A 55,759-nucleotide genomic window follows, 5' to 3' on the forward strand; every position below is an offset into this window, starting at 1 on the left:
GTGCCCCTCACCGACCTGGAGAGGCAGCCGGAGCACTTCCGTTCCACGGCGAATCTCTTCGGGCTGCCCGGCTTCTGTCAGTACGGAGTGGGCGCCATCGGCGGGCCCGGCTTCGGCGCCTGGCGGGAGCTGGCCGCGCACACCATGACGACCAACTGGGTGATCTCGGGGGAGTACGAAGGATTCCCCCTGCTGTACCACTGGCGTGTGGTGCCCGACGCGATTCCCCTCCCCGGGGAACTCGCCGATGTCGAGAGGGCCGTCGCCTACTGGGGCGGCGGATCCGCGGTGCGCCGGCGGATCCGGGCCCTCCAGTACTCCACGGCGAGCCTGGCGCTCTTCCTGGAGTACATCCCGCGGAATCTCCACGACTGGCTGGGCACCCGCGTCGAGGCCCGGGACGGAACGGCCGGCCCGGCCCTCGCCATGGTGGAGCGGGGACTCGAAGCCGGGGTCTCCTTCATGAGAAGCCGGGGACTGCTGCACTTCGACGCCCACTTCGAGAACATCCTCACCGACGGCGAGCGCCTCTACTTCACGGACTGGGGCCTGGCGCTCTCCTCCCGGTTCGAGCTGTCGCCGGAGGAGACCGCCTTCTTCGAGCGGCACCGCGACCACGACCGCTTCCACACCCTCAACCATCTGGTGATCTGGCTGGTCACAGCCCTGTACGGGCTCCGCGGGGACGACCGGGCGAAGTGGGTGCGGGCCTGCGCCCGGGGTGAGCGGCCCACCGGCGTCCCCGGGGAGGCCGCGGCGATCCTCGCCCGGCACGCACCACTCGCCGCCGTGGTGTCCGAGTTCACCGGCGAGTTCCGGCACCGGAGCAGACAGACCCCGTACCCGCTGCGGGAACTCGGCCGGATCGTCCGCGCACCCGGCCCGTCCGCCGGCTGACCGACCGCCCGCCCGGAGCGTCACCGGCTTCCGGAACCGCCGGGGCCGGGCCGCCCCGAGACCCCGCCACCGACTCAGGAGACACAGATGCCGGACCCCGGCCAGAGGCACCCGTACCCCGACGCGTTCCGCCCGGACGAGGTACCGGCACCGCATCCGCTGCTCGCGCCGCTGCTCGGCTTCCTGGGCACCTGGACCGGCCGGGGCCGCGGCGAGTACCCGACCCTCGCCGAGGACTTCGCGTACGCCCAGGAGGTCACCTTCAGCCATGACGGGCGCCCCTTCCTCCACTACGAGGCACGCGCCTGGCTGCTCGGCCCGGACGGCGCCCCGCTGAGGCCGTCCGCGCGGGAGAGCGGCTGGTGGCGGATGCAGCCCGAGGGACGGGTGGAGGCGCTCATCACCCAGCCCACCGGTATCGCGGAGATCTCCGCCGGCCACGCCGCCGACGGCACGGCCGACCTCACCACCCATCAGGTCGCCCGCACCACCACCGCGAAGGAGGTCAGCGCCACCCGCCGCCGCTACACCCTCACCGACGCCGACACCCTCGACTTCCGCCACGACCTCGCGGCGATCGGCCGCCCCCTCCAGCACCACCTCTCGGCACGGCTCCGGCGCGGGGCGGCCGGCCGGGACGCGCCGGAGCGGGACCGGCACTCCTGAGGCCGGGTGCGGCGGGCGGCTGTCACTTGCAGGCCATGCCGTCCGCCACCGAGGGCCACGCCTCCACTCCCCGGGGGGTGCGGATGTACGCCGTCTCCCGGTCGCCGGCCAGCCACAGCTCCCACCGCTCCAGCCGGTATCCCGTGTCAGCGGCGCCGGCGGGCAGGGCCGCGTCGCCGTCGTAGCGGGAGCGGAGCATCCCCGGCGGCAGCACACCGTCCGGGTCCCGGGCGTACATCCGGCGGTCCGGTTCCGCGCCCAGGGCGAGGAAGCGCGCCTTCTGCCACGCGCAGTGCTCCGGGCCGTCCTGGCTGTTCAGCTTGGTGAAGGGCACCCGCTCACCGTCGCGGTCGGTCCAGATCTCGTAGGGCCGGCCATCGGTGAAGGCGGCGGGAAGCTCCGCGGGATCGCACCAGGCGCTCGTCTCCGGGCCCCAGCCGGGCCGGCGCGGCCGGTCCTTGGCGACGATCACGGCGACCTTGGTCCGGCCCGCCGCATCGAGGGAGTAGAGCACCCGGTCGCGCTCCGCCCGCTCCACGCGGTATCCGGAGTGCGGCACTTCGGGCTGCCCGGCGGCGAAGAACGCCTTCAGCCCCTCCGCGGCCGTGGCGCCGCCGTCCCCCTCACTCCAGGGTTCGGCGGGCCCACCGGAGTGGATGTTCCCCTCGCACTCCAGCGCCCGCCCGGCAGCGCCGGTCGCCCGTGCCGTGAGCTCGGCCTCCGTGTCACCCGCGCGCACCTCGCCACCGGAGGCGTCCGCCACATACAGCGGGCCGCTGTACGGCGCCGGTGCCGGTGCGGGCGGAGTACTCACCGGCACCCGGTCCGCTTCCCGGCTCCGGGACACCTCTCCTCGGGCCCCGTCACCGCCGGTGCACCCGGCGGCTCCCACCGCCAGTACCAGTCCCGCCACCACGCCCGCCCCGACCCTGCTCATCCGGTCCCCGTCCCCGCTCGCCGTCCGCTGTCGTGCCGGTCGGACGTGTGCCGGGCACCGCCGGTTCCGGGGATCCGTCCGGTGGTGCGAACCGCGAAACCGTGAGTGGTGAGTGGTGAGCGGTGAACCACGAACGCGGACCGCCGGCCCCGTGAGGGACCGGCGGTCCGGAAGGGTGCCGCCGGGGTTTTCCGCTCAGCCGCCGGCCACCGCACTCAGCAAGCGCGCACCGGTCGGCTCAGGCCCCGGCGGCCGCCGGCTGCGCGGCGGGCTCGGCGGTCCCGCCGGCCGCGTCACCGCTCTTGACGACGGCGTAGTACACGGTGGTGCCCTGCTTCATGCGCTCCGCCTTGCTGCGGGCGACCATGCGCTCGGTCGCGGTGCGCACGAGGTTGTCGCTCGTGTTGCGGTCCGGGTGGGCTTCTGTGAGGGCTTCCGCGATCTCACGGGCCGTGCGCGGCTCGGTCTGGGTCTCCAGGTACTTCTGGATCAGCTCGCTGAGCGCCGGCCCCTTGGCCGCCGCCGGTGCCGCCGCCGGCGACTCCTTCTTCGCCGCGCGCTTGCCGGCCGCCGCCTTGGCGGGGGCGGTCTTCGCCGGTGCGGCCTTGGCGGGAGTGGTCTTGGCGGAAGCGGACTTCGCCGGTGCGGCCTTCCGCGCGGCCGGGGCCGGCTTGGCGGCGGGGGCCTTCCGGGCACTCCGCGGCGCGGGTACGGGAGCCTCCGGAGCGGTGGCGTCGCCCAGGGCCGCGCGCATGTTCCTCAGCAGTTCGTGATCCTGCTCCAGCGTGGTCAGCTGTGCCTCCAGAGTGCCGATCTCCGCGCGGATACGGTCCTGCTCGGCACTGTTGCGCTCAAGGTCGGCACCGACCTTGTCGGCGTATTCGGCCTGGAGACCGGTCGTGGGACCGGTGTTCTTCTGCTTGGCCACGGGGGCTCCCTCAATGTCTGTGGTGTTTGGTGCCGGACTCTACCCAGTGGTGAAACTCGTATGCGGGCAACGGAACACTGGGGTGCCGGCCTCCGCGGATCCGGTCCGCGTGTCGGCTGTAGTGTGACAGCCCCCGGAACACCTGTGGCACTCCGGGGGTTTGCCGATTGACGGCGCGGGCCGCCCCACGCACACCCGGCAGCCCGCCCCGGAGGCCGTGCCGGACCTGAATCCCCGTACCTGTCCGCGCACTTCGCGGATCCGTTCGAAGGCCGCCGGGGACATGGTTCGCGGGTGTTCCCGATCCCTTCGCACACCGGTGAGTTGGCGGGCTTCCCCACCGCATTCCCCACACCATTGCGAACGGCTTTCCGCGAGGCTTCCGCATGGCGGCGGAAGTGGCGGGAGTGTTCGGCGGCCCCGGTCGCATGCGCGCTCACACACATCATGAGGGGACGGGAAAAGACATCCGTCCACTCGTCGCGACCGGGTGTCCCCCGTTCGTGTGTGCGCCCTCGTCGCGTCCCGTCGCGTCCCGCCGGTGTGCCGTCCCGCCTGATGGCTCCTCCGGCAGTGGACCGCACATCGGCCGCTGCGGACACCGGCGTTCCGGGTGAGGGGTGTCGAGGATCCGCGTCCGCCGGCGGCGGCGGACGGTGTGCGCGGACAGAAGTGCGGGCCGGGTGCCCGATGACACCCGGCCCGCACTCGGCCCTCTCCGGCGTGCGCCCGCGAGGGGCGCGCCGGCTAACCCGCCAGGTGGGCGGCCACACTCCGCAGAAGATCCTCGGCGCCGAGGGACTCGGTCACATCGGGAACATCCACCTCGTGCAGGGTCTGCCCCTCCCCGGCCGCGATGACCGCGTACTCGTCGGCCTTCCGCGCCTCGGAGGCGTGACCCTGCTGGACGGCCACGACCTTGCCGTCCTCCTCGGTGATGACAGTAAGTTTCATGCGAAGCCCCCACCCTGAAGGTTGTGCGTACCCGCTTCGCCGCCGATATTCCGGATGACCACGCCGTACTCGGTGTATCCGGTGCCGGTCCTGCGCTTGCTGTGGTTGAAGGCGATGTGCGCCGGGCCGTTGCCGGACGGTTTGACGTCGGGCCACGCCGTCTGCGCGCCGCGGTCCTCGCCGTTGTTGAAGTTGAACCACCATGTCGTCTGGGCCCCGGCGGCCAGCGTGGTGATTCCTCCGAGATTGTTGAATGCCACGACTTCGTCCTCTCGATATCGGAGTTGAAGATCGTCAACCTGAATTGCGCACGGAAATGGGCGCGGGCTCCCCGGGGCCTCTGCCGGAATGCGCAATTCAAGTGCTGTGAAACCATCATGGCGGCTGGGCATGGGACCGGCCATCACTCGAAAGAGGGTAATGCCGGCATCGCCGCAACCGCTCCGCGAGGCGGTATCCGCCGCACTTCCGCCGCCTCGCGGGATCGTGCCCCGGCATCCGCTCCTGCCTGCGGGAATTCCCCGGAAGCGGTCGTCACGCCGGTATCCGCACCGGCGGAAACCGAGCGGCCCGACACGCGGTTGTCCGCTGTCACCGCATTCCGTTCACGGTGGGAATGGGATGGTGTGCCGGTAACATGAAAAGGTCATGTGCGTGCCCGGTGCGGGGGATTTCCGCAACGGCACCGAGCGGCCGGCCCATTGCGCCGAAGGCGCCTTCCCGGCGGCGGCGTGGACCGCGGGGGGCACGGGGCGCGGAAGAGGCCGCGGGAATCACCCGCCGGTGTCCCGGCGCGGTGTCCCGGCGCGGCGGTGCGGACCGCCCGCCGCGCCGGGTCCGTCAGCGCGGCTGCGGCGAGGAGTTCGCCGGATGCGGGAACCCTCCGGGTGTGAATGCCCCCGGAGGGCGTATGACCTGGTCGAGATCGCGCAACGTGCGCTCGGCCTCGCGGCGGACCTCCGTGGGGACATCCCCGAGCTCCGCGACGAGCCGGTCATAGATCGGCGCTTCGTGCACGGCCAACCCGTCCTCTCCCTAGTTGCCTTCCGCCCCCGTCGGCCGGAAGCGGCTACCGAGCGTACGGTGACAGCTCTCCCGCTCCGCATCCGGGTCCGCCATACGGACGCCGGCGGCCTTCCCGGGAGGGGCCGGCGGGCCGGGCGGCACACCTCACCGCGCCATGAGGTGCTTGCGGACAACACCTTTTCCCCCTTCTTGTCGCGAACGTGCCTCCCCGCTCATCCTGGGATCCTCAGGGCGGACCGGAACAACTGCGCACGGTGGGGGATACGCGGTGTCCCAGGGAACGTTCTCCCGGTGGTGGGAGAAAGACGCATGGTGGGCCCGGTTCGCGCTTCCGCCGGCCGGGTCGCTGGTGGTCCTCGCGGTGGCGGGATGGGAGCCGGCCCTCACGGTCTGCGCACTGCTCCTCGCCGGTCTCGCGCTCCCCGGAGTCCTTCCGCAGCCCCGGCCGCGGCTCTCCCTGGACCAAGCGCTGGCCAAGGAGCGCGCCGAGACCGCGCTGCGGATCTGGAGCCGGGAGGCCAGACTGCGCCGCCTGGACTCGGCGACGCTGCTGGCGCTCCGCCTGACCGGCGGGGACATCCGGGTGGACCCGCTGCCGGCCAGAGCCGGACGACCCGCCTCCGCCGGTCTGAGCGGTGAGGAGCTGGGTGCCTTCTACTACCGGGCCGCGCGGAACGCGCCGCGCCGGCTGCGGGCGGTCGTGGTGGGCGGCCCCGGTTCCGGCAAGACCACCCTCGCCCTGCTCCTGACCCTCGGCGCGCTGCGCGACCCGGCCGACCGCACCTTCCCCCTGCTGATCCCGGCGGCCTCATGGGATCCGGCCGACGGTTTCGGCAACTGGGTCGCCGAGCGGGCCCTGCGGCTGTTCCCCAGCCTCCGCCACGTCGCGGCGCGCGAGGGCGACGCGTTCCCCGCACATCTGCTGGGCGAGGACTCCCCGGTGTGGATCATCCTCGACGGACTCGACGAACTGCCCGAGGACCAGTGGCGGCGGGCCTGGGAGCGGCTGGACGAGGCCGGTGCGGGCCACCCGCTGCTCGTGCTCGTCCAGCCGAGGTTTCTGCGGCACGTGAGCGGCACGGGCGCGCTGAGCCCCGGTGCGTACCCGGTCTTCGAGATCCAGCCCTGCCGGCCCGGCCGGGCCGCCCGCTATCTGTCCGAGCTGACCGCCTCCGACACCGCGCTGAGGGAGCTCTGGCAGCCGGTGATCGACCGCCTGGAGTCCCCCGACCCCGGCGGGATCGGCGAGGTGTTCGCGACCCCGCTCCATCTCGATCTCGCCTGGCGCATGTACGGCACTGGCGCACCCGGCCCGATCCGGCGGGGGCTGCCCCGGAACCCGCGCGCGCTGATGGAGGCGGCCGACACCGGAACCGCCGCCGCGCGCACCGCCCTGATGGACGGCTTCATCGACACCGTCTTCCACCCCCGGCACCTCCCCGGGCGCGGCAGCGCCCTGCCGCGCGCCCTGCCCGGGGGACGGGCCGCCCCCTTCCACACCGCGTGGCTGCTCGCCCGCGCGCGGCGGGCCGAGCCCTCCGGAGAGGTGGCGTGGTGGCTGCTGCCCCGGCTGGTCCATCCCGCCGTCCCGGTCGCGGCCTGTGCCGTACTGCTGGTGGCGGCCTACTGCATGGCCCTCTTCATGCCGGTCGGTTTCACCCGGGGCCTGGCGATCGGCTGCACCGCCGCCGTCACGCTCTGCGCCCTGCGCGGCATCGCCCCGCACCGCCCGGCCGAGCTGTCCGCCGGAATCCTGGCCGGTGCGGCGGTCTCCGCGCTGGGGCTGGCGCGCTACGGCACGGACGGCCTCCTCGACGGCCTGCAACTGGGCCTCTGCTTTGTGCTGATCCTCGCCCTGCGGGCCCGGCTCACCGGTGACAGCGGTGTCGCCGCGGCCCTCGCGGTGGTGCTGGTCTGCGCGGTCACCGGAGCGGTCGCGCAACTGCCGCTGGAGCTGGGCGCGGAGCTCCCGGAGGGCGGCAACGGCCTCAATGTCTTTCTCTCCATGCTCACCGGCGTCGGTCTCGCCGCCATCGGCTGCCGGGTGCTGGCCGCCCCCTTCTCCGAGCCGCTCAAGCCGACCGGTGTCAACTTCGCCGCGGAGAAGACCCTCAGGACCCTGCCGGCCGCCCTGACGCGCGGCATTCTGCCCGCCCTCGCCATCGGAGCGGGCGCGGGCGCGAGCCTGGTGCTCCAGTTCTCGCCCCGGTACGGTTTCGGACTCGTCCTGGGCTTCGGCATCGCCCTGGGGGTGCCCGTCGGCATCGTCGCGGGGCTGCTGTTCTGGCTCCGCCGGGACGAGCCGCTGGGCCGGGCCGGATACGCCCGCGGCTCGCTCCGCAACGACCGGCGGGTCTTCCTCGGCTGTGTCCTCGGCGTCTGTCTGCTCTGCACCGCCGTCATGGCCGTGGCCGACCTCGGATTCGGCGTCGAGCTGGCGCGCCGGGCCGGCCGGCCGCCGGTATCCCTGCGCATTCACCACGGCACGCTCTTCGGGCTCGCGGTGGGGACGATTCTCGCCGCGTACTACACGGCGAGCCTCCCCACGTTCATCGCCCATCTCCATCTCGCCCTGCGCGGCCGGCTGCCGTGGCGCCTCGGAACCTTCCTCGACGTCCTCCACGAGCGCCAGATCCTGCGCCAGACCGGCCGCGCCTATCGCGTGCGCCACGAGGATCTGGCGAAGCGGCTGATCGAACGGACCGCGGAGTTCGACCGGTCGCGGCGGCCGGGCGCGCCCGCCCGGCCGGACCGGTGGGTGCCGCCCCGCTCAGGGCCGTGACCCGGGACCGCCCGGGTCCGGAGTCGCCGGGCCCCGGCAGTGCCGCGAGGGCGCGCGGGATGAAGGCGGATGCCGCGCACCGCGCCGGTGCGGAACCCTCCCCGCGCGAGGTGGTTCCGGCCTGTCCGCCCGGCCCCGCGACCCCCGGTGAGCGGATGCGCGCGGCGGGACCCGCGCGGGTACCGGGGTGAAGGGCGCCCGCGCGAGTACGGCTCCCGGGCGGTGGTGTGGAAGCCGGCGGCCGGCCCGGTGCCGGCCCCGGAACTCCTCGCGACCGGTGTGGGGAGCGGCGCGGGGGTGCCGGCCCCCGAGGCGTCCCCTCCGCCCCTGCCGCCGGGGTCGCGGGGCAGTGGGCCCCGCCGGGCCCGCCCCGGCCCGGCGGTCGCGGGCCGCCGGCCGCCGTCACCCGGCGCGGCGCCACCAGCGGCGCCCGATGACGAGCTCCTCCAGCTCACCGAGGCGTCCCGAGGCCATCGCCTCGTGCGCGCCCGGCTGTTCCAGCGCCACACGGAGGTCGGAGACGAGATGGGCCGCCTCGCGGATCTCGCACTCCGCCCGGAGGGTGTCCGGGGCGGTCCCCGTGGCGCGGGCGACGACATCGAGCACCGTCTCGCGGTGCGGCCCGCTGAACCGGATCAGAAAGAACCAGTCGTCGGCCGGTTCACCGAGGCGTGCCCACTCGAAGTCCAGCAGGGCCGTCACGCTCCGCCCGTCCGCGAGCCAGTTGCCCCAGTGGCAGTCCGCGTGCACCGGTACGGCGGCCCGCGCCTCCGCCGGCGCGTCCTCCGCCATCGCGCGCACTCCCTCGAGCAGCCGGCGGGGTACGGCTCCGGGCCGGCCGAGGGCGGTCAGGCGCTCAACCCCGGCGAGGAGATCGGCCCTTCCGGTGAATCCGCCGTGGCCGAGAGGGTCCCGCAGCGTCCGGCCGGCCGCGGCCGGGGGAATCCAGCCGTGCAGCCGCCCGAGCCGGCGGACCGCCTCCTCGGCCAGGGCACGCGCGGTCGCGCCGTCCACGCCCGGCAGACCCATCCCGGGAGCCGCCCCCGGCATCCGGGCGTAGCAGGCGTAGCGGATCTCCCGGGACCCCAGCCGGCCGAGCCCGCTGCCCAGCAGCGGGGCCGTGAGACCGGCGGGGAGCCGGGACGCGAGCGCGATCTCCCTGTCCAGCCGGGTGTGGTCACCGGCATCGATGATCTTCACCACGACGTCCCGGCCGGCGTGGACGAGGTGGGAGCCGCTCTCTACGGCGGCCATGGGGCCGGCGTCGTATCCGAGGACCGCCGTCGCGATCGAGCGGGCGGCCTCGTGTGCCCGCCGCGTGCCGGGGAGGGTCACCGGGCCCGCTCCGCCCCGGAGTACGCGAGCCGGAAGCCGGGAGGCGCCGCCGGACCGCGGTGCCGCGGCAGCGGAGGTCCCGGGCGATCCCCGTACCCGGCCGTCCCCCGGACGGGACCGCCGCCGGGCGCCGGCGTGTGGCGGGTCATGGTTCTCCTGGTCACTCGGCCGGGTGCGGCAGGGGCGTGTCCCGCGGATGCCGGGCTGATGCGCCCCGGGCCAACCCTACGTGCCCCGGCCGGGCGTGATCCCGCCGGTCAGTCCAGGCCGGCGATGACCCCCAGCGCGGCCATCACCACCGCGGCGCCGCCCGTGGCGACCAGGAGCGGTGTGGCCAGCGGCGGATGCCGGTGCGTCACATAGGCGAGCCCGGTGACGAGCATGAGCAGCACCAGCGCCAGCAGGAGCAGTACGAGGAGGGCGAGCGAGGACACGGCGGATCCCTTCATCGGGCGCCGGGGCCGGCGCACAGCGGGCGGGGCGCGGTGAACCGCGACCGCTTCCGTACCCGAGCCGGGATCCGGACGCCGGCGGTGCGATGCGGCCGCGCCGTGGAGAGTGGGACAGCCTGCCGCGCAGCCCCGGGCCCGGAGCCGTCCTCATACTGATTGGACCCCGCGTCCGCCTGGCAGAACAAGTGACGGAAGGTGGCGAACGGTGGCGCTTTGGGCCGCCCCCTCGGATGTCCGCCGCCACCCCCGCACGCCTGTTCCCCGGCACCGCGCCGCCCCGGCCCCGTACGCCGGTCGGCCCCTCCCGGCGGAGCCGGTGCTCACTCCCCGCCGCCGGCCGGGGCGGTCCCCCCACCGGCGACGCGTACGATCCGGCCGGTCCTGCTCCCCGGCTCCCGGAGCGGCTCCCAGACCACCTCCACCGCTGTCCCGTGGAAGGTGAGCGCGAGCTCCCTCACCATCTCCCCGGCGACCGCCGGCACCGCCTCGGGGCCGGGCGGCCCGTCACCGAGCCGCCCGCAGAGCATGCCGCCCTCCTCGGTGCGGACGCTGTACCGCCAGCCGTCCGCCGTCGCCACCAGGGCGATTGAGCCGGGCAGGCCGAAGGAGGGCCGCTTCCGCTTCTCTCGTCTCACCACGCGGCCATCCAACACGGCGGTCCGCACGAGCCCCGGCACCGGGTGACGCACCGGTCACCGCGGACGGAAATTCATTCGCTCTCCGTCCCCTCCCGCCCGGAGACTTCCGGAGTGAGGCTTCACGAGCACGAGATCCCGGCCGGCGAGACGCTGATCCGGTCCCTGCTGACGGCTCAGCGCCCGGAGTGGGCCGGTTTGCCGCTGTCGCCCGCCGGCGCGGGCACGGACAACACGATGTACCGGCTGGGCGAGGACCTGCTCGTGAGACTTCCGCGAACCGCCGACAGCGCGCGGTCCGTGCGGAAGGAACAGCGCTGGCTGCCCCGGCTGGCGCCCCTTCTCGCCCATCCCGTTCCCGAGGTCGTCCACGCCGGGACGCCCGCCGGGGACTTCCCCCTGCCCTGGTCGGTCCACCGCTGGATCGAGGGCGAGGAGGCGGGCCCGGAAACCGTCCGGGACTGGGCCGCCTTCGGCACCGACCTGGCGGTGGCCGTACGGGAGCTGCACCGCGCCGACCTCATGGGAGCGACCCGCGCCGGCGACCTCAGCTGGTACCGGGGAGGCTGCCTCGCGCCGTGCGACGAGTGGGTCGCCGGATGGCTCGGCGACTGCCGGGCCGTCGCCGGTTCCGGGCTCGACACCGACACCCTGGCGGAGCTGTGGCGGGCCGCCCTCGCACTGCCCGAGCCCCCGGGACCCCGGGTGTGGCTGCACGGCGACCTCAAACCCACCAACATCCTCGTCCGCGACGGCGGATTCCACGCCCTCATCGACTTCGGCGGACTCTCGGTCGGCTTCCCCGACGCCGAGCACGCACCCCTCTGGGACCTGCCCGCCCGGGCGCGTGACGCCTACCGGGACACGCTGGGTCTCGACGAGGCGACCTGGGACCGCGCCCGTGCCTGGGCCATCGCGGTCGGCCTCGGCGGAATCTCGTACTACCAACACACCTTTCCGGCCTTCGCCGCCGAGTGCCGCGCACGGCTGGAGGCGATCCTCCTGGACGCCGCCGCGCGCTGAGTGCGCCCGCCGTCCCCCGGCACGAGGGCGCGGCTACTGGCCGTCCGGACCGCAGCACCCGTCCAGCCGCATCAGCCGGCTCACCTCACTCCAGTGCGCCTCGTCCCGGCCGTGCGCACCGGGGACCCCCGGACCCTGTGCCCATGCCGCGATCAGCTCCTCGACGGTGTGCGGCGTACCGCCCCGGACCACGGACGAGGTGCGCACCAGCGTGTCGAAGTCGGTGAAGGGATCGCCGTCCACCACCGTCAGATCGGCGATCCTGCCCCGCTCCACCGTGCCGAGATCCCGGTCGGCACCGAAGAGCCGCGCGGGCAGTACGGTCACGGTCCGCAGCGCCTCGGCCGGGGAGAGCCCGCCCCGGTGCAGTGCGCGCAGCCCCAGATGGAGGGAGAGGCCGGTCGGGGTGAGCGGTGCGTCGGTGCCGAGGGCCACCAGGCCGCCGCGCTCCAGCACCCGCCGGTAGACACCGATCTCTTGGTCCAGCGCGGCGAGCTGGGCGGCGGAGGGCGGGGCCGCTGCCGCCTGCCGTACCGCCACCGCGTCCCACGGCGGCATCACGACGGTCACCCGGGGGTCCCGGGCGAGCGCCGGATCGGCCCCCAGCAGCGGCACGGCGCCGAAGGGGGTCGCCACGAGCGCGAAGGTGCCGTCGCCATAGACGGTGACGACATCGTCGTGGGTGTGGCCCGACGCGGTCACCGCGCGCCCGGACTCGGCGCGCTGGGTGGCCTGGAGATGGGTGGTCAGATCCTGTCCCAGCTGGACACCGGGGGAGAGCAGATGGCTGCCGGTGCGCACACCGAGACGCTCCCGGGCGAACCGCGCCGCCTCCGCCATCACCCATCCGGGCGCCCGTACATAGGTCTTGACGAGGTCCCAGTCGAGCGCCTCGGCGCGCTCCAGGGTCCGGCGCAGCCCCTGAGGGGTGCGGTGGGCGCGGCCCATGCTGTAGGCGACCCGTGATCCGTCGAGCAGTTCACCGGTGGTCAGCAGCCGGGGGCCGGTGAGCTGTCCGGACGCCACCGCCTCCCGCAGCCGTGCCTGCTCGTGGGCGATCCCGCCGAAGGAGACGGTGGTGGTGACGCCGTAGCTCAGCTGACCGGCGCCCTGCCGTGCGCCGTTGGTGGTCCACGGATGGGTGTGGGTGTCCCACAGACCGGGCAGCACCGTCCGCTCGGAGGCGTCGATCCGGCGCAGGGTGGTGCGGCGGCCCGCGCGATGGGGCTCGACGGCGGCGACGCGCCCGCCGCGCACGATGATGTCGGCGTCCTCCCGCACGGTGTCGCCGGTGCCGTCCCAGAGGCGTCCGGCATGCACCACCGTGTCGGCGAGCGCGGCCCGGGGCCGGTCCAGCGGCAGGCGCACGGTCCGCGCCGCGCCGCCGCCGGTGCCGATGAGCCGCAGCCGGGTGCCGGAGAGATAGAGCAGGGTGGTGGAGTCCCCGGACCACGAGGGGCTGTCGGCGGCTTCGTCGGTGAGGGTCCGGAGCGGGCCGCGCGGGGTGCCCTCGGGGGTGACGGGCAGCAGGGCGAGCGCCGATTCGACGATGACCGCCATCCACCGGCCGTCGGGGGACCAGACCGGCCCGGAGTCGTACCGGTCGGAGACGGATGTGTGCGGGGCGACGGCATGCAGCCGGTCGGAGCCCGTGACGGTGTCGATCACCCGGATGAGGTTGTACCCCTCCCGGAAGCGGAGGCTGAGCCGGTTGCGGTCGCAGAAGGCGATCCGGCGGCCGTCCGGGGACCAGCTCGGCCGGCCGGGCAGCCCGCCGCCGCCGAGCGGTTCGGCGACGACGCGTTCGGCCCCGGTCGCCGTCTCGCGCACCAGCAGCCGGCCCGTCATGTCGAAGCAGGCGAGCCGCCCGCCGTCGGGGGAGAGCGCGGGGAAGACCCGGCCGCCCGTCGCGAGCGCGCGCTCGGCACCGGTGGCCAGATCGTGCTGGTACACACCGAGCAGCCCGTCCCGGTCGTCGGCGTACAGCAGGGAACGCCCGTCGCGCGCCCACACGGGGCCGAGGAGATAGCGGCCGGGCTCGGACCGGCGCAGCTTCCCCGGCGGGCGGCCGCCCGATGTGCCGCCCAGCCAGAGGGTGTTGAGCGCGGCGAAGGCGATCCGCCGTCCGTCGGGCGACAGAGCGGGGAGATGGATCCCCCGCACCGGGCGGGCGCGTCCGTCCTCCAGGTCATACGTCTTGGTCCTGCGGGACGGCCGGTCGACGGAGAGCGTGCCGCTGAAGGGAATCCGCCGCGCGCGGTCCGGCTCCCCGGGGCGTACGAGGGTGAAGTGGCCGTCCACGGTGAGCAGCAGCTCGCCGGCGGCCGTCCAGCGCGGGGGCACGGCCGCGATCTCCCCGGTGACCGCGACGGGCCGGCCGCCGACGACGAGGGTGCACGATCCCCCGGGCTGCGGGGTGATCCGCAGATGGGCGAGCCGTCCGTCCGGCGAGAGGGCCGGCACCATGACATGCGCCGCCTCGGTCTCGGTGTGCTCGACGACGGCCGGCCCGGCTCCGCGCGCGGGAACGGAGGCGATGGTACGGGCCTCCAGGGTGGTCCCGGCGGGGGTGGTGACGCCCCTGGCCCGGACGAACCAGATCCGCCGCCCGTCCGGCGACCAGACGGGATCGAAGTCCTCCCAGGCGCCGTCCTGGAGGGGCCCGTCCTGGCCGGCGGCACCGGTGAGCCGGGTGATGGTCCCGGTCCGCAGCTCCAGCACATGAACGCGGTACGCGCTGCCGGCGACCGGGTCCCCGCCGCGCTCCGAGGCGAAGGCGATCCGCGTGCCGTCCGGCGACCAGGCCGGGGCCCGGTCGTCCCAGGGCCCCTCGGTGCGCCGGCGCAGCTCCGATCCGTCCGGGCGCACGGTCCAGATCTGGAAGCTGCCGCCCCGGTAGGCGCTGAACGCGACGAGCCGGCCGTCCGGTGAGTGGACGGGCCGGCCGGGCTCCAGATCGGCCGGGGTAAGGGGCACGGCGGTGCCGCCCGTCCGGGGCAGGGACCAGAGAATGCCCTGCACTTCGGCGATCAGCCCGCCGCCGGCGGGGGAGAGGCTCGCCGAGCCGTTGGTGGCGGCGGTGAGGAGCAGCCGGCGGGCGGCGGTGCGCGATGCGGCGGTGCCGGTCTCCCGGCCGGCCGCGACGGCGGGAGCGGCACCGGCCGCGACCGAGGCGACGGTGACGCCGATGGGGCCCGCCGCGGCGAGCAGCCGACGTCGGGTGAGGGCCGCGCCATCGGGGTCGTGGTCCATGGGACGGCTCACTCTCCTGTGTGTGGGGGTGGCGGAGCGGCCCGGGGCCCGTCGCGGTGACCGGACGGGTCCCAACCCGCTTGCCAGCATGGACCCATCCGGGCGGCCCGCCGCGCCGGCCGCGGCGGAATTCACCCTTCGTTCACGAGAGCGGGGTGAGGGCGCGCGCGTGGCCCGTCTCCGCTGCCCGGCCCCGGTCGCCGGGACCGGGCGCGCGGTCCGCCCGGCGGGCGCCGGGCCCTGCGGGGCCTTGTGGGATCGCGGTGGGTCCGGCAGCCTTCGCTCAGGCCGTATTGACATGCACCTGATCTATGTGTGCGCCGTCCGGCCTCCGACCGAAGGAGAATCCCGTGCCGTTACGCACCTCCCGACCGGCGATCACCGCATCGCTCTGCGCGATCGCGGCCCTCACCCTCGGAGCGTCCCCCGCCACCGCCACCACCGGCCCCGACCGGGCGGAGGGCGTCATCCTGAACGCCGGTGCCCCGGGGGCGATCGCGGGCAGCTACCTCGTGACCTTCCGCCCCTCCGCGCCGGACGCCGGAACGGCCGCCGCCGAGAAGCTCGTCCGGGATCACGGCGCGCGGATCGAGCGGACGTACACCGCCGCGCTCGACGGATACGCCGTGCGGCTCCCCGAAGCCGGGGCGAAGCGGCTCGCCGCCCACCCGGCCGTCGCCTCCGTCGTCCAGGACGGCACGGTGCGGGCGACCGCGACGCAGTTCAACCCGCCCTCGTGGGGGCTGGACCGGATCGACCAGCGATACCTCCCGCTCGACCAGCGGTACACCTATCCGGACAGCGCGGGCCGCGGAGTGACCGCGTACATCATCGACACCGGGGTCCGGATCACCCACCAGGACTTCGGCGGCCGGGCGGCCCACGGCTGGGACACGGTCGACGGCGACGGTGTCGCGCAGGACGGCAACGGCCACGGCACCCATGTCGCGGGCATCGTCGCCGGCACCCTGCACGGGGTCGCCAAGAGGGCCCGGATCGTGGGGGTGCGGGTGCTGAACAACTCCGGCGCCGGCACCATCGCCCAGGTCGTCGCCGGCGTCGACTGGGTGACGGCGAACGCGGTCAAGCCGGCCGTCGCCAATATGAGCCTCGGCGGCGGGGCGAACGCCGCACTGGACGCCGCGGTGCGCAACTCCATCGCCTCCGGGATCTCCTACGCCGTCGCGGCGGGCGGCTCCAACACCGACGCGGGCACCGTCTCGCCCGCCCGGGTGGCCGAGGCCATCACCGTCGGCGCGGCGACCATCACCGACGCCCGCGCCCCCTCGTCCAACTACGGGCGCGCCGTGGACCTGTTCGCGCCGGGTGTCTCGATCACCTCGCTCTGGAACTCCGGGGACCAGGCCACCGCCACCCTCTCCGGGACATCGACGGCCGCGCCGCACGCCGCCGGAGCGGCGGCGCTCCACCTCGCGGAGAACCCGGCCGCGACCCCGGCCCAGACCGCCGCCGCCCTGATCGCGGCGGCCACCCCCGGAGTGGTGGGCAACCCGGGATCCGGCTCACCGAACCGGCTGCTGTACGTCGGCCCCTGACCCGGCGGGGAGGGCGGCACGGCGCGCGCCCCGCTCCGGCGGGACGCGCGGCGGTCACGGCCCGGTGTGCAGCGCCGCGAGCACCTTCTCCTCCACCGCGGCGAACGCCGGGCCGGTGACGATCCCGGCCTCCCGGGGCCTCGGCAGATCCACCGGCACCTCCCGGCGCACCCGGGCCGGCCGCGCCCCCAGCACCACCACCCGGTCGGAGAGGAACACCGCCTCCCGGATGTCATGGGTGATCAGCAGCACCGTCCAGCCGAACCGCCCGCGCACCTCCTCCAGCCAGCCCTGCATCTCCGTACGGGTCAGCGCGTCCAGCGCCCCGAAGGGCTCGTCCAGCAGCAGTACCTGACGGTCCTGCACCACCGTCCGCAGCAGCGCCGCGCGCTGGCGCATCCCGCCGGAGAGCTCATAGGGGTACGCGGACTCGAAGCCGGCCAGACCGAAGACCGGAAACAGGCTCCGGGCCCGCTCCCGGGCCGGCCGCCGGCGCATTCCGGCCACCTCCAGACCCAGGATGGTGTTGTCCAGCACCGTCCGCCACGGGAACAGCAGATCCTGCTGCGGCATGTACGCGAAGGGGGCGCTGCTCCCGGTCGCCTCCCGGCCGTCCACCAGGATCCGCCCCGTGTCCGGGCGTTCCAGCCCGGCCACCACATTGAAGAGGGTGGACTTGCCGCACCCGCTGGGGCCGATCACCGAGACGAACTCCCCGGCGGCCAGGGACAGCGACACCCCGTCCAGCACCGCGAACGCCGACCTGCCCGGCCGGAACGACTTGCTCACCCCCTCGACGGTGAGCTTCGGCTCAGCCATGGCGGCGCGACCTGCCGTACCAGGGGGCGATCAGCCACTGCGCCAGATAGGTCAGCCCGAACAGAGCGATCGAGAGCAGTGCGGTGACCACGACCGCCGCCAGCACCAGATCCGTGCGGAAGCTGTTCTTCTGGAGGCTCATGAAGACGCCGAGCCCCGCCGTCGCCCCCACGTACTCGGCGAAGATCGCCCCGGTGACCGCATAGGTGACACCGATGCGCAGCGAGGTGAAGAAGGCCGGCATCGCCCCCGGCAGCCGGACGTACCGGAACTGCGCCCAGCGCGAAGCGCCCATGCTCCGCAGCAGATTGACGGCCTGCGGATCCGTGGCGGCGAACCCCTCGATCAGCCCCACGGCGACCGGGAAGAAGGTGACCAGGGCGATCACCAGCACCTTGGGCAGCAGCCCGAAGCCGAACCAGATGATCAGCAGCGGCGCGATCGCGATCACGGGCAGCGTCTGCGAGAGCACCAGCAGCGGGGTGAGCGCCCGCCGCAGCGGACCGGAGAAATTCGCCGCGACGGCCAGCGTCCAGCTCACCGCCAGCGAGACACCGAAACCGATCGCCGTCACCTGGAGCGTGGGCAGGGTGTTCGCCCAGATCTCCGCCCGGAACGCCCAGCCCTGCTCCGCCACCCGCACCGGCGAGGGAAGCACCTGCGGGCGGATCCCGCTCGCCGTGACGAACCACTGCCAGCCCGCCAGGAGCGCCACCGCCAGGACGGCGGCCGGCACGGCGGCGGACCACACCCGCCGCGGCACCGCCGGGCGGTCAGCGCGCGAGATACTCATTGGTGAACCACCGGGAGAAGTCCGGACGCTTCGTCACCTTCGCGCCGTCCGGACCGGTCAGGACACCGGAGTCGTAGAGGAATCCCGAGTACCCCCGCCACTTCGCCAGTGTCTGGGTCCCCACCGCGCCCTTCTCGTCGCGCAGATAGCGGGCGAGCAGCCGCCCGCTGCGGCGGATCAGCTCCTTGCTGCTGAAGGCACCGGGGTTGGCCTTCTCCAGCAGCTCCCCGGCCCGGTCCGGATCCTTCGCCGCGAGCTCGTAGCCGCGCTGGGTGGCGCGCACGAAGGCGGTCGCGGTGTCCCGGTTCTTCCGCAGCCACGAGGAGTTGCCGACGAGCAGGACGTTGTACGCGTCCGGGAAGCCGTGGTCGGTGTAGGCGAAGGTCTTGAGCGGCTTGCCCCGCAGCTCGGCCTCGATCACCTCCCAGGTGGCGAACGGCTCGGTGAAGTCCACCTTCCCGGCGTACAGCGCCTCGTAGACCGAGGTGCCGAGGACCACGGTCGTGAAGTCCCCCTTGCCGCCGGCGTCCTTGATGACCGCCCGCATCTTCGGCTCCTCGTAGGGCGCGCCGAATCCGCCGTAGACCGTGCCGTCGAGATCCCTGGGGGTGACGATGTCCTTCCGGTCCGCGCGCACCGCGATCATCGTCGTCCAGTGCTGGACGATCGCCATCACCGAGGTGATGTCCGCCCCGGACGCCCTGGCGAAGGTGAAGGTGTCCTGGAAGCTGATGCCGAAGTCGGCCGTGCCCTGGGCCACCAGGGTGTCGGCGGAGGCGTTGTTGTAGGGCAGGATCTCCACATCGAGCCCGGCCTCCTCGTACCAGCGCTGCTGCTGCGCGGCGTACAGCCCGAGGTGGTTGGAGTTCGGCGTCCAGTCCAGGGCGATCCGCACCTTCGCCCGGGAGCCGTCGCCGCCCCCGCCGTCGCCGGTGCTCACGCATCCGGTGACGAGGAGCAGCAGCACGGCGAGGAGGACGGCCGGCCGGGCCGATCGGGATACGCCCATGCCGTACGCCTCCTTGGGCCGGTGCCGGCCGGCGCGGACACCGGCACACCCGGGTCCGGCCGGGCGTCAGAGTACGCGGAACCGCCATCCCCCCGGCAAGAGGCGGAAACCGGCCATGGGCACAGCGGGCCCGCTGGGCTAGCTTGCGCACATGGCCATCACAGATCTCGCCGGATCCCGGTTCACTTCGCTGCTCTGGTCGGACATCGAGGGCACAGCGGCGGAGGTGATGCGGCATCCGTTCATCACCGGACTGATCGACGGCACGCTGCCGAGGGAGTGCTTCCGGCACTACATCATCCAGGATTCACACTATCTGTACACCTATGCACGAGTGCTGGCGCTCTGCGCGGCCAAGGCCGGCTCCGACGCCGACGCGGTGATGTTCGCCCGGCACGCGGGGGAGACCGTGGCCATGGAGAAGGAGCTGCACGCCTCGCTGCTGGCCGAGATGGGCACCGGGCAGGAGGCCGCCGCGGCGGAGCCGGTCGCGCCGACCACCCGCGCCTATCTGGACTTCCTGCTGGCCAGCGCGTACACCGGGTCCTACGGCGAGGCGGTGGGCGCGGTGCTGCCCTGCTACTGGGTCTACGCGGAGGTCGGCCGGACGCTGCGGGCGGCCGGTTCGCCCGATCCGCTCTACGCCCGCTGGATCGCGGCGTACGGGGACGCGGACTTCCAGGCCACCACCGGCCAGGTGCTCGCGGTCGCGGACCGGGTGGGCGCGGCGGCCCCGGAGGCCGAGCGCACCCTGATCCGGGAGCGGGTCAGAACGGCGGCCCGCTACGAGTGGATGTTCTGGGACGCCGGATTCCGCCGTGAGTCCTGGCCGGTGTGATCCCGGCCCCGGGGCCGCGGGCGAGTCATCCGCTCCCGGCCCCGGGGCGCTTCCCGCCGGAATCCGGGCGCAGCGCCCCCGCCCCGGCGCAGATCGCCAGGGCCGGCACCACCAGCACCAGGAGCGCCGAGCGCAGCGACACCGCCGCGGCGACCGCGCCGATCACCACCGGGCCCGCCAGAAAACCCAGATAGCCGATGGTGGAGACCACCGCGATGGCGGGCGCGGGGGCCGCGCGCCCGGCCGCGGCGGCGCTGAAGAGGGTCGGCACCACCCCGGCCAGCGCCAGCCCGAGCACCCCGAAGGCGGCGACACCGCCCGCCACCGACGAGGTGAGCACCGCGGACAGTACGCCCACGGCCGCCAGCAGCCCCCCGCAGCGTACAAAGGCCCGCGCACCCACCCGGTCCGCGACGCGGTCGGCGACCAGCCGGCAACAGGCCATGGCGAGGGTGAACACGGCGAAGCCGAGCGCCGCGGCGGCGGCGCTGCCGCCCAGATCCTGCCGGATCCAGACCGCGCTCCAGTCATAGGCCGCTCCCTCGCACAGCAGGCCGGCGAAGGCGAGCAGCCCGAGCGCGATCAGCCGCCGGTCCCGGCGGGCGGGCCGCCCGGCCGCCTCCTCCCCGGTCGCCTCCTCCCCGGGGGCTGCCCGGTCCGCGGGCTCCGGCGCGTCCGGCGACAGGCCGAAACTCGCCGCCCAGCCCACCACCAGCAACACGGCCGCGACCACGGGCAGATGCGCGGCGGGCTCCATCCCGATCAGCGCCGCCCCGGCGCCTGCCAGCGCTCCCGCCAGCCCGCCGAAACTGAACATCGCGTGGAAGGCCGCCATGATCTGCCGGGGATAGCGCCGCTCCACCCGTACCGCCGCCGCGTTCATCGCCACGTCCAGCACACCGTTGCCGACACCGAGCGCCACCAGGGCGCCGGTCAGCGCGGGCACGGACGGCGCGAGCGCCACGGCGGTGAGCGCGGCGGCGTATCCGGCGAGCCCCGCCCGGATCACCGCGACACCGCCGAAGCGCGGCACCAGCGCGCCGGACAGCGGCAGCCCCAGCAGCGCGCCCACACTCAGCCCGAAGACGGCGAACGCGATCTCCCCGGGTCCCATCTCCAGCGCGGAGGCGATGCCCGGGATCCGCGAGCCCCAGCTCGCGAACACCGCGCCATTGACGAAGAAGACCACCGCGACCCGGAATCTGGCCGCCGCCGGGCGGCCCGCGACCGCCCCGGAGGGTCCGGGCGCCGCGCTCACAGCGCCCGGCGCAGGCGCTCGGCGTCCGCCGCGCCGATCCCGAGCCGGGCGGCTGCCCACCCCGCCACCGACCCGTACCGCTCGTCGATGCCGCGCAGAAAGGCCAGCATGGTCTCCCGGTCCGACCGGAGCAGCGACGGCGGTACGGTCGCCCAGGTGGAGAGGGTGTCGTCCGGGACACCGCCGGCCACCGACGCCTCCCAGCGGGCGGTGGCCCGCTCGCTCAGCGCGTAGTCGTCGGCGACGGCCCCGGCCGGGACCCCGAGCAGCCGCAGCACCAGCGCCGCCAGGACACCGGTGCGGTCCTTGCCCGCCGAGCAGTGGAAGACGGCGGGCAGCGCGCCGGGCTCGGCCAGCAGCCGCACCGCCCGGCCGAGCTCCGCCGCCCCCTCCTCGGCGATGTGCAGATAATGGCCGGCGGCGAAGTCGTCCCGGTTCAGCTCACCGGGATCGCCGCCGGACCAGTCGGGCACCCCCGCCAGCAGCGGGAGATGGCTGCGCCGCCCCGGCCAGCCGTCCGGCGGGGTCCAGGGACACTGCCCGGCCTCGTCCCCGGTCCGCAGATCGAGCACGCTGACGATCCCGAGCGCGCCGAAGGCCGCCCGGCCGCCGGCGCTGAACCGGTGCAGCCCGTCGGCGCGGTACAGCCGCCGCCAGGGCACGGTCCATCCGTCCCCGGCGCGGTAGCCCCCGAGATCACGGAAGTTGAAACAGCCGTCGATCTCCCGGAAGCGGCCGGGGGACGGCACCCCGGCGGTCACCGGCGGGCCGCCGTCACGGAGCGGCGGGTGGTACGGATCATCAGATGCGTCCGGGTGTCTCGTACGGAAAGGGGACAGGGATGCCGGGCGGTGGGTGCTACTCCGGCGGCCCGGCCGCGGGCGCCGCCGCCGGCGGCAGCCCGGGCGACGAAGCCCGCGCCCAGAAGCGCTTCGGTATCCGGCCCGCATGCCGGGCGTCGTACCCCGCCCGCACCGCCGCCGCCATCGCCCGCGCCATCCGCTCGGGATCCCCGGCCCGGGTCACGGCCGTCGCCAGCAGCACCGCGTCACAGCCCAGCTCCATCGCCACCGCCGCGTCACTCGCGGTACCGATCCCCGCGTCCAGGATGACCGGCACCCCGGCGGCGGCCACGATCATCTCCAGCTGATGCGGGTTGGCGATGCCCCGCCCGGTGCCGATCGGCGAGCCCAGCGGCATCACCGCGGCACAGCCCACATCCTCCAGCCGCCGCGCCACCACCGGATCGTCGGTCGTGTACGGCAGTACGGTGAACCCGTCGTTCACCAGCTCCTCGGCCGCCTCGACCAGTTCGGTGACATCCGGCAGCAGAGTGCGCTCATCGGCCACCACCTCCAGCTTCACCCAGTCGGTCTCCAGCGCCTCCCGCGCCAGCCGCGCGGTGAGCACCGCGTCGGCCGCGCCCCGGCAGCCCGCCGTGTTCGGCAGGATCGCGATCCCCAGCCGCCGCAGCATCTCCAGCACCCCGCTGCCGCCCGCCGCGTCCACCCGGCGCAGTGCCACCGTGGTCAGCTCGGTGCCCGACGCCACCAGGGCGCGCTCCAGGACCGCGAGATTCGCCGCCCCTCCCGTACCGGTGATCAGCCGCGAGCCGAAGGCGCGGCCCGCGATGCGCAGTTCCTCAGCCACCCTGCACCGCCGTGAGCACCTCGACGGCCGCCCCCTCGCGGAGCGCGCGGTCCCACCGGCCGCGCGGCACCACCTCGCCGTCGACCGCGACCGCCACACCGGTGACGGGTAACCGCAGTTCATCGGCGATCTGTGCGGTGGTACACCCGAGGGGCACCAGCCGGGGTACCCCGTTCACGACGACATTCATGACCTTCACTCCACTCACCACAGCACTCTCCCGGGATCGGCGGAGGCGGCCACGGGCAGTGGCTCGCCCTCCAGTTCGGCCAGAACCGCGTCGGCGGTCAGCGGGGCGAGCAGCAGACCGTTGCGCCCGTGCCCGGTCGCCAGCACCGTACCGCTGTCGACCCGGCCGATCAGCGGCAGATTGTCCGCCGTCATCGGCCGCAGACCCGCCTGAGCGGAGTCGAGTTCGTACTCGGCGACCGAGGGCAGCACCGTCTCCGCGTCGGCGATGAGATCCCGCACCCCGCCCACCGTCACCCGTGTGTCATGACCCGCCTCGTACTGGGTCGCGCCCACCACCAGGCCGTCGTCGCGCGGCACCAGATACACATGGCGGCCGTGGACCACCCCGCGCACCGTCAGCCCGGGGCGGGGCAGTGTGCCGGGCCGCTCCCGCAGCCGCAGGATCTCGCCCTTCACCGGGTGGACCCGGGCCAGCGGATGCAGCGCGGCGGAGCCCACGCCCGCGGCCAGCACCACCTGATCCGCCGCCGGCGCGGTGAGGTCGTCCACCCGCTCCGCGGCGAACCGGACGCCCGCCGAGACGCAGGCGGCCCGTAACGCCGCCAGCAGCGCCCGGTTGTCCACCGACAGATCCCCCGGCACATGGAGCGCGCCGCGGATCGACCGCGACAGGGAGGGTTCGCGGCGGCTCAGCTCGCGCCGGCCGACGCTCTCGGCCCGGCGGCCCCGCTCGGCCAGCCAGCCGGCGAGTACCCGCAGTTCACCGGCGTCGGCGGAGTCCACCGCCACCACCAGGGTGCCCCGGGTGCGCAGTCCGGACGGCAGCCCGGCGGCGGCACTCAGCCGCGCGGCGAAGCCGGGCCAGCGCTCCAGCGACGCGGTGCCCAGCTCCAGCGGGCCCTCCTCGCCGGGCCATCCCTCCGTGAGCGGGGCGAGCATGCCGCCCGCGACCCAGGAGGCCCCGCGGGCGGGAGCCGGGTCGTGCACGGTGACGGTCCAGCCGGCTCCGGCGGCCCGCCAGGCGGCCGACAGACCGATCACTCCCGCGCCCACGACCGACACCCTGCGGGCCGTACCCGGCCGGGGAGTCCGCACAGCGTCGCCCCCTTCCGCACGGGTGAGGATTCTGCCGGGAGGTCCATGGCCGTACCGGCGGTGAGGGGCTGCGTTGCCGGGATGGACACCCGTGAGCGCCTCGCCGCGTCGACACTGTACCTGTGCACCGATGCCCGCAGGGATACCCATGACCTGGCTGAATTCGCGGACGCCGCGCCGGCGGGAGGCGTGGATGTCATCCAGTTGAGGGACAAGGGCTCCGCGGGCGAACACCGCCTGGGACCGCTGGAGGCGGCCGGCGCGCTGGAGGCGCCGGCCGTTCTGCGGGACGCCTGCCGCCGCCGCGGCGCGCTGCTCGCCGTGAACGACCGCGCGGACCTCGCGGTGGCGGCCGGGGCCGATGTGCTCCATCTCGGCCAGGGCGATCTGCCGCTCGCCGCCGCCCGCCGGATCGTCGGCGACGGGGTCCTGACCGGCCGGTCGGCACACAGTCCCGGGCAGGTGCGCGCGGCGGCGGCCGGGAACGGCCCGGACTGCTTCAGCGTCGGCCCCTGCCGGCCCGCACCGACGAAGCCGGGGCGCGCCGCGACCGGAACGGAACTGCTGCGGGTGGCCGCGGAAGCGGCCGGTGACCGGCCCTGGTTCGCGATCGGCGGCATCGACGCGGCCTGGCTGCCCGAGGTCCTCGCCGCCGGAGCCCGCCGGGTGGCGGTGGTGCGGGCGGTGACGGCGGCGGCCGGCCCCCGGCGGGCGGCGGCGGAGCTCTCCGCCCGCCTCCGCGAGGCCCCGGACGCCGGCCGGGCCGTCGGCTGATATTCCGTCACCATGGCCTGTTTCCAAGCGACTTGATCCGTCCGGGCCCGGCTGCGGCTCTCTGGTGGTGGCGCACCGCCGCGCGTATGGTGCGTGCCGGGAGCACGAAGGAACACGTCCGGCCGGGGGAGGAGGTCCGCCCCCGGTGCCGCCGACAGGAGCGGGCGCACCGCCGGAAGGGGCCCGCCGGTTCGGCGTACCGGCCGCGCCGGGAAGTTGCACGATGCCGGTCCGCCGGCGGACCGGCGGACGGCGATGAGTATTGGGGTGGTTTCCCGTGGAGTTCGACACCTTCCATCACGCCTACGCGGCGGTACTGCGCCGGGTCGTCGAGGAACCCGCCTTCCGCAACGCCCCGCGCGGATTACCGAGCCGGGAGCGCCTCGGACTGGGGTTCCGGCTGCGCGAACCGGACCAGCGGGTGCCGCTGATCCCCGCCCGGCGGCTGAACATCGCCTTCAACTTCGCGGAGTCGCTCTGGTATCTGGCCGGCCGTGACGATCTCGACTTCATCGCCCATTACGCGCCCGGCATCCGCAAGTACTCCGCCGACGGCCGCCGGCTGACCGGCACCGCGTACGGCAGGGCACTCTTCGGCGGCGAGGGGCCCGGCCAGTGGCGCACGGTCGTGGAGGAGCTGCGCCGGGACCCGGACAGCAAGCGCGCGGTCCTCCAGATCTTCCGCGGCGAGGAGCTCGCCGTCCCCGCCAACCCCGATGTGTCCTGCACCCTGGGCCTGCAATTCCTGCTCCGCGAGGGCGCTCTGCACACGGTCGGCTTTATGCGGGCCAATGACGCCTACCGGGGCATGAGCAGCGATGTCTTCTCCTTCACCTTCCTCCAGGAGGTGATGGCGCGCGAACTGGGAGCGCGGCTCGGCGAGTACCACCACGCGGTCGGCTCCGTGCACGTCTACGACACCGACGCGGCGCGGGCCCGCGAGGTGCTGGCCGACCCGGCGTCCTCGGCCGCCCCCGCCCTGCGCTTCCCGGCCCTCCCGGAGGGCGACAACTGGCCCTACATCCGCGAGGTGCTGGTCCACGAGGAGGCGCTGCGCCGCAACCGGCTGCGGATCGGCCCGGACACCGGCGGACTCGGTCTGCCCGGCTACTGGGCTCAGGTGCTGCTGCTCTTCGAAATCCAGCGCAGAATCCGGTACGAGGAGACGGTGGACCCGGAGCTGCTCGACGCGCTGACCCCGCCGTACCGCTGGATCGTCACCCACTGGCGTCCGCGCACCCCGACCGGTGCGATCGGGGCGGGCCGGTGACGGCGACGGAGAGGGCGACGAGGGTGCGGACGGGACCGGCGGGAGCGGTGGAGGAGTGCCATGGGAACTGAGTGGAAGGACAATCAGGAGGTCGCGGACGGCTTCGAGGCCTATGACGATCTCCCCGAGCGGGTCATCGGCTATCCCACCGTCTTCGACCGGCTCCGCCTCGGCGACCCAGGGGTCGGGAGGGTGCTCGACTACGGCTGCGGGCCGGGCAAGGTGGCCCTGCGCGCCGCCGAGAGCCGGGACGTGGACGTGGTCGCGGTCGACATCTCCGCGTGGATGCTCGGGATCGCCCGGGAGCGGCGCTCCCATCCGAGGATCCGCCATCATCTGATCGACGGCGGGCGGCTGCCGTTCCTCGCGGACGGCTCGGTCGACGCGGCGATGTCCTGCTATGTCTTCATCAACATCGGCGATCCCGGCACGATCCGGGCCATCGCCGCCGAGATCCACCGGGTGCTGCGGCCCGGCGGTCGCTACTGCGTACTGGACACCCACCCGGACACCACGGGCATCCGCTTCTCGACCTTCTGCAGCGGTGAGCCGGGCCGCCGGTACGCGCCGGGCGAGCGCCGCCCGGTCCGGCTGCACCACCGGCCGGGCGGGGTGCTGGACCTGGCCGACCACCACTGGCCCCGGGAGTTCTACACCGATGTGTTCACCGGCGCGGGCTTCGCCTCGGTCACCGCCGAGGCCCCGCTGCTCGGCGACGTACCGGATCCGGGCGGCCCCGGCCCGCTGCTGGGCGCCGGTGCGGCCGAGGCGGATCATCCGCCGTTTCTCATCGTGACAGGGGTGAAGGAATGAACAGGGGAAGCACCGGACGGGTCTTTCTCGCGGGTCCGTTCAAGGGTCTGGTGGACGAGCACGGAAACATGCGCGAGCGGGAGCGCTCCCGCTTCGAGGCACTGATCGCGGGTCTGGAGGCCAAGGGGTACGAGGTTCACAACGCCCACCGCCGGGAGAGCTGGGGGGCGGCCTTCCTGACCCCCGAGGAGTGCACCCGGCTGGACTTCGACGAGATCTCGGGCAGCGATGTCCTCGTCGCCTTCCCCGGTGCCCCGGCGTCGCCCGGCACCCATGTCGAGATCGGCTGGGCGTCCGCGCTCGGCAAGCCGGTGGTGCTGCTGCTGGAGGAGGGGGAGGAGTACGCCTTTCTCGTCCGCGGGCTGCACACGGTCGCGGACGTCACCTCTCTGACGATCGGGGCGCGGGAGGATCCGGCCGCCCTCACCGGCCGGGTGGTGGCGGCGGTCCTCGACGCGGCAGCCGGGTCCGGGCGGGGCACCGCGCGCCGCTGACCCGCGCCGGGGGTCCCGTCCGGGGCAGCGGGCGCGGAGGCGGTCGAGCACCCGCGGAAACGACTCATTGGCCTGGGCCGGCACCTCGGCCTCGCCGGCGGATTCGTTGAGACGGATGTGGATGCCCGTGCCCGGGCCGTCGGCGAGTGCCCGGGCGTAGCGCGGCAGCGCCTCGGAGGCGAACGGCGGCCACTCGATGCCCACCCGTACCTCGATCCGGCCGCCCGCGGCTCCGTATCCCTTGCCGGGTGCCGTGCGGGAGTGCGGATCGACCGGACCGGGAACGACCGCGTGACCGATCGCGCCGATCACCCGGCCCCGGGTCCCCGCGACGGCGTCGCCCTCCTCACCCCTGCGGTGGACCGCGGTGTCCTGTCTCCCTCGACCACCGGGGTGCCGCCGTGCGGTACCCCTCCGGCGCCGTTCACGGTGGCCACGATCCCGCCGGTGATGACCGGTTGATCCGCTACGGCTGAGCCTCCTGCTCGGCCGGCCCGGAAGCGAGGGGGTGTGCGCGGAGACTCCGGGCGGCGCCGCCGGCCGCGTCCACCGGGCCGGAGCCGGATTCCGTCAGCAGGGTGTCGAGCAGATCGTCGAGGGCCCGCTTGATCTCCTCGGGGCCGCGCCGGCAGTCGCGGGTGAGGTGGGTGATGAGGCTGGGGGCGAAGGGCGCGAGCAGCAGATGGGCGATCAGGGCCGCGTCCGCGCCGGGGCGGAGCCGTTGGACGAGCATCGCGACATGGGCGTGCCTGCCGAGGTGGGCGCCGTGCCGGTGGCGGGCGAGGGGGGACGCCGCCTCACCGGCGAGCAGCAGCTCGCGCTGGTCCACCACGCGATCGGTCAGCGCATGCAGGAAGGCGCGCAGCCGCTCCCCGGGCGGCGCGCCGGGGCCGAGCGGCGGCGGCCCGGACAGGAACGCCTCCTGGAACTGGTGCTCCCTTTCGTCGAGCAGGGCGGAGAAGAGCGCGGCGACATCGCCGAAGCGGCGGTAGACGGTGCCGACGCCGGTGCCGGAGGCGCGGGCGACGGCATTCATGGTGAGGGCGTCGGGACCCTGCTCGGCCACGATGCGGGCGGCGGCGTCGAGGATCTTGCGGCGGTTGTGGACGGCGTCGGCGCGGGGGCCGGCCGGGGCGGCGGGCGCGGAGCCGGCCGGGGAGAGCTCCACGGGCTGGGGTTCGAAGGCGTGCACGGGCCGGTGGCCCCCTTCCGGACGCGCTGCCGCGGGGGCCGCTGTGCGGGCGGCGCTGGACGGCCGCAGGGCTTCCAGCCTAGCGGACAGCTATCCGCTTACCGGGTTCGAGGGCGGGCGGAAAGTTATCCGCTTACTGCTTGCCAATCGATGGTTGAACCGTCTACCTTCACCGAAGCGGATAGATATCCGCTTCGAGCGCGTCGTCACGGAAGGCATTTCATGAGCACCGTCGCAACCCCCCGGATCGCCGTCGTCTACTACTCGGCGACCGGCAGCGTGCACCACCTCGCCCGGGCCGTCGCCGAAGGCGCCGAGGCCGCCGGCGCGGAGGTCCGGCTGCGCCGGGTCGCCGAACTGGCACCCGACGAGGCCATCGGCGCCAACCCCGCCTGGCGGGCGCACCTGGATGCCACCGCTGATATCGAGATCGCCACCCATGACGATCTGACCTGGGCCAACGCCTACGCGCTCGGCACCCCGACCCGGTTCGGCAATGTCGCCTCGCAGCTGAAGCAGTTCATTGACGGCACCGGCGGCCTCTGGCAGCGCGGCGTCTTCGCGGACAAGCCGGCGACCGCCTTCGTCAGCGCCATGAATGTGCACGGCGGCAATGAGTCCACCCTGCTCGCCCTCTACAACACGCTCTACCACTGGGGCTCGCTCATCGTCGCCCCCGGCTACACCGACCCGTCGGTCTTCGCCGCCAGCGGCAACCCCTACGGCACCGCGCACGCCTCCGGCTCGGGTGACCTGCCCGGCGACAACGTCCTCGAAGCCGCCCGCTACCAGGGCCGGCGGCTCGCGGACATCACCGGCCGGCTGCTGAACGGCCCGCGCGACTGATCCGGGACCGCGGATGCGAACCCGCCGGACCGGGGGGCGGTACGGGGCGCGGTGCGGTACGGGGCGCGGGTACCGCACCCCGGCACCGGCGCTCCGTACGCGTACCGCCACCCGCTCCCCGTACCCGTACCGAATCCGCGCCCGCCGGGACCCCGGGACCCCGCAACACACCCCCGGGGCCGCCCGTCTGACGTGGCATCATCGGGCCCACACCGGCGCCCCCGGAGGCACCACCCGGCCCGGGGGCCGCGGCGCGGGGGAGGGCCGGAGCCGGACGGCGGGTCTCCCCCTGTCGGTGCGCGGCCGGGCGGGGAGCGAGGAAGTGGGGGAACGGGGATGGACTGGGGAACGCTGATCGCCACGGCGAGCGGAGGTTTCATCGCCATGGCGGGGACCGTGCTGGTGGACGGGTTGCGCAGCCGCCAGGAGGTCCGGCACTCGGCGTCGGACCGGCGCCGGGACGTGTACACGGAGTTCATCTCCGCCGCCGGGGTGGCCCATGCCCGGCTGCGCGTGACAGCCCGCGCGCCGGACGCCGAGCCGGACCCGGCCGGGGCGGCCCGCGCGGCCCTCGTCGGGGCCGCCCTCCACGAGGTGCGCGAGCGGCTCTTCATCGAGGCGTCGCCGGCCGTCGCGGGGGCCGGCCAGGCGATGTTCGAACGGCTCCGGGCGCTGGAGCGGGTGGTGGCGTCGGGGGCCGCGCAGGAGTCGCCGGCGTTCCACCGCGCCCACCACCCCTATCTGGAGGCGGTGTGGGCGTACCGGGCCGCCGTCCGCAGGGAGCTGGGCGGCAGGACGATGGGCCCCGGGGTCTTCGGCTGGGCGGAGTGGGACGGCTCCGACCGCTGCCCCCTGTGCCGGGACGGGCTGCCGGCCGCCCCGGAGTGACCGGGCGGCGGGCCGGGTGATGTCCGCTATCCGGGGCGAGGTCTCCTGATCCGGCCGTTCCGCCGCCGTTCCGGTGGCTTGAGTACCCGTACTCAAGACGGCTTCCATGCCCCGCCGTGAGGATGGCGGCATGAGACGGAGCGATGTCATCGCGATCCTCGGGCTGTTGCCGCTGAATCTGCTGATCACGGGGTACGGATGGCTGGCCGTCGGAATGACGGGCTGGGCCGACGCGCTGGACGGGGAGCGGTCGCGCGTGCCGCTGGAGGCGGCGGTGGCCTGCGCCGCCGCCGGGGTCATCGGGGTGGGCCTGGTGTTCTGCCGCCTCTGGGGCGCGGCGGTGTTCCAGCTTCTGCCGGTCGGCGCGACGGTCGCGCTGATGACGGTCTGAGGAGAGGTCCCTGCGAATCGCAGGCCGTTTGTCCCTTTTGATGGGAGATGCGCTCGATGGGACGCGCATCACATACGAAGGTGCTTAGTGGGCGCCGGGTCCTCCCGGGCTCATCCGGCGGCCCGAAACGGGCTCCCGCAAGGCGGTGATCCACTATCCGGCTTAGCGAGGAGCCCGTTGTCAGGGGTGCCCGGAGCACTTAAGAATCTGCGCAACCCGCCGCCTTCGGAGCGCTCTGTGGCTCCCTTCCGCGCGGCACTCCCCACGCGAAGGGTCCCCCCGGTATGTCCGCTCACCGCATTTTCCGGCGCCGTCCGGCGTCCGCCCGCAGGATCTCCGCCGCGGGGCTCGCCGTCACCGGGGCCCTCGCCGCCGCTCTCGCGTTCACCCCCACCGCGGCCTCCGCCGCTCCGGCGGCGCCCGCCACCCAGATCGTCTATCCGAACAACCTGGACGGATGGATCCTGGAGGCGCTGGACGTCATGGCCGTCCACGGCATCCCCGGTACGTTCGAGGGTCTGCACCGCAACATCCTGCGGGAGTCCAGCGGCAACCCCCTGGCCGTCAACAACTGGGACATCAACGCGGCCAACGGCACCCCCTCCAAGGGGCTGCTCCAGGTGATCGACCCGACCTTCGCCGCGTACTGGGTGCCCGGCACGCCCAACGACCCGTTCCACCCGGTCGCCAACATCGTCGCCGCGGCGAACTACGCGGCCGACCGGTACGGCTCCATCGACAACGTGTTCGGACCCTACTGATCCGCCCGCCCGGGCGCCCCGGTCACCCGGGCGCGACTCGTCCGAGCCGGTGGTTCGTCACCGTTCGCGACGACGTTCAGTACGCGTCTCCCTGGTGGTGAAAGGACTGGCCGTGTAGCGTCTGGGATCAGCTGTCGTGGTTCCGAAGTACGGGGCGCCCGTGATGCGATGTCGCGGGCGTCTTCTGCTGTTCAGATTCTCTGAGGGCCAGGGCGATCACCTCCGGTTCCGCACCGTGCGGACCGACTTCGAGTCCCCTTGGAGGACAAAATGGCTACGGGAACCGTCAAGTGGTTCAACTCGGAAAAGGGTTTCGGCTTCATTGAGCAGGACGGTGGAGGCCCGGACGTCTTCGCCCACTACTCGAACATCGCCGCCCAGGGCTTCCGTGAGCTCCAGGAGGGCCAGAAGGTCTCCTTCGACGTCACCCAGGGCCAGAAGGGCCCGCAGGCCGAGAACATCACCCCTGCCTGACCCGTTTGTGCCATGGCCGTGCCCCCGGATCCGTCCGCGGGGCGCGGCCATCGCGCGGTCCGTCACCGGCCGGCCGGGTGTCCGCCCGGAATCGCGCCCGCCCCCGGAACTCCGCCTCCGCGCAGGGCCGGTGGGGCATGGGAGTGACGGAGAGACCGCTCCGCCGGCCGGCGACGACGCACGGGACACCGCCGTGCGGCGCCCGTGCGAGGCGTACGCCGGGGGCCGCATCCCGCACAGGGATCCGGACGGGCACCTCCACCGCGTGCGCACCGCCCTGACCCGGGGCGCGCCCGGCTCCGTGCCCGCCCCGCTCCCCGCGGAGACCCCGGGCACCGCTTCCGCGATCGCCGTCGCCGCGGCGCATGGCGGGTGCCCCGGACCCCTCCGGGTCGAGTCCGCGTTCGGAAAGCCGCGGCTGAGCCTCTCCCGGGCGATCATGGAGCATCCGCCGGCCGGCATCGAACCGCAACTCCGCACCGGCGGCGCCGGGATCACGGTGCCGCGCGACGCGATGGTCGAGCCGCAGGGTCTGGTCACCGGCTGGTGAGGACGCCGTCCACCGGCCCTCGCGGCCGGGCCGGCGATCCATGTCCATGGGATGCGGACGGCCTGGAATCCGCCACGCTCCGCCGGCCTTCCCCCGGCTCGCCCCTTTCGCCCGCCACTGCCCCCTGACGACGGCCCGAACGCGCCCCGCACCGGCCGGCCGGACCCGCCCCGGAACACGATCGGGTCACGGTTCGCTCCGGGCCGCCGGCCGTGACCCCAGGGGGCCGGAGCGGGCCCGGCGGGTCTTCCGCCCGGCCGCGGCACACGGTGCGAGGGGCCTTCCGCCCGCCCCCCGGCCGTGGTCGATTTTAGGTTAGGCTACCCTTCCCGCCGTGACTGTAGTTGAAGAGACCACCGAGGTGACGGGTCCGCGCGGCCATGAGCTGTCGGCCACGGGAGTGACCGTGGCGTACGACGGCGTCGATGTCGTGCACGACGCCTCCGTGTCCCTGCGGCCGGGCGAGGTGACCGCCCTGGTGGGCCCGAACGGCAGCGGCAAGTCGACCCTCATGCGCACCATGGCCCGCCTCCAGCGGGCCAGAAGCGCGGCGCTCACCATCGACGCCGACACGGACGGTCTCGCGCTGACAGCCCGCGAGTTCTCCCGGCACGTGGCGCTGCTGACCCAGGGGCGCCCCACCCCCAGCGGGCTCACCGTGCGGGACGTCGTCGAATTCGGCCGGTACCCCTACCGGGGCCGCTGGGGCAGGGCGGACCCGGGCGGCCGGGCCGCGGTGGACCGCGCGCTCGGGATGACGGGCGTCACGGAACTGGCCGGGAGAGGCGCCGAACACCTCTCCGGCGGACAGCTCCAGCGGGTCTGGCTCGCCGGCTGCCTCGCCCAGGAGACGGGCGTACTGCTCCTGGACGAGCCCACGACCTATCTCGACCTGCGGTACCAGATCGAACTTCTCGACCTCATCCGCGATCTCGCCGACGACCACGGGATCGCCGTCGGAGTCGTCCTGCACGACCTCGACCAGGCCGCGGCCGTCGCCGACCGGATCGTCCTGCTCCGGGCGGGACGGATCATCGCCGACGGCGGCCCCGAGGACGTACTGACCCCGGACCGGCTGACCGACACCTACGGCATCCGGATCGAGGTCTCCACCGACCCGTCGACAGGCCGGCTGCGCACCCGCGCGATCGGCCGGCACCACACACGCAGTGAAAGGCTCAGCACCACCTCATGAAGCGCCTCACCCTCGTCGCCGCGGTCTCCGCCGCGGCGCTCACCCTGACCGCCTGCGGGACCACCGAGCCCGCCGCCGGCGGCGGCGACTCCAAGAAGACCGCCGACCGCATCACCCTCACCGACGCCTCGGGCAAGAAGGTGTCCCTCGACGGACCCGCCGAGAAGGTCGTCGCGACCGAGTGGAACATCGTCGAGAACCTCATCTCGCTGGGCGTCGAGCCCGCCGGTGTCTCCGACGTCAAGGGCTACAAGGCGTGGGCCGCCGCCGTGCCGCTGAAGAACGAGCCGAAGGACATCGGCACGCGGGGCGAGCCGAGCATGGACTCCATCGCCGCGCTGGCGCCGGACCTGATCATCACCACCACCGACATGCCCGACCCCGCGGTGAAGCAGCTCAGCAAGGTCGCCAAGGTCCTGGAGATCCGGCCCGCCGACGCCGCCGCCCCGGTCGAGCGGATGATGGGGAACCTCGACCTCATCGCGCAGGCCACCGGCACCGCGGAGAAGTCCGCGAAGCTCCGCGAGGGCTTCGAGGCGAAGGTCGCCGAGGGCCGCAAGGCGCTCGCCGACGCGGGACTGGCCGGCGCGCGGTTCGCCTTCGCCGACGGCTATGTCACCTCCAACCAGGTCTCGATCAGGCCCTACACCAGCGGCTCCCTCATCGGAGCGGTCAATGAGCAGATCGGCCTGAAGAACGCCTGGACGCTCAAGGGCGACAAGGAGTACGGCCTCGCCTCCACCGATGTCGAGGGCCTGACCAAGCTCGGTGACACGCACTTCGCGTACATCGGCGTCGAAGCGGACGCGAACAGCATCCCCTTCTCCGGCCCCCTGGCGAAGAACGCCGTGTGGAAGTCGCTGCCCTTCGTGAAGAAGGGCAATGTGCACCGGCTCGCCGACGGCATCTGGATGTTCGGCGGTCCCGGGTCGATGGAGGCGTACATCGACGCCGTCGTCGGCGCGCTGACGAAGTAGCACCATGGTCGTCACGGCAACGAAGCCGGCCGCCCGCCCGCCGGCCGCCGTTTCCGGGCCGGGCGCCGCGGCCGTGACCATCGCGCTGGCCCTGGTGGTCGCCGCCCTCGCGATCGCCGACATCGCGCAGGGCACGGCCGCGGTCGGTGCGGACGAGGTCTGGAAGGCGCTCACCGGCCGGGCCGACCCCGACGACGCGTCGGTGGTGATCGCCTCGCGACTGCCGAGGATGGCCGCCGGACTGCTCGTCGGAGCCGCGCTCGGCGCGGCGGGCGCCGCGCTCCAGGCGGTGAGCCGCAATGTGCTCGCCGCGCCCGACACCCTCGCGGTGAACGCGGGCTCCTATCTGGCACTCGGCGTGGTCGCCGTCACCGGCACCACGCTGCCGCTGCTCGCCTCCTCCGGTGTCGCCTTCGCCGGCGGTCTCGCGGCCGCCGCGATCGTGCTCGGGCTCTCCGGACTCGGCACCGGCACCATCCGGCTCGTGCTCGCCGGCAGCGCCCTCGCCCTCGGGCTGGGCTCCGTCACGGAGGGACTGCTGCTGCTCTTCCCCGAGCAGACGGAGGGCCTCTACCGCTGGAACCAGGGCAGCATCGCCCAGAACGGTTTCGACGGCGTGGCGCAGATGGCGCCCGTGCTGCTGGCCGCCCTCGCCGGGCTGCTGCTGGTCGCCCGCCGGGTCGACGCCCTGGCCCTCGGCGACGACGCCGCCCGCGGCCTCGGCGTCCCGGTGCGTCCCACCCGTATCACGGTGGTCGTGCTCGCGGCGCTGCTCTCCGCGGCGGCCGTCACCCTGGCCGGACCGATCGGCTTCGTCGGCCTGTGCGCCCCCGCACTGGTGCGCCCGCTCGCCGGCCGGTTCCGCGCCTTCACCAGGTCACGCGCCACCATCCCGCTCGCGGGACTGGTCGGCGCGGGGCTGGTGCTCGGCTCGGACGTACTGCTGCGCTCCCTGGTGACCGCCGATCTCGCGGTGACCGTCCCGACGGGCATCGTCACCAGCCTGGTGGGCGCCGTCTTCCTGATCGTGATGGCGACCCGGGGGCGCGAGAGCGGGCAGACCGCGCCGCCGGACCGGCTGCGCATCAGGAGCCGGACCGTCTTCGTGGTCACGGCCGCCGTGCTGGCCGTCGCGGCCGTCGCGGCCGTGATCGCCGGTGTGCTGCTCGGGGACAGCAAACTGCTGCTGGGCGATGTCGTGAACTGGGCACAGGGCAGGGCGGGCCAGAGCGTCACCTTCGTCCTCGACACCAGGGTTCCCCGGGTGCTCGCGGCGCTGCTGGCGGGCGGGGCGCTCGCCCTCGCGGGAACGATCGTCCAGGCCGTGACCCGTAATCCGCTGGCGGAGCCCGGCGTGATGGGCGTCTCCGGCGGAGCCGCGCTGGGCGCCGTGGCCCTGGTGACCGCAGTGCCCATGGCGGGATCCTGGGGTGTCGCCGGCGCGGCCTTCACGGGCGCCGCCGTCGCCGCTGTCCTCGTCTTCGGGCTGGCGGCGCGGGGCGGATTCCAGCAGAACCGGCTCGTCCTGGTCGGTATCGGTGTCGCGACCGCGGCGACCGCCCTGATCAGCCTGCTGATCGTCCTCACTGACCCGTTCAACGCGACCAAGGCGCTCACCTGGCTGTCGGGCTCCACCTACGGGCGGACCATGCCCGATCTGGTGCCCCTCGCGGCGGTACTCGCGGTGGGCCTGGCGGTGGCGGTGATCCGGCGCACGGAGCTGGATCTGGTCTCGCTCGACGAGGACACCCCCCGGCTCCTGGGATTCGGACTGGCCCGGGGACGCCTCGGCTTCCTCGTGCTGAGCGTCCTGCTCAGCGCCACCGCCGTCGCCGCCACGGGCACGATCGGCTTCGTGGGACTCGTGGCGCCGCATGCGGCCCGCGCCCTCGTGGGCCGTCGGCACGTGCGGGTGGTACCCGTCGCGGTGCTCCTCGGCGCCGTCCTCGTCTGCACCGCGGATCTGCTGGGCCGTACGGTGATCGCCCCCGCCCAGCTCGGCGCCGGACTGATGACCGCGGTGATCGGGACGCCGTACTTCCTCTGGCTGCTCCTGCGCGCCCGCCGGTAGTCCACCCCGCGTCCCGCACCCCCGCCCCGGAACCCCGGGGCGGGGGTGCGGTCTTTCCCCGTACGGGGACGACGCGCCGTGGCCGGGTTCCGGCCCGGGCCGCCGCGGTGCGGTCCCGGGCAGGAGGCCGTCCGTCGGTCACCGTGCTGATTCAATACCCCCATGACGCCAGGGGAGTTCGCCGGCACGGCGGCGCGACCGGTTCCGGAACAGCCGCCGCTTCTTCTGCTGGACGTCGACGGGGTGCTGAATCCCTTCGCGGCCGCCGGCTGCCCGGACGGCTACCGTGAACACGCCTTCTTTCCCGGGGAGGAGCCGGCGGTCCGCCTGTGCGACGCCCACGGCCCCTGGCTCGCCGAGCTCGGCCGGGAGTTCGAGCTGGTCTGGGCAACCGCCTGGGAGGACGAGGCGAACACCTTCATCACACCCGTTCTGGGGCTGCCGGTCCTGCCGGTCGTCCGGTTCCCGCCCGTGCCCTTCGATCCCGCCCGGAAGGTGCCCGCCGTCGATGCCTTCGCCGGCGACCGTCCGGCCGCCTGGGTGGACGACGCCCACACCCCCGAAGGGGTGGCCTGGGCCCGCTCCCGGACCGCCCCGACACTGCTGGTACCCACGGATCCCGCACGCGGCCTGACCAGGAAGGCGGTCGATGACCTCCTGCTCTGGCGGGCCTCCGTGTGAGCGGTGCCGAGCCGGCCGCGGCCGGCTCGGGCGGCGTCAGCCGCGGCGGTGGGGATCCGTGGGGGTGTCCGGGGTCTGCCAGGAGTCGGACCGGGGCTGAGGGCCGCGGGGCGGCTCCGGCCGGCGGACGGCGCGGCGGCTGCCGTACCAGAAGGCCGCGATCAGCCCGCCGGCGATGACCACACCGATGATCAGCAGCAGCGAAGCGGAACCTCCGGCGGCAAGGACCTGAGACGGTACGTTTTCGTTCATACGACGCGTCTACCTCGGGAGCGGCGAAATACTCCCCGGGGCGGGCGGCCGGTCTCCGGGGTGTCCCCGATCCGCCCCGGACGATCGCGGCACACTGAGCGCCAGCACGGCGGTGTCGTCGTCCACGCCGGTCCCGAAGGTCTCCAGCAGATCCCGGATCGCGGCCACGGCGCCGTGCGCGGTGGTGGGGGCCAGCTCCCGCGCGAACTCCCGCAGGGCGTCGTCCCCGTAGCGCTCGCCGGCACCGGCGGAGCGCGCCTCGGTGAGGCCGTCGGTGTACAGGAGCAGGGTGTCCCCGGGGCCGAGCCGGAGAGTGGTGGTGGCGATACGGGCGTCGGGCAGTACGCCGATCAGCTGTCCCCCCGGGGTGGGCAGCTCATCGGCGCGGCCGTCGGCGCGCAGCAGCAGGGCCGGCGGATGGCCGCCGCTCGCCAGGGTGACGCGGAAACCGCCCTCCTCGCCCCCGGGGGTGAGCAGACCGCAGACGACGGTGCAGAACCGCGCCTCGGTGCCGTGGTACTCGTGGTTCAGCACGGTGTTGAGATGGGCGAGCACGGCCGCCGGTTCGGGGTGGTGGACGGCGGCGGCGCGCAGGGTGTAGCGGGCCAGGGAGGTGACGGCCGCCGCGGCGGCCCCCTTGCCGCAGACATCGCCCAGGAAGAAGCCCCAGCTGCCGGCGGTGAGGGGGAAGAGATCGTAGAAGTCGCCGCCGACCTCGTCCTCGGAGGCGATGTGGTAGTCCGCCGCGACATCCAGGCCCGGCACACTCGCCAGGGCCGGGGGCAGCAGGGTCTTCTGGAGTGTGGCGTTCAGGCGCTTCAGCCGCTCCCGCTCGCGCTCCGATTCGCGGCGGGCGCGCAGCAGCTCGGTCTCGTAGGCGCGGCGGTCGCGGGCGTCGAAGACGGTCGTGCGGATCAGCAGCGGTTCGCCGTCGTCGTTCATGCGGACGGTGGAGGTCACCAGGACCGGCAGCCGGCCGCCGTCGGCGGTCCTCAGCTCCAGGGCGATCCCGCTGATCTCCCCCTGCATCCGCAGCAGCGGCGCGAAGTGGGTCTCGTGGTAGAGCCGGCCCCCGACGGTGAGCAGGTCGGAGAACATCCTGTGCCCCACGAGATCGGCCCGCTCATGGCCGAGCCACGTCAGCAGAGTCGTATTGATCTTCGCGATGGTGCCGTCCAGCAGGGTGGAGAGATAGCCGCACGGCGCGTGCTCGTACAGATCCTCCGCGCTGTCCTCCAGCAGCGCCGCGAACGCCGCCTGCGCGTTGGCCGGCTCTCTCCCGCAGGCGGGATCCCCGCCGGGCTCGTCGCCGCCGGCTGGCCGGGTCATCGCGGTGCTCCGGCGAAGCCCGCTATGGCGAGGGCCGTCTCCTCCGGGGCCGACAGCTGGGGGCAGTGGCCGGTGGCGTTGAGGGTGACGAGCCGGCTGCCGGGAATCCGCGACCGCACGAAGGCGCCCACCTCGGGCGGTGCGATCGCGTCGCTGGAACACTGGGCCACCAGCACGGGAACGGACACCCGGGCCAGATCCTCACGGTTGTCGGAGAGGAAGGTCACGCGCGCGAAGACCCGTGCGATCCGCGGGTCGGTGCGACAGAAGCTGTTGGTCAGCTCCTCGCTCAGTTCCGGACGCCCGGGATTGCCCATGATCACCGGGGCCATGGCGCCCGACCAGCCCAGATAATTCGCGTCCAGGGAGTCCAGCAGTTCATCGATGTCCTCGGCGCTGAAACCGCCCCGGTAACCGGAGGCCGGATCGTCGATGAAGCACGGCGAGGGGGCGAGCAGGACCAGCCCGGCGAACACCGCGGGCTCCCGGGCGGCGGCCAGCACCCCCATCATCGCGCTCACGGAGTGCCCCACGAAGATCACCGGGCCGAGACCGAGCTCACGGCAGACCTCCAGCACATCCTCGGCGTAGCCGCTCATCGTGGAGTGGTGCTCGCTGTCCCATGCCGAGAGATCGGACCGGCCCGCTCCCACGTGGTCGAAGAGCACCACGGTGAAATCCCGCTCCAGAATCGGCGCCACCAGGCGCCACATGTTCTGGTCGCACCCGAAACCGTGTGCCAGTACCACCACCGGGCCGCCGGGCCGGCCGCTCACTGTCACATTGTTCCTGCTGTGCACATCCATGCGGCATATCCTCGCAGACGGGACCGGTGCGCACGGGACACCTCCGGCTGTCCGCCCGCCCGCCGGGCACTCGGGGCGCGGCGGCCGGCTCCGCCCTGCCCGCAGCGCATGCCCGGGACGTGCATGGTCCGGTCCGGCTGCCCGGCGGGCGGGCTCAGGAGGTCTCGGGCAGCATGTTGCCGTCCTCGTCGAGGTCCGGATGGATCCGCTCCGGGGGATGGCCGTTCACATCGCTCGGACGCGGTCCCTCGGGACCGTCCGGGCCCCAGCGCACCAGCCGGCGGGTGCGGGCGATCTGGTGGAGGGTGCCCTGGAACTCCAGCTGATTGACCCGGCCCGCCCGGAGCCTGTCGGCGGCCTCGGCGTACTCCGCCAGCTCCGGGGCCGCCGCGCCGCCCTCGGCGGTCACCGTGCGGGCGTCGGAATCGGTGTGGTGATCGATCGGGATCAGCCCCCGCATGCGCGGCCACGCCCAGGTGAGGGCGAACTCCAGTGATCTGCGCGCGTCGTGCGCACTCGGATGCGGCCCGCTGACCGACTCCCAGCCGCCGTCGGTCCGCTCCACGACGGTGAACGCGGTGGGCAGCAGCAGGACATCCGGATGGGTCCTCAGGGCCCGGCGCGAGTCACCGCGGACATGCGCCGGGAACCGGGCCCCGGTGTAGCACATGTCACGCAGCGCGAGCTGCTCCAGGGCCTCCGTGGGAGTGACCGGCGCGGCGGGGTCCAGGACCAGCCCGTCGTCGATCCGCGGCCCCTCACGGCCGCCGTGGCCCCAGTCCGGGACGAGCGGCTCCGGGTCGGTCGCGCGCGGGAGCTCCATGCCGTCGGGGTCCGTGACGGCGTACTCCTCCGCGCGCACGATCCGGTACCGGACCCCGGCCACCGTGAGATCGTCGACCCGCTCGCTCTCCAGCCGGGCCACCGCCGCCAGCAGGGCCCGCCGCTCCGCCCTGTCCCGGGCCCCGTCCTTCGCACGGAACCACAGCAGGGAGTTGAGACTGTCCCGGGCCTGCTGCGGGCAGCCGGACGTCACCGCCGTGACCACCCGCCACCGCGGCCGGTCCCCGCCGTCCGGCGAGGCCGTGCCGGGGGAGTCCGCGTCCAGGGAGGCCACGCCGAACAGCGGCCCGCGCAGGGCCAGACCGCCGGCGCGCGCGGCGGCGTCGGCGGCGTCCGCCTCGACGACCGCCTCCACCGGCTCGACCGGCACCCGCACCACCATCGGCCGCGCCGCGCGCGGACCCAGATCCTCGTGTTCCATTCCCCCATCCTGCCGACCGGGGCACCCGCCCGCCGGGGGTTCCCCGATTCCCGCCCGCCCCGCGCGGGGGGAACCGTTGTGCGAACGGAAGGCCGGGCGCGCGCGGCGGGCACCGGCGTGCGCGGCCGTCGCCCGCCGTCCGGATCGGGGAGAACACCCAGGGAGTGTTCTCCGGCGCCCTCGTACGGTCGCTGCCGGGCGGCTGGATGTTCAGCCTCGCCAACGAGAAGTACGCCAACCGCGCGGGGCAGACCTTCGAGGGCCCGGGGACAGCCCCCCGTCTGCGCACCCCCGTCCTCACCGAGGAGGAGTTCGCGGCGGGCCGCGACTCGGCGTTCGACCGCGCCGGAGCACTGCTCACCACCCGGCGCTGACCCGGGGCCCGTGAGCCGGCCGCGCCGGGGAGGGTCCCGGCGCGGCCGGCTCACGGCTCACGGCGGGTGTGGCTCACGGCTCACGGCGGGTGTGGCGCCGTGCCTGCTCCCTCAGGGCCTCGACCAGTGTCGCGAGCTCCGGATGATCGCGGCGGCGGCCGATCGTGGCGACACCGATGTGCCGGGCCGGGCCCGGCGCCCTGACCGGTACGGTGCGCACACCCGGCAGCTCCGACGCGGGCGCGATGGAGGGGATCAGCGAGATCCCCACCCGCGCGGCCACGAGCGAACAGGCGAAGAAGTAGTCGGTGGTGGTGCCGCGCACATCCGGTTCGAAGCCGGCCCGCTCGGCGTACCGCCGCAGATACGCCTCCGTCTTCAGACAGCCGAGCACCCAGGGCTCGGCCGCCAGTTCGCCGATGTCGAGCGCGGCCCGGCCGGCCAGCCGGTGCCCCTCGGGCAGGACGACGCGCAGGGGGTCGTCCATGAGCGCTGTCCACTCCACGGAGCGATGGCCCGGCCCGCCCGGCAGCGGGCCGTCGAAGTGATAGGCGAGCGCGAGGTCGACGGCGCCCTGGCGCACCAGCGGAACGGCCTCCTCGGGCTCGGCCTCCCGCACATGCAGCACGGTGTGGGGATGAGCGGCCGTCAGCGCGGCGAGGGCGCCGGGGAGCAGCAGCCTGCCGCCGCTGGTGAAGGTGGCGACGGCGAGTCTGGTGCGCCCCGTCCCGAGCCGGTCGACCTGCTCCCGGGCGGAGGCGAGTTCGGCGGCGACCGACTCGGCGGCCTCGACCATGATCCGTCCGGCCCGGGTGAGGGTCACCCCCCGGGTGCTGCGGACCACGACACGGGCGCCGAGACTGCGTTCCAGGGCGGCCACGTGCTGGGAGACGGCGGAGGGAGTGAGACGGAGGGCAGCCGCCGCCTGATTGAAGCTGCCGCGCTCCGCCACAGCCCGCAGGACACGGAGCCGCTGCACATCGATCAACAGTTTTCCTTAATACACCTTCAGCGGGGCATCACTTCTGCTGCCGACAGTAGACACCCAGGATGGGGGCATGAAAAGAATCTGTGTCATCGGCGGCAGCCGGTACATCGGCAAAGTCCTGGTCGCACGCCTGCTGGCCGCCGGACACCGGGTCACCGTGATCAACCGCGGCTCCACCGCACCGCCCCCCGGTGCCGAACACCTCATCGCCGACCGCGATGACGAGGCGGCCCTCACCACCGCCCTCGGCTCCCGCACCTTCGACGCCGTCATCGACCAGTTCTGCTACTCCCCGGTGCAGGCCGCGGCGGCGGCCCGGGTCTTCCGGGGCCGCACCCCGCGGTATGTCATGACCTCCACGATCGAGGTGTACAACCCGGCCACCGCCGCGCTGCCCCCGGTCCCGCACGACCTGCCCGTGCCGGAGGAGAACGTCGACCCGGCCGCCTGGCCGATCCGGATGGATCTGCCCTGGCACGACGCGGAGTATCTGGACGCGCACTACTCCGAGGGCAAGCGGCAGGCCGAGGCCGCCCTCACCCGGGACGCGGACTTCGAACTCGTCCCGGTGCGCGCCGCGCACGTACTGGGCGGCGGGACACAGGAGTGGACCGGCCGCCTCGCGCACTACACCGAACACATCACCCGGGGCACGGAGATCGCCGTGCACGAGCGCGCGCTGCCCTCGGTCTTCATCCACTACGAGGAACTGGCGGATCTGCTGCTGTGGGCGGCCGTCACCACCGGCTTCACCGGCCCGGTGAACGCCTGCTCCGACGACCTGCTCGATGTGCACGGCCTGACCGCCGTGATCGCCGCACGGACCGGCAGCCGCCCCCGGTACCGGACGGTCGCCGCCGGCGACGAGGCGTCACCGTTCTCCTTCGACCGCCACTACGCCATGAGCAACGCCCGGGCGAAGGAGCTGGGCTTCGCCTTCTCGCGCACCGGCGCCTGGCTGCCGGATGTCGTCGCCGAGACCCTGGAGGCGGCCGACGCGGCTGTCCGCCGGCGGGACAGCCGTGCGCCGCGCCCGCTACGGGCCGGGGCAGGACCGGCCGGACCCCGGGCCGGGGTCGCGGGAGGGCTCGGCATCACCCCGGTGGTTCCGCCACCGCGCGCGCAGTTCCGCGACGCTGCCGTCGAACCGCCGGTCCAGGAATGAGATCGGGGCCCGCAGGGTGATGCGCCGCCCGTCCCGCAGGGAGAGCAGCACGGTGCGGATGCCCGCGCGCCGGCGCACACCGATGCCGATGACCTCGCCCCACTCGGCCCGGCCCCGGCCGCCCTTCCCGAAGACGATGCCCCGAGGGGAGGCCGTGACCGCTCGCGGGCGCGGCAGCAGAAGGCACCCGAGGGCCGCCGCGGCGAATATCCCGAGCGAGTCCCGGAAGCCGGCCGCCGACACCGGTTCCCCCGTCACCAGCAGGACTGCCCGGAGGAGGAGAGCGGCCGGCAGCACGCTCAGGACGAACGGGGCGGAGAACTGCGGAGTGCTCAGCCCATAGCGCTGTGTCCGGCCAGCGGAGGCGCCGGAAACACCGGAAGTGCCGGATCCGCTCTGCTGTCCGGGGCCGCCCGGTGAGCCCGGCGGCTCGATCTCCTCCATGGTGCCCGCCCCGTCCCCTGTGCCCGCCGCCGGCGCGTCCCGGGAGCGGGGGCACCGCCCGTACGTTACGGGCCCGGCGACCGCAGCGCTGCCGCTTTCCGCACCCCGGCGTCCGCGCCCGATTCCCCACTGGCGTCGGCGGAGGAGGCGTCCCGGGTGAGGATCCAGCGTCCGTCCCGCCGGCTGAAGTGGAAGATGTGGGACGAGACTGACGTCAAGTCATGATCCGAACCCTCCACTCCGGCCTTCTCCCATTGGTGGTCGGTCGTCTGGGAGAACTCGACACGGGCGCTGTCGTCGTCGAACAGCTCCACATCGACCGAGTGGAGCCGCACCTCGGCCCGGCGCGATCCCAGCCCCTCGGCTGCCTTCCGCCGCCCCTCCCGGGCCAGCTGGGCGTAGTGGGGCCGCAGCACCGCCGCGACGCCGGCGGCGGTGCCGCGCGGCTCCGGGGCGGTGATGTCACGGGCCACGGCGGTACCGAGATCCGCGCGCTCCTGGATCACGGCATGCGCCGCGCGCTCGACCGCCTCCTCGTCGTCGGACAGCCACCGTCCGGCCTGGGGCAGGACCATGGGGGTCACCAGGGCGCCCATCAGCACCGCCGCTCCGGTCCACAAGACGATCCGGGCTCTTCCGTTCTCCACGGTCTTTCTTCCCCTCCCACGGCAGCTCTCGCCTCAGAATAGAGAAGTCGCAGGTCAGGCGTTATGGAGGGGGCAGCGGCCGGCCCGGGGACGAGCTCTTCGGGACTCAGCCCACCGGCCTGCACCCGATCGTCCAGGGGCCCTCCGCGTACTCGAACCAGACCAGCAGAGGTCCCGGCGGGAGGGGGAGAGTCACCCGGCGGGCGCCTATCTCATTCACCAGGTTCTCGGAGTCCTCGGGGAGTTCGCTCACGCCGGCCACCTCGTAATAGTGGACGATGAGGTTCTCGCTGCCCCGGTAGTCCACCGTGAGATCCATCGGGCCGCCCAGGTGGAGAAAACACTCCGCGCCGGCTCCGTGAAGGGTGCCTTCGAGCCGGCGGGCGGCGGCGAGCGGCTTGACCGTGACCGTCCAGCTCTCCCCGGTCTCGACCTTCAGCCGGAGTGAGCGCTCCCGGGGAGCCTGAAGCGGGGCGCTTCCCCGGTAGTCGTCCATACCGAAGATCAGGGAGTCCTCGGCCTTGTTGTCCCGCCCCAGCGGGCTGACCGAGTTGAAGCTGTCGCCCCGGAACTCCGCCTCCACGAGGACCGGTCCGGGCGGCACCGCGCCTCCGGTGTCGGCGACCCCCGTCCCCCGGCCCCGCGAGACAAAGGGCCGGAACACCGGGCCGAAGGACCAGACCGCGGGGGGTCCGGGCGCGACCGCGGGGTGCGGGGGCGCCATGGGCGGAACACCCGTCACCGGGCCGGGGGGCGGGCCGAGCGCCCCGGCCGGCGGAGGTATGCGAAAGGCCGGCGGGGGCGGCGGGCCACCCGGCGGGCCTCCGGCGGGGGAGGGCGGCGGTGCGAAGGGGGGCGGGCCGGCGGGAGCGGCGGGTGGTGCGAAGGGGGGCGGGACCGGGGGCCCGGACGCGGGCGGGGACCCGGCCGGGATGCCGTAGTCGGCGGTGAGGCCGGCGGTCCCGGAGGCGTACCCCTGGCCCACCGCACGGAACTTCCAGCCGCCCGCCCGCCGGTAGAACTCTCCGAAGACGAACGCGGTCTCCTCCCCGGCGCCGGTCACCTCATAGCGGGCCACACTCGCGCCGTCCGGGGCGAACACCTCCACCACCGGATCCGTCAGACCCGCGAGGACACCGCCCAGCGTCGTGCCCGCCAGCACGACCGTGCCCACGAGATGCTCGGCCGCCGCCGGGTCGAACTCGATCCAGTGGGCGCCGCCGCCTCCGCCGCCGTGCCGGACGGCGCCGGAAGGATGCGCGGGCTGGCCGGAGGTGACCAGATCGTGCGGACCGCGCATCCGGCCGCTGACCGCGTCGAGCAGCAGTGTCATCACTTCCAGCGCGGGCGCCCCGGCGCCGCTGTCGTGGCGCACCACGACCCGGAGGGGAACCGAGGGAACGGAACAGTTCCCGCCTTTGACCATCTGACCCATGCGGCCCATGATGCGCGGCCGGGCCCGGACCTGACCAGTCCGGCAACACCCGCCCGTGGGACGGACCCACCGACCGGGCACGGTCCCCGACGGCTCTGCCCGGCGACCGTGAGACGGCGGTCCACAGCCGCCACCACCTCGGGCGGGAGGAGCTCCCCGGGGCGGCCCGGGCGCGGATGCCGTGACCGGTACGGGGCCCGGACCGCGCGACCCCGCGGCGCACGGGCGGGGCCCCGGCTCCCGTACGCCCCGGCTCCCGTACGCCCCGGTCCGTGCGCCCCGGTCCGTACGCCCCGGCTCCCTTACCCTCCGGTCGGCGTGTCCCGGCTCCCTTCCCCCCGGTCCGCGTGTCCCGGCCGCCGTGCCGGGGAGCCCCGCCCGTGCGCGGCGCCGGATCAGTACGGGCCGATGAACCCCTCCATGACGTTCCGCATCCTCGGCACATCGCCGCCGGCCAGGCCCAGCGTCTCCAGGCAGGCCCGGGTGATGGTCTCCGCTCCCGGGTTGAAGGCGTTCTCCAGCGGCCAGGACACGGGCGAGGGGCAGTCCGGCGGTGTGATCCGGCGCACCGGCGCCCGCAGCGCGCCGGGTATGGTCTCCGCCACGACCGCGGCGACCTCGGCGGAGAAGCCGTACCGCGCCCAGCTGGTGTCCGCGACGACCAGATGCCCGGTCTTCACGACGGAGGCGCAGATCAGGGCGTCGTCCAGCGGCCGGATGCTGCGGACGTCCACGACCTCGGCACTGACACCCCGGCCGGCCAGGGCCTCGGCGGCGCGCCCGGCCTCGTGCACCATGAGCGACGCCGCCACGATCGTCACATCGTCACCCGCGCGCACGATCCTGCCCTTGCCGAACGGCACGGCGACCGCTTCCGCCGGCACCTCGCCCGCCAGCTCGTACAGCCCGCGGTTCTCCAGGAGAACGACCGGGGTGTCGCCCCGCAGGGCCGACACCAGCAGCCCCTTGGCGTCCGCCGGGTCGGCCGGGGTGGCGACGTACAGGCCGGGGAAGTGCCCGAAGAGGGAGTGCAGACTCTGGGAGTGAGTGGCGCCCTGTCCCCAGCCCCGGCCCACCACCCCCCGGGTGACGACGGGTACACCGCACTTGTTGCCGTACATGTAGCGCCACTTGGCGGCCAGATTGACGATGCCGTCCATGGCCAGGAACATGAAGTCGGCGCGGGTGTGGACGATCAGCGGGCGCAGGCCCCGGGTCGCCGCGCCCACGGCGATGCCCGCGAAGGCGTTCTCGCCGTTGGGCAGGTCGATCACCCTCGCCCCGCCGAAGCGGGCGAAGGCGTCACCGGTGGTGCCGTACACCCCCTTGTAGTCGTCCACGCTCTGGCCGGCCACGATGATGTCCGGGTCGGCCTCCATGCACTGCACCGTGGCCTCGCTGATGGCCTGACAGTAGGTCAGTGTCCTCATGTGCCGCGATTCCCCCTCCGGGACGCCGCCCGTCACTTCATGTCTCCGTAGGTGCCCGCGAGAAGGTCCCCGACCTTCGGCCAGGCGGCGCTCTTGGCGTGCGCGACGGCGGTGCGCGCCTCCGCCCGGAACTCCTCCTCCCAGGCCGTGACCAGCTTCTCCACGGACGGCTCGCCGCCGCGCAGGGCGGCGGTGGCCCGGGCGATGGGGCAGCGCCTCATCCAGGACCGCACCTCGGCCCGCGACCGGCCGCCGTGTTCGTGGTCCCAGTTGGGGCCGACATGCTCGCGCCAGCGGTAGGTGTCCAGCTCCAGGAAGCGGGGCCCCCTGCCCGCGCGGCAGTGCTCGACGGCCGCCGCCGCCGCGGACCGCACCGCGGTGACATCGTTGCCGTCGACGCGGGAGACCGGGATGCCGTAGCCGCCGGCCCGCTCGCCGATGCCGGTGCCGGCGGGCTGGCGCGCGGGGAGGGGTGAGGTGAGCGAGTACTGGTTGTTCTCGCAGACGTAGAGCACGGGCAGCCGCCGCAGCGCCGCGAAGTTCAGCGACTCGTGGAAGACGCCCTCCTCCGAGGCGCCGTCACCGAAGAAGGTGACCGCCACCCTCGGCGCCCGCTCGCGGGCGAAGGCCCAGGCCGTGCCGGTCGCCACGGCTATCATCTCGCCGAGGATCGCGGAGGAGGCACCGAATCCGGCCGCCTCGTCGACCAGATGCACCGAACCGCCGCGCCCGGCGGCACAGCCGGACTCCCTGCCGTACAACTCGGCCACCATCGCCCGGAGATCGCCGCCCTTGGCCAGGTAGTGGGCGTGACAGCGGTGGCCGCTGTAGACGATGTCCTCGGTACGGAGTGCGGCGCAGACGCCGACGGCCGTCGCCTCCTGGCCGATGGAGAAGTGGACCGGGGTGCGCATCTCCTGTTCGTCGCGGTAGACATCGGCGAGCACTTCCTCTACGCATCGGACGCGCACCATGGCGCGGAGCAGCTGAAGGTCGTTCACGTGGGTGTCCTCACTGTCGATCCGTGGGTGGACGGACGCCTCCGCCGCGCGCGTGACGGTCATCCGGGCGGCATCGGGACAGGGCCGGCCAGGGGGGTGTCCGGGTGGGCGGGAACGGCGCCCGCACCGTCCGCGTGGCGGGCACCGGCGCGCGCACCGTCCGCGCCGGGGCGCCGGCGGAGGTGTCCCGATGACCGGGCCGGCGCTCACCGCGGAGCCGGTGACCTGTCGCCGCCGCCCGGTCCGGGGTGCGGACCGGGGGCATCGGGCGGGGTTCGCGCGGGGCCTGGGGGCTGGGACGTGTGGATCGGTGCCGGGGGTCTTCCCCGAGGGCCGGGCCGGAGCCCCGGCGGGGTCGGGGAGAGGGGCCCGGGTGTGGCTGAACCGTCTCCGTGCCTTCGCGGTCGCCGGTGCGGCGCGCACCGTGGCCGTGGCGGTCGGTCCCCGGGCCGGAGCGGTGTACGGCCGGGGTGCCGATGGGCGAACGCAGTGTAGGACAGCCCGCGACCCGGGGGGAAGGGCGGTGCGGCACGGCGGGAACGCCGGCGGATCCCGGTCCCGGGCCCGCATACGGCGGACGGGGAGGGGAGGTTTCGGCGCGGGGCCGGCGGGGCCGGGGCCACGGGCTCCGCGCTCCGGGGAAGGCCGCTCGCACGGCGGGCGCGGAAGGCGCCATGACACGGCCGTCCGCATCGGCGCGCGCGGACACGGGGGAGGCGGCGCCCGGGCCGGCGGAGCCGCGCGGTGCGGATGTGCGCGGGCACCGGCCCGGAGGCCGATGGTCCGTCAGGCGGGAGTGATGTGGAAGACACCGCACTGGAGGGACGGCGAGAGCGACACCGAGCCGGCGTTACACCCCGTCACGACATCGGGGCTCTGCTCGACCGTCACGGTGAGATCGCCGAATTCGAGGGCGGACGCGGCGGGGGCGGTGCCGAAGAGGCCCGCGGTGGCGAGGGCGAGGGCCGGAAGTACCGTACGGACGCGCATGGATGTTCCTTTCGGAGGCTGATCCTTCGAGCGGACCGTATGACCGCCGCGGGTGCCGGTGGACCCGCCGCGCGGACCCGCACCCCGATCGGACCAGCGGGGTCACCGGACCGGCCGCCGCCCCCCCCGGCCCCGCGCCGCCCGGCCGCTCAGCGGGGCCAGACCAGCAGGACCGGGCCGGGCGCGTGGTCCACGACGAAGCGGGTCGCCGGGCTCAGACTGCGGGGTCCCGGGCGGCTGATGTCGCCGTCCCGCGCGCAGATCAGCAGTTCGGCGCCGACGGCGGCGCGGACGACCTCGTGTTCGACGCGGCCGTGGGCCCTCACCCGCTCCGCGGGCCCGCCGAGCCGGGCCGCAGCCGCCTCCAGCAGCTCCTCGGCGGCGTCTTCGGCCAGGGCCTCCACCCGGTCGCCGGGGTCGGGTCCGGGCCTGCCCCGGCCGAGCAGGCCGGCGAAGGCGCCGTGGGCGGCCTCGGCGACGTCGCCGCCGGTGACATGCATCAGGGTGACCCGGGCTCCGGCGCCGGCGTGGGGCCGGGCGGCGTCCACCGCCGCCCGCCAGGTGTTCTCGGTGATCCAGACGAGTACGGTCAAGGTCGGCCTCCGATCGCCCCCAGCATCGCCCACAGTGCCACAGTCGCCGCCACCACGGTGACGGGCACGGTCAGCAGGCCGAGGCGGGTGTAGTCGCCCAGCTCCACATCGGTCTTGTGCGCATGCAGGACACGCCGCCACAGCAGGGTGGCGAGCGAGCCGACATAGGTGAGGTTGGGGCCCAGATTCACCCCGATCAGCGCGGCGAGCACCGGGCCGGGGCCACTCGTGGCGAGGAGCGGCAGCAGTACCAGGGTCGCCGGCAGGTTGTTGATCACATTGGCGAGCACGGCGGCGATGCCCGCGACCGCCAGCAGCGCGGGCAGGCTCGAACCCCCGGGCAGCAGCCGGTCGGCGGCGGTGTTCAGCCCGTTGTCGACGACCGCCTTGACCACGATCCCGAGGGCGAGGACGAACAGACAGAACAGCGGTCCGGCGGCACCGAACAGAGCGGGCACGGTCGTGCGCCGCTGCCGCAGCGCCCGGACGGCCAGGGCGGCCGCGCCCGCCAGCGCGGCCCACGCCGGGCTGACCCCGGCGAAGGACGTCACGGCGAAACCGGCCAGGGTCAGCGCGAGGACGACCAGGCTGAACACCGGCGGCGAGGGCGCCGCGGCGGCCTCCGGGGCACGGACCGCGCTGGTGAGCTCGGCCCGGAAGTAGTAGCGGAAGACGGCGTACTCGATGGCGATGACGATCAGCCAGGCCGGGGCCATGAGCACGGCGAAGCGGGTGAAGGAGAGGCCGCTGGCGGCGAACGCCAGCAGATTGGTGAGGTTGGAGACCGGCAGCAGCAGCGAGGCGGTGTTCGCCAGATGCGCGGTCGCGTAGACGTGCGGGCGCGGGCGGGCGCCGACCCGGGTGGCGGTCGCGAACACCACCGGGGTGAGGAGCACCACCGTGGCGTCCAGACTGAGCACCGCCGTGATCAGTGACGCGACCCCGAAGACACCGGCGAGGAGCCGCACCGGACTGCCCCGGCAGACCCGGGCCATCAGATCCCCCGCGTAGGTGAACAGCCCCTCGTCCGCGCACAGCCGGGAGAGCACGAGCACCGCGGCGAGGAAACCGACCACCGGAAGCAGATCGGCGGTCTGTGCCCACGCGTCCGACGGGGAGACCGCGCCCAGCGCGACCACCAGGGCCGCGGCGGGAACCGCCGCGGCGGCCTCCGGCAGCCCCCGGGGCCGGACGACGGCGAACGCCAGCACCCCCAGCAACAGCAGGACGGACACGGTCTCGGCGACAACCGTACTCAGCACACACCTCCGGACTCACCGCTGCCACGGCACCTCCGGCCGGCGCATCCGCCCAGCATCGCATCAGCGGGTCCGCGGCCGGTGACCCCCCGCCCGCCCCGGGCCGGGAGCGGCCCGGACGCGCACGGGAGCCACACCGATGCCGGCCGCGGACACCGGGCACCTCGCCCCCTCTTGGCCGGGCCCGGCCGTGATCAGCCGGCGATCGGCACACCGCGGCCGGTCACCCGCACCCGGGCGTCGTGCGGATCCACTTCGATGGTCAGGTCGCTGGGCCGTCCCATGTCCTCGCCCTGCCGGATGGCGATGACACCCGCCGCGGCCGGGTCGAGCGTACGCAGATAGCCCCCGAAGGCTGCCGCCGCCGCTCCGGTCGCCGGGTCCTCCACGACACCGCCGACCGGGAACGGGTCCCGCGCGTGGAAGAGATCGCCGCGCTCGCGCCAGACCAGATGCACTGTCGTCCAGTCATGGGCCCGCATCACGGCGGCGAGGGCGTCGAAGTCGTAGTCGAGCTCCGCCAGCCGGGCCCGGGTGCCGGCGGCGAGCACCAGATGGTCATTGCCGGCGAAGGCGATGTGCGGCGGCAGCGCCGGATCGAGGTCGGCCCGCGCCCACCTCAGGGCCGACAGCGCGGCGTCCACCCCGGCGGCCGGCGCCGGCCGGGACCGGGTGGGCACGCTGGTGAGGGTCGCCCGTACGGCGCCGGTGCCGTCGGCCCGGGTCTCGACCGCGATCTCCCCGGCGGGGGTGTCGAAGACCAGCGCACCGGGGCCGATGCGTTCGGCGAGCGCCACCGACACGGCGATGGTGGCGTGCCCGCAGAAGGCGACCTCGGCGAGCGGACTGAAGTAGCGGAGCGCGAACCGGCGCCGCCGGTCGTCCCGCGCGGTGACGAACACGGTCTCGGAGTACCCGACCTCGGCGGCGACGGCGAGCATCCGCCGCTCGTCGAGCAGTGCGGCATCGAGGACGACACCGGCCGGATTGCCCCCGTCGGGACGGGAAGTGAACGCGGCGTAGCGCAGGACCTCGGAAGCTGGTGAGCTGGACATGGCCTCACCCTCCCGTCCGCACCTCATTGACGCAAACGATGAAATCGATGGTGTCGATCGACTTTCGCGATGGCCGGGGTGGGGCCCTGGACACCCGGCTGCCGCGGACCTTCCTCACCCTCGCGAGGACGGCCGGCTTCACCGTCTCCGTACAGGACAAGGCCCTGGACAAGGCCCTGGGCACCCGGCTCTTCGACCGGCTGCCCACCGGCGCGCGGCTCTCCGCGGCGGAGGATGTCCCGGAGGCCGGGACCCGGCTGTTCGCGGCGGGGCGCCGGGGACGGTCCGGTCGCCGAACCGCGCGTCCCCCATCCCGAGGTGGACGTCCACCCGCGGTCCTGCACCACCACCACGACCGTCGCCGTCGGCGAACCGCGGGCGGGCGCGCTCGACCGCGCTCTCCTGCCGGAGGAGCGGATCGACCACCCGGACCTCGAGACCGAACACATCGCCGCCCGGGCCCTGGTGCCGCTGTGCGCGCCTGGCCATCCCCTCGCCGGCCGCTCCCGGCCGGTGACCTGGCGGCGGCCGGCCCAGGAGAGTTTCTTCCTCCACGAGGAGGGGTGTTCCTCCGGCGGCCGGTTCGCCCGGCGGCTGCGGACGGTCCCGGCGCCCGGACCCGGCTGACGCGATTCGGCGGCGTCGAAACCACGCGATCCCGGGCGGCGGCCTGACTCGGCCCGATCATCCCGCCGCGCGCCCGTGGGGCCGGGTCACCGCGCGACGGCCGTCTCGACCGGCGAGCTGATCGGGGTGGTGGACGAGCTGTCCGGCTCCCGACCGGAGCGGCGGGGGCGGGGGAGCGGGTACCGGGCCGGCGAAGTGCCCGGGAGCGTACGCCGGTGCCGTGCCCCGCCCTGTACCGCCGTCAGACCGTCGCCGTCATCACGGCGAGCCCGGGACCGTCGAGCTCGTCCGGGGCCGGCTTCCGTCCGGAGACGGCGAGCAGCAGGGCGAGCGCGGTTCCGCGGACCTCCGGACCGGATCCGATCGACAGGGCCGGGCCGGCGTCCGTCGCCGTCAGCCGGACCCGGGCCGTCAGCTCCTTGGCCCCGCCGAAGGACGCCGGGGTACGAGCCTGGAGGCGCAGCGATCTGGCCACGGCCTCCGGCGGATAGGCGCGGGTGAGCCCCAGCGGCCGCCGGATGTCCTCGCCGTGGACGATCTCCTCGACGAGCCGGCTGTCGAGGGGCGCCGGAGGGGTCGACCGCCGTGACGCCACCCGGCGGAGCCGGCCGAGGGTCTCCTGCGGGGAGGCACCGCGCTCCCGCTCCACCCCGCGGGCGTTCTGGAGGTCGAAGTCGAAGCGCGCCCGGACGAGACCGGCCACGAAACCGAGACGCGTCGTCCGGGCCGTGTCGACCAGATGGGCGGCCACGTCGTGCACGGTCCACCCCGCGCAGAGCGACGGTCTGTCCCACTGCTCGTCGTCGAGGCGGGACAGGTCGTCGATCAGCGCCGCCCGCTCCGTGTGCACCATCTGCCAGACATCATTCCTCACGGCGTCTCCCTCGCTCACTCGCGGCGCCCGTACGGATGGGACCGGTGGCGGGGCGGAAAGTCATCGGCCGGGGAGCGGAGCCGGCGGGCCGGCCACCCCTCACCTCGGGAGCCCGCTCCGTCCGGTCGATCCGAATGTACGCCGACGGCGGCCGGGATCACGGTTCCGGCCGGGCCGCCGCCGCCCGGGCGGCGGTCAGCAGGCCGGACCGTGGGCGCGGAAGGGACTCGTCGGCGCCGGCTCGTCGTGGACCTCTCCGTCCGCCGGGCGCCGGAGCACCAGCGGACACGGCATGCCGAACTCCCCGCCCGGGAAGGTCCGGGGCCGGGTGGCGCGCACAGGGACCGACCGGGCGGGGTGCCGCGAGGGCGAACGGCTGGGGGACGGTTCCCGCTGACGGACCGAGTCCCGGGCTTCCGGGAAGCCGGCCGCCCGCGCACGGAGGAACCGCGTTTCGGCCTGCCCGGCCTGTGGTTGGCGCCCGCCCGTGGTCACACCGCCGTGCGATACGACTCCGGGCCCCCTGCCCGCGCGCGATCGGGCGCGGGCAGGCCCCGGCGGGGTTTTCCGCCCGCCGGGCGGGAGCGGCGCCCCTGCCCGGCGGGCCGCCGGGTCACGGCCGCTTCGCCGTTCCGCCGGCGGTTTCGGCGGACGAGAGCTCCGGCCTGACGGGATCGGTGCGCTGCTCCACCGGGGGCGGTGCCGGCGCCGGCTGCGCGTCCCACCGCCGGGTGGTCCGTACATAGAGGTGGATCACCGAGACCATCGCCAGAATGAGCAGGGGCCCGGACACCCATGGATGGCCGGCCATCTCCATCGACAGATAGCGGTAGGACACCAGGAACGCCGTGAAGACCACCGCTCCGTGAAGGACCAGCAGCACACCCGCGCGTTCCCAGCCGCGGTCGTGCGCGCGCAGCGCCGCCTCGATCGTGAGCGTGAACACCACACCCGCGACGAGGTCGACGCCGTAGTGGTAGCCGAAGCCGAGGGTCGCGGCGAGGGTGGCGATCAGCCAGAGCGTGCCCGCGAGCCGCAGCGGGCGCGGACCCTTGCGGGAATGAATGAAGATCACGACAGCCCACGCCGTGTGCAGACTCGGCATGCAATTGCGCGGGGTGATCTCGTCGAAGGGCATGTGCACCGGGTCGGTGATCCGCGGCAGTGTCTCCGGCCACAGATTGGCCACCGCCCACTGCCCGCCGTCGGGTCCATAGGCGAAGACCGGTCCGACCACGGGGAAGATCATGTAGATACCGGGGCCGAGCAGACCGATGAGCAGGAAGGTGCGCACCAGATGGTGGCGCGGGAACCGGCCCTCGGCTGCCACATGGCGCAGCTGCCAGACCGCGACGACGACCGCGGCCACCGCCAGCTTGACGTAGACCCAGTCGAGAAAACCGGCGCCGGCCGGTCCGGTGGCCGCGACCAGCCGGCCCACCAGCCAGGACGGACTGCCGAGTGCGTTGTCGGCGGCGGCCACATACTGGTCCAGCACCTCGGGGCGGGTCTTCGAGGTGATCAGCAGCCAGGTGTCACCGGTCTTCCGGCCCGCCACCAGCAGCAGACCCAGCCCGACGCCCTTCAGCAGCAGCACCCGCTCCGGGCCGGAGCGACGCGTCACGGCGAGGACCGCACAGCCCAGAATCACCCACAACGCGCCATTGCCATAACCCTGGTCGGCGTCGACCGCCCACCGGACGAGTGCGAAGGCGATATCGATCGCGGCCGCGGCGCCGATCGCGATGAACC

Annotated in this window: 54 protein-coding genes and 2 pseudogenes (2 of these 56 cut by a window edge); 23 read left to right on the plus strand and 33 right to left on the minus strand. The window is 74.2% G+C overall.

The features are described 5' to 3' along the window. Both AAFN69_RS13445 and AAFN69_RS13450 read left to right on the plus strand, forming a co-directional pair. On the plus strand, positions 1 to 897 hold the 3' portion of the coding sequence (locus tag AAFN69_RS13445) for a protein kinase family protein (protein WP_347728675.1). It extends 171 nt beyond the left edge of the window; the window shows 897 of its 1,068 coding nt (coding positions 172–1,068); its start codon lies beyond the left edge, outside the window; it ends in the stop codon at positions 895 to 897. A gap of 87 nt (positions 898 to 984) precedes the next feature. After that, positions 985 to 1,563, plus strand: coding sequence for an FABP family protein (locus tag AAFN69_RS13450; RefSeq protein WP_347728676.1), 579 nt, complete (start codon positions 985 to 987; stop codon positions 1,561 to 1,563). 22 nt (positions 1,564 to 1,585) lie between these two features. Here the strand turns inward: AAFN69_RS13450 and AAFN69_RS13455 are convergent, their stop codons facing one another. The 4 genes from AAFN69_RS13455 to AAFN69_RS13470 all read right to left on the minus strand — a co-directional run bounded on the left by AAFN69_RS13455 (position 1,586) and on the right by AAFN69_RS13470 (position 4,642). Continuing rightward, a complete protein-coding gene (locus tag AAFN69_RS13455; RefSeq protein ID WP_347728677.1) occupies positions 1,586 to 2,500 on the minus strand; it encodes a hypothetical protein in 915 nt (304 codons plus the stop codon). Positions 2,501 to 2,738: 238 nt separating this feature from the next. Continuing rightward, the gene (locus AAFN69_RS13460; protein ID WP_347728678.1) at positions 2,739 to 3,428 is read right to left on the minus strand and encodes a hypothetical protein; all 690 of its coding nucleotides are present in this window, start codon (positions 3,426 to 3,428) and stop codon (positions 2,739 to 2,741) included. 747 nt (positions 3,429 to 4,175) lie between these two features. Beyond that, positions 4,176 to 4,382, minus strand: coding sequence for a hypothetical protein (locus tag AAFN69_RS13465; RefSeq protein WP_347728679.1), 207 nt, complete (start codon positions 4,380 to 4,382; stop codon positions 4,176 to 4,178). Then, positions 4,379 to 4,642 (minus strand): hypothetical protein, encoded by a 264-nt coding sequence (locus AAFN69_RS13470; RefSeq protein ID WP_347728680.1) that lies wholly within the window; start codon positions 4,640 to 4,642, stop codon positions 4,379 to 4,381. The genes AAFN69_RS13465 and AAFN69_RS13470 overlap by 4 nt, the downstream gene beginning before the upstream one ends. Before the next feature lie 1,034 nt (positions 4,643 to 5,676). Between AAFN69_RS13470 and AAFN69_RS13475 the strand changes: the two genes are divergently transcribed. After that, on the plus strand, positions 5,677 to 8,190 hold the full coding sequence (locus tag AAFN69_RS13475; RefSeq protein WP_347728681.1) for a hypothetical protein: 2,514 nt from the start codon (positions 5,677 to 5,679) through the stop codon (positions 8,188 to 8,190). Positions 8,191 to 8,592: 402 nt separating this feature from the next. Here the strand turns inward: AAFN69_RS13475 and AAFN69_RS13480 are convergent, their stop codons facing one another. From AAFN69_RS13480 to AAFN69_RS13490, 3 genes are all read right to left on the minus strand, one after another. Further along, positions 8,593 to 9,525, minus strand: a complete 933-nt coding sequence (locus tag AAFN69_RS13480; RefSeq protein ID WP_347728682.1) for a phosphotransferase — start codon at positions 9,523 to 9,525, stop codon at positions 8,593 to 8,595. Between the two features lie 257 nt (positions 9,526 to 9,782). Continuing rightward, entirely contained in the window at positions 9,783 to 9,959 is a 177-nt protein-coding gene (locus AAFN69_RS13485; protein WP_347728683.1) for a hypothetical protein, read from the minus strand. Positions 9,960 to 10,297: 338 nt separating this feature from the next. Further along, positions 10,298 to 10,615, minus strand: coding sequence for a hypothetical protein (locus tag AAFN69_RS13490; RefSeq protein WP_347728684.1), 318 nt, complete (start codon positions 10,613 to 10,615; stop codon positions 10,298 to 10,300). A 111-nt stretch (positions 10,616 to 10,726) separates the two neighbouring features. On the opposite strand from AAFN69_RS13490, the gene AAFN69_RS13495 reads away from it, so the two are divergent. Continuing rightward, positions 10,727 to 11,635 carry an aminoglycoside phosphotransferase family protein gene (locus AAFN69_RS13495; protein WP_347728685.1) on the plus strand — a complete coding sequence of 303 codons (909 nt, stop codon included), beginning with the start codon at positions 10,727 to 10,729 and terminating at the stop codon, positions 11,633 to 11,635. Between the two features lie 33 nt (positions 11,636 to 11,668). Here AAFN69_RS13495 and AAFN69_RS13500 read toward each other — a convergent pair whose 3' ends face one another. Continuing rightward, complete coding sequence (locus AAFN69_RS13500; RefSeq protein ID WP_347728915.1) at positions 11,669 to 14,887, minus strand: amidohydrolase family protein; 3,219 nt, start codon at positions 14,885 to 14,887, stop codon at positions 11,669 to 11,671. A gap of 311 nt (positions 14,888 to 15,198) precedes the next feature. Between AAFN69_RS13500 and AAFN69_RS13505 the strand changes: the two are divergent. Beyond that, a pseudogene (locus AAFN69_RS13505) lies at positions 15,199 to 16,437 on the plus strand (S8 family peptidase); the annotation flags it as partial. A gap of 60 nt (positions 16,438 to 16,497) precedes the next feature. On the opposite strand, the gene AAFN69_RS13510 reads toward AAFN69_RS13505, so the two are convergent. Genes AAFN69_RS13510 through AAFN69_RS13520 form a run of 3 tightly spaced genes read right to left on the minus strand, consistent with a single transcriptional unit; the run spans position 16,498 to position 19,064 of the window. Continuing rightward, on the minus strand, positions 16,498 to 17,262 hold the full coding sequence (locus tag AAFN69_RS13510) for an ABC transporter ATP-binding protein (protein ID WP_347728686.1): 765 nt from the start codon (positions 17,260 to 17,262) through the stop codon (positions 16,498 to 16,500). Further along, entirely contained in the window at positions 17,255 to 18,055 is an 801-nt protein-coding gene (locus tag AAFN69_RS13515; protein WP_347728687.1) for an ABC transporter permease, read from the minus strand. The genes AAFN69_RS13510 and AAFN69_RS13515 overlap by 8 nt, the downstream gene beginning before the upstream one ends. Continuing rightward, a complete protein-coding gene (locus tag AAFN69_RS13520) occupies positions 18,036 to 19,064 on the minus strand; it encodes an ABC transporter substrate-binding protein (RefSeq protein ID WP_347728688.1) in 1,029 nt (342 codons plus the stop codon). Before AAFN69_RS13520 ends, AAFN69_RS13515 begins: the two co-directional genes overlap by 20 nt. A gap of 151 nt (positions 19,065 to 19,215) precedes the next feature. On the opposite strand from AAFN69_RS13520, the gene AAFN69_RS13525 reads away from it, so the two are divergent. Beyond that, positions 19,216 to 19,902 (plus strand): TenA family protein, encoded by a 687-nt coding sequence (locus tag AAFN69_RS13525; protein WP_347728689.1) that lies wholly within the window; start codon positions 19,216 to 19,218, stop codon positions 19,900 to 19,902. A gap of 25 nt (positions 19,903 to 19,927) precedes the next feature. Here the strand turns inward: AAFN69_RS13525 and AAFN69_RS13530 are convergent, their stop codons facing one another. From AAFN69_RS13530 to thiO, 5 genes are all read right to left on the minus strand, one after another. After that, entirely contained in the window at positions 19,928 to 21,160 is a 1,233-nt protein-coding gene (locus AAFN69_RS13530; protein ID WP_347728690.1) for an MFS transporter, read from the minus strand. After that, a complete protein-coding gene (locus AAFN69_RS13535) occupies positions 21,157 to 21,921 on the minus strand; it encodes a tyrosine-protein phosphatase (protein ID WP_347728691.1) in 765 nt (254 codons plus the stop codon). Before AAFN69_RS13535 ends, AAFN69_RS13530 begins: the two co-directional genes overlap by 4 nt. Positions 21,922 to 22,018: 97 nt before the next feature. Beyond that, positions 22,019 to 22,810: a thiazole synthase gene (locus tag AAFN69_RS13540; RefSeq protein WP_347728692.1), complete on the minus strand. Its 792-nt coding sequence runs from the start codon at positions 22,808 to 22,810 to the stop codon at positions 22,019 to 22,021. Continuing rightward, entirely contained in the window at positions 22,803 to 23,009 is a 207-nt protein-coding gene (gene thiS, locus AAFN69_RS13545) for a sulfur carrier protein ThiS (RefSeq protein ID WP_347728916.1), read from the minus strand. The genes AAFN69_RS13540 and thiS overlap by 8 nt, the downstream gene beginning before the upstream one ends. Positions 23,010 to 23,014: 5 nt before the next feature. Then, positions 23,015 to 24,055, minus strand: a complete 1,041-nt coding sequence (thiO, locus tag AAFN69_RS13550) for a glycine oxidase ThiO (protein WP_347728693.1) — start codon at positions 24,053 to 24,055, stop codon at positions 23,015 to 23,017. Between the two features lie 123 nt (positions 24,056 to 24,178). Here thiO and thiE point away from each other — a divergent pair, with 123 nt between their 5' ends. The 4 genes from thiE to AAFN69_RS13570 all read left to right on the plus strand — a co-directional run bounded on the left by thiE (position 24,179) and on the right by AAFN69_RS13570 (position 27,448). Continuing rightward, entirely contained in the window at positions 24,179 to 24,871 is a 693-nt protein-coding gene (gene thiE, locus AAFN69_RS13555) for a thiamine phosphate synthase (protein WP_347728694.1), read from the plus strand. A gap of 277 nt (positions 24,872 to 25,148) precedes the next feature. After that, complete coding sequence (locus AAFN69_RS13560) at positions 25,149 to 26,141, plus strand: thymidylate synthase (protein ID WP_347728695.1); 993 nt, start codon at positions 25,149 to 25,151, stop codon at positions 26,139 to 26,141. A 60-nt stretch (positions 26,142 to 26,201) separates the two neighbouring features. Beyond that, complete coding sequence (locus tag AAFN69_RS13565; protein WP_347728696.1) at positions 26,202 to 26,954, plus strand: class I SAM-dependent methyltransferase; 753 nt, start codon at positions 26,202 to 26,204, stop codon at positions 26,952 to 26,954. Next, the gene (locus AAFN69_RS13570) at positions 26,951 to 27,448 is read left to right on the plus strand and encodes a nucleoside 2-deoxyribosyltransferase (protein ID WP_347728697.1); all 498 of its coding nucleotides are present in this window, start codon (positions 26,951 to 26,953) and stop codon (positions 27,446 to 27,448) included. The genes AAFN69_RS13565 and AAFN69_RS13570 overlap by 4 nt, the downstream gene beginning before the upstream one ends. Before the next feature lie 466 nt (positions 27,449 to 27,914). On the opposite strand, the gene AAFN69_RS13575 is transcribed toward AAFN69_RS13570, so the two are convergent. Beyond that, entirely contained in the window at positions 27,915 to 28,640 is a 726-nt protein-coding gene (locus AAFN69_RS13575) for a helix-turn-helix domain-containing protein (RefSeq protein WP_347728698.1), read from the minus strand. A gap of 222 nt (positions 28,641 to 28,862) precedes the next feature. On the opposite strand from AAFN69_RS13575, the gene wrbA reads away from it, so the two are divergent. The 10 genes from wrbA to AAFN69_RS13625 all read left to right on the plus strand — a co-directional run bounded on the left by wrbA (position 28,863) and on the right by AAFN69_RS13625 (position 37,474). Next, positions 28,863 to 29,486, plus strand: coding sequence for an NAD(P)H:quinone oxidoreductase (gene wrbA / locus AAFN69_RS13580; RefSeq protein ID WP_347728699.1), 624 nt, complete (start codon positions 28,863 to 28,865; stop codon positions 29,484 to 29,486). Positions 29,487 to 29,822: 336 nt separating this feature from the next. Next, positions 29,823 to 30,374 (plus strand): CchlQ, encoded by a 552-nt coding sequence (locus AAFN69_RS13585; protein ID WP_347728700.1) that lies wholly within the window; start codon positions 29,823 to 29,825, stop codon positions 30,372 to 30,374. Positions 30,375 to 30,504: 130 nt separating this feature from the next. Further along, complete coding sequence (locus AAFN69_RS13590) at positions 30,505 to 30,765, plus strand: hypothetical protein (RefSeq protein ID WP_347728701.1); 261 nt, start codon at positions 30,505 to 30,507, stop codon at positions 30,763 to 30,765. 284 nt (positions 30,766 to 31,049) lie between these two features. Continuing rightward, positions 31,050 to 31,526, plus strand: a complete 477-nt coding sequence (locus AAFN69_RS13595; RefSeq protein WP_347728702.1) for a transglycosylase SLT domain-containing protein — start codon at positions 31,050 to 31,052, stop codon at positions 31,524 to 31,526. Between the two features lie 270 nt (positions 31,527 to 31,796). Continuing rightward, positions 31,797 to 32,000, plus strand: a complete 204-nt coding sequence (locus tag AAFN69_RS13600; protein ID WP_347728703.1) for a cold-shock protein — start codon at positions 31,797 to 31,799, stop codon at positions 31,998 to 32,000. Between the two features lie 265 nt (positions 32,001 to 32,265). Beyond that, a complete protein-coding gene (locus AAFN69_RS13605; protein ID WP_347728704.1) occupies positions 32,266 to 32,550 on the plus strand; it encodes a hypothetical protein in 285 nt (94 codons plus the stop codon). Between the two features lie 334 nt (positions 32,551 to 32,884). After that, positions 32,885 to 33,745, plus strand: a complete 861-nt coding sequence (locus AAFN69_RS13610; RefSeq protein ID WP_347728705.1) for an ABC transporter ATP-binding protein — start codon at positions 32,885 to 32,887, stop codon at positions 33,743 to 33,745. After that, positions 33,742 to 34,722: an iron-siderophore ABC transporter substrate-binding protein gene (locus AAFN69_RS13615; protein WP_347728706.1), complete on the plus strand. Its 981-nt coding sequence runs from the start codon at positions 33,742 to 33,744 to the stop codon at positions 34,720 to 34,722. The genes AAFN69_RS13610 and AAFN69_RS13615 overlap by 4 nt, the downstream gene beginning before the upstream one ends. 4 nt (positions 34,723 to 34,726) lie before the next feature. Next, entirely contained in the window at positions 34,727 to 36,793 is a 2,067-nt protein-coding gene (locus AAFN69_RS13620) for an iron ABC transporter permease (protein ID WP_347728707.1), read from the plus strand. Between the two features lie 162 nt (positions 36,794 to 36,955). After that, the gene (locus AAFN69_RS13625; protein ID WP_347728708.1) at positions 36,956 to 37,474 is read left to right on the plus strand and encodes an HAD domain-containing protein; all 519 of its coding nucleotides are present in this window, start codon (positions 36,956 to 36,958) and stop codon (positions 37,472 to 37,474) included. 36 nt (positions 37,475 to 37,510) lie between these two features. Here AAFN69_RS13625 and AAFN69_RS13630 read toward each other — a convergent pair whose 3' ends face one another. The 4 genes from AAFN69_RS13630 to AAFN69_RS13645 form a co-directional block, all read right to left on the minus strand. Next, positions 37,511 to 37,726 (minus strand): DUF6479 family protein, encoded by a 216-nt coding sequence (locus tag AAFN69_RS13630; RefSeq protein ID WP_347728709.1) that lies wholly within the window; start codon positions 37,724 to 37,726, stop codon positions 37,511 to 37,513. A gap of 9 nt (positions 37,727 to 37,735) precedes the next feature. Beyond that, entirely contained in the window at positions 37,736 to 39,055 is a 1,320-nt protein-coding gene (locus AAFN69_RS13635) for a SpoIIE family protein phosphatase (RefSeq protein WP_347728710.1), read from the minus strand. Beyond that, positions 39,052 to 39,861 (minus strand): alpha/beta hydrolase, encoded by an 810-nt coding sequence (locus tag AAFN69_RS13640; protein WP_347728711.1) that lies wholly within the window; start codon positions 39,859 to 39,861, stop codon positions 39,052 to 39,054. The genes AAFN69_RS13635 and AAFN69_RS13640 overlap by 4 nt, the downstream gene beginning before the upstream one ends. 154 nt (positions 39,862 to 40,015) lie before the next feature. Further along, complete coding sequence (locus tag AAFN69_RS13645) at positions 40,016 to 41,125, minus strand: DUF5954 family protein (protein WP_347728712.1); 1,110 nt, start codon at positions 41,123 to 41,125, stop codon at positions 40,016 to 40,018. A 164-nt stretch (positions 41,126 to 41,289) separates the two neighbouring features. Between AAFN69_RS13645 and AAFN69_RS13650 the strand changes: the two genes are divergently transcribed. Further along, on the plus strand, positions 41,290 to 41,499 hold the full coding sequence (locus AAFN69_RS13650) for a hypothetical protein (RefSeq protein WP_347728713.1): 210 nt from the start codon (positions 41,290 to 41,292) through the stop codon (positions 41,497 to 41,499). Between the two features lie 73 nt (positions 41,500 to 41,572). Here the strand turns inward: AAFN69_RS13650 and AAFN69_RS13655 are convergent, their stop codons facing one another. Beyond that, the gene (locus AAFN69_RS13655) at positions 41,573 to 42,487 is read right to left on the minus strand and encodes a LysR family transcriptional regulator (RefSeq protein ID WP_347728714.1); all 915 of its coding nucleotides are present in this window, start codon (positions 42,485 to 42,487) and stop codon (positions 41,573 to 41,575) included. Positions 42,488 to 42,557: 70 nt separating this feature from the next. Here AAFN69_RS13655 and AAFN69_RS13660 point away from each other — a divergent pair. Continuing rightward, positions 42,558 to 43,487: pseudogene (locus AAFN69_RS13660) on the plus strand (NAD-dependent epimerase/dehydratase family protein); the annotation flags it as partial. A 36-nt stretch (positions 43,488 to 43,523) separates the two neighbouring features. On the opposite strand, the gene AAFN69_RS13665 reads toward AAFN69_RS13660, so the two are convergent. The 9 genes from AAFN69_RS13665 to AAFN69_RS13705 all read right to left on the minus strand — a co-directional run bounded on the left by AAFN69_RS13665 (position 43,524) and on the right by AAFN69_RS13705 (position 52,506). After that, a complete protein-coding gene (locus tag AAFN69_RS13665; RefSeq protein WP_347728715.1) occupies positions 43,524 to 44,096 on the minus strand; it encodes a hypothetical protein in 573 nt (190 codons plus the stop codon). 65 nt (positions 44,097 to 44,161) lie between these two features. Next, the gene (locus AAFN69_RS13670; protein WP_347728716.1) at positions 44,162 to 44,743 is read right to left on the minus strand and encodes a hypothetical protein; all 582 of its coding nucleotides are present in this window, start codon (positions 44,741 to 44,743) and stop codon (positions 44,162 to 44,164) included. Between the two features lie 106 nt (positions 44,744 to 44,849). After that, the gene (locus tag AAFN69_RS13675; protein ID WP_347728717.1) at positions 44,850 to 46,178 is read right to left on the minus strand and encodes a TerD family protein; all 1,329 of its coding nucleotides are present in this window, start codon (positions 46,176 to 46,178) and stop codon (positions 44,850 to 44,852) included. A 395-nt stretch (positions 46,179 to 46,573) separates the two neighbouring features. Continuing rightward, a complete protein-coding gene (locus AAFN69_RS13680) occupies positions 46,574 to 47,608 on the minus strand; it encodes a transketolase C-terminal domain-containing protein (protein ID WP_347728718.1) in 1,035 nt (344 codons plus the stop codon). A gap of 32 nt (positions 47,609 to 47,640) precedes the next feature. Beyond that, the gene (locus AAFN69_RS13685; protein ID WP_347728719.1) at positions 47,641 to 48,672 is read right to left on the minus strand and encodes a thiamine pyrophosphate-dependent dehydrogenase E1 component subunit alpha; all 1,032 of its coding nucleotides are present in this window, start codon (positions 48,670 to 48,672) and stop codon (positions 47,641 to 47,643) included. 723 nt (positions 48,673 to 49,395) lie between these two features. After that, complete coding sequence (locus AAFN69_RS13690) at positions 49,396 to 49,599, minus strand: hypothetical protein (protein WP_347728720.1); 204 nt, start codon at positions 49,597 to 49,599, stop codon at positions 49,396 to 49,398. A gap of 149 nt (positions 49,600 to 49,748) precedes the next feature. Beyond that, positions 49,749 to 50,192 (minus strand): universal stress protein, encoded by a 444-nt coding sequence (locus AAFN69_RS13695; RefSeq protein WP_347728721.1) that lies wholly within the window; start codon positions 50,190 to 50,192, stop codon positions 49,749 to 49,751. After that, entirely contained in the window at positions 50,189 to 51,451 is a 1,263-nt protein-coding gene (locus AAFN69_RS13700; protein ID WP_347728917.1) for an SLC13 family permease, read from the minus strand. Before AAFN69_RS13700 ends, AAFN69_RS13695 begins: the two co-directional genes overlap by 4 nt. 194 nt (positions 51,452 to 51,645) lie before the next feature. After that, positions 51,646 to 52,506: a PhzF family phenazine biosynthesis isomerase gene (locus AAFN69_RS13705; RefSeq protein WP_347728722.1), complete on the minus strand. Its 861-nt coding sequence runs from the start codon at positions 52,504 to 52,506 to the stop codon at positions 51,646 to 51,648. A 318-nt stretch (positions 52,507 to 52,824) separates the two neighbouring features. Here AAFN69_RS13705 and AAFN69_RS13710 point away from each other — a divergent pair, with 318 nt between their 5' ends. Continuing rightward, entirely contained in the window at positions 52,825 to 53,133 is a 309-nt protein-coding gene (locus AAFN69_RS13710; RefSeq protein ID WP_347728723.1) for a LysR substrate-binding domain-containing protein, read from the plus strand. 241 nt (positions 53,134 to 53,374) lie between these two features. On the opposite strand, the gene AAFN69_RS13715 is transcribed toward AAFN69_RS13710, so the two are convergent. Both AAFN69_RS13715 and AAFN69_RS13720 read right to left on the minus strand, forming a co-directional pair. Further along, a complete protein-coding gene (locus AAFN69_RS13715) occupies positions 53,375 to 53,986 on the minus strand; it encodes a maleylpyruvate isomerase family mycothiol-dependent enzyme (RefSeq protein ID WP_347728918.1) in 612 nt (203 codons plus the stop codon). A 634-nt stretch (positions 53,987 to 54,620) separates the two neighbouring features. Beyond that, on the minus strand, positions 54,621 to 55,759 hold the 3' portion of the coding sequence (locus AAFN69_RS13720) for a phosphatase PAP2 family protein (RefSeq protein WP_347728724.1). Its footprint extends 256 nt past the window's final position; the window shows 1,139 of its 1,395 coding nt (coding positions 257–1,395); its start codon lies off the right edge, out of view; its stop codon occupies positions 54,621 to 54,623.

Source organism: Streptomyces sp. CAU 1734, from assembly GCF_039888735.1.
Lineage (GTDB): Bacteria > Actinomycetota > Actinomycetes > Streptomycetales > Streptomycetaceae > Streptomyces.

Bases quoted from the DNA above. Each gene is read 5' to 3' on its own strand.
- AAFN69_RS13450 (WP_347728676.1), top strand. From the start codon at position 985: ATGCCGGACCCCGGCCAGAGGCACCCGTACCCCGACGCGTTCCGCCCG.
- AAFN69_RS13455 (WP_347728677.1), bottom strand. From the start codon at position 2,500: ATGAGCAGGGTCGGGGCGGGCGTGGTGGCGGGACTGGTACTGGCGGTG.
- AAFN69_RS13465 (WP_347728679.1), bottom strand. From the start codon at position 4,382: ATGAAACTTACTGTCATCACCGAGGAGGACGGCAAGGTCGTGGCCGTC.
- AAFN69_RS13500 (WP_347728915.1), bottom strand. From the start codon at position 14,887: ATGGACCACGACCCCGATGGCGCGGCCCTCACCCGACGTCGGCTGCTC.
- AAFN69_RS13510 (WP_347728686.1), bottom strand. From the start codon at position 17,262: ATGGCTGAGCCGAAGCTCACCGTCGAGGGGGTGAGCAAGTCGTTCCGG.
- AAFN69_RS13515 (WP_347728687.1), bottom strand. From the start codon at position 18,055: ATGAGTATCTCGCGCGCTGACCGCCCGGCGGTGCCGCGGCGGGTGTGG.
- AAFN69_RS13520 (WP_347728688.1), bottom strand. From the start codon at position 19,064: ATGGGCGTATCCCGATCGGCCCGGCCGGCCGTCCTCCTCGCCGTGCTG.
- AAFN69_RS13525 (WP_347728689.1), top strand. From the start codon at position 19,216: ATGGCCATCACAGATCTCGCCGGATCCCGGTTCACTTCGCTGCTCTGG.
- thiE (WP_347728694.1), top strand. From the start codon at position 24,179: ATGGACACCCGTGAGCGCCTCGCCGCGTCGACACTGTACCTGTGCACC.
- AAFN69_RS13565 (WP_347728696.1), top strand. From the start codon at position 26,202: ATGGGAACTGAGTGGAAGGACAATCAGGAGGTCGCGGACGGCTTCGAG.
- AAFN69_RS13570 (WP_347728697.1), top strand. From the start codon at position 26,951: ATGAACAGGGGAAGCACCGGACGGGTCTTTCTCGCGGGTCCGTTCAAG.
- wrbA (WP_347728699.1), top strand. From the start codon at position 28,863: ATGAGCACCGTCGCAACCCCCCGGATCGCCGTCGTCTACTACTCGGCG.
- AAFN69_RS13585 (WP_347728700.1), top strand. From the start codon at position 29,823: ATGGACTGGGGAACGCTGATCGCCACGGCGAGCGGAGGTTTCATCGCC.
- AAFN69_RS13590 (WP_347728701.1), top strand. From the start codon at position 30,505: ATGAGACGGAGCGATGTCATCGCGATCCTCGGGCTGTTGCCGCTGAAT.
- AAFN69_RS13595 (WP_347728702.1), top strand. From the start codon at position 31,050: ATGTCCGCTCACCGCATTTTCCGGCGCCGTCCGGCGTCCGCCCGCAGG.
- AAFN69_RS13600 (WP_347728703.1), top strand. From the start codon at position 31,797: ATGGCTACGGGAACCGTCAAGTGGTTCAACTCGGAAAAGGGTTTCGGC.
- AAFN69_RS13615 (WP_347728706.1), top strand. From the start codon at position 33,742: ATGAAGCGCCTCACCCTCGTCGCCGCGGTCTCCGCCGCGGCGCTCACC.
- AAFN69_RS13620 (WP_347728707.1), top strand. From the start codon at position 34,727: ATGGTCGTCACGGCAACGAAGCCGGCCGCCCGCCCGCCGGCCGCCGTT.
- AAFN69_RS13625 (WP_347728708.1), top strand. From the start codon at position 36,956: ATGACGCCAGGGGAGTTCGCCGGCACGGCGGCGCGACCGGTTCCGGAA.
- AAFN69_RS13630 (WP_347728709.1), bottom strand. From the start codon at position 37,726: ATGAACGAAAACGTACCGTCTCAGGTCCTTGCCGCCGGAGGTTCCGCT.
- AAFN69_RS13635 (WP_347728710.1), bottom strand. From the start codon at position 39,055: ATGACCCGGCCAGCCGGCGGCGACGAGCCCGGCGGGGATCCCGCCTGC.
- AAFN69_RS13640 (WP_347728711.1), bottom strand. From the start codon at position 39,861: ATGGATGTGCACAGCAGGAACAATGTGACAGTGAGCGGCCGGCCCGGC.
- AAFN69_RS13645 (WP_347728712.1), bottom strand. From the start codon at position 41,125: ATGGAACACGAGGATCTGGGTCCGCGCGCGGCGCGGCCGATGGTGGTG.
- AAFN69_RS13665 (WP_347728715.1), bottom strand. From the start codon at position 44,096: ATGGAGGAGATCGAGCCGCCGGGCTCACCGGGCGGCCCCGGACAGCAG.
- AAFN69_RS13675 (WP_347728717.1), bottom strand. From the start codon at position 46,178: ATGGGTCAGATGGTCAAAGGCGGGAACTGTTCCGTTCCCTCGGTTCCC.
- AAFN69_RS13680 (WP_347728718.1), bottom strand. From the start codon at position 47,608: ATGAGGACACTGACCTACTGTCAGGCCATCAGCGAGGCCACGGTGCAG.
- AAFN69_RS13685 (WP_347728719.1), bottom strand. From the start codon at position 48,672: ATGACCGTCACGCGCGCGGCGGAGGCGTCCGTCCACCCACGGATCGAC.
- AAFN69_RS13690 (WP_347728720.1), bottom strand. From the start codon at position 49,599: ATGCGCGTCCGTACGGTACTTCCGGCCCTCGCCCTCGCCACCGCGGGC.
- AAFN69_RS13705 (WP_347728722.1), bottom strand. From the start codon at position 52,506: ATGTCCAGCTCACCAGCTTCCGAGGTCCTGCGCTACGCCGCGTTCACT.
- AAFN69_RS13715 (WP_347728918.1), bottom strand. From the start codon at position 53,986: ATGGTGCACACGGAGCGGGCGGCGCTGATCGACGACCTGTCCCGCCTC.